The 57,671-nt window shown below is 71.9% G+C and carries 48 protein-coding genes and 2 tRNA genes (2 of these 50 cut by a window edge); 38 read left to right on the forward strand and 12 right to left on the reverse strand.

Annotation, left to right across the window (positions count from 1 at the left end; genetic code table 11):
- Positions 1–740, forward strand: the 3' portion of a protein-coding gene (locus tag AC068Z_RS22905) for an SCO2583 family membrane protein (protein WP_478558437.1). 331 nt of this gene lie to the left of the window's left edge; 740 of the gene's 1,071 nt are visible here — the last part of the coding sequence; its start codon lies beyond the left edge, outside the window; its stop codon occupies positions 738–740.
- A 31-nt stretch (positions 741–771) separates the two neighbouring features.
- On the opposite strand, the gene AC068Z_RS22910 is transcribed toward AC068Z_RS22905, so the two are convergent.
- On the reverse strand, positions 772–1,929 hold the full coding sequence (locus AC068Z_RS22910) for a M48 family metallopeptidase (protein WP_478558440.1): 1,158 nt from the start codon (positions 1,927–1,929) through the stop codon (positions 772–774).
- A gap of 116 nt (positions 1,930–2,045) precedes the next feature.
- Here AC068Z_RS22910 and AC068Z_RS22915 point away from each other — a divergent pair, with 116 nt between their 5' ends.
- The 7 genes from AC068Z_RS22915 (at position 2,046) to AC068Z_RS22945 (ending at position 6,391) form a co-directional block, all read left to right on the forward strand.
- Positions 2,046–2,207, forward strand: coding sequence for a hypothetical protein (locus AC068Z_RS22915; RefSeq protein ID WP_478558443.1), 162 nt, complete (start codon positions 2,046–2,048; stop codon positions 2,205–2,207).
- A 230-nt stretch (positions 2,208–2,437) separates the two neighbouring features.
- A complete protein-coding gene (locus tag AC068Z_RS22920; RefSeq protein ID WP_451723917.1) occupies positions 2,438–2,605 on the forward strand; it encodes a hypothetical protein in 168 nt (55 codons plus the stop codon).
- An 82-nt stretch (positions 2,606–2,687) separates the two neighbouring features.
- The gene (gene nadD / locus AC068Z_RS22925) at positions 2,688–3,326 is read left to right on the forward strand and encodes a nicotinate-nucleotide adenylyltransferase (RefSeq protein WP_478558447.1); all 639 of its coding nucleotides are present in this window, start codon (positions 2,688–2,690) and stop codon (positions 3,324–3,326) included.
- Between the two features lie 16 nt (positions 3,327–3,342).
- Complete coding sequence (locus AC068Z_RS22930; RefSeq protein ID WP_478558450.1) at positions 3,343–4,992, forward strand: LCP family protein; 1,650 nt, start codon at positions 3,343–3,345, stop codon at positions 4,990–4,992.
- A gap of 116 nt (positions 4,993–5,108) precedes the next feature.
- Positions 5,109–5,555, forward strand: a complete 447-nt coding sequence (rsfS, locus tag AC068Z_RS22935) for a ribosome silencing factor (protein ID WP_478558453.1) — start codon at positions 5,109–5,111, stop codon at positions 5,553–5,555.
- Positions 5,552–6,223, forward strand: a complete 672-nt coding sequence (locus AC068Z_RS22940; RefSeq protein ID WP_478558456.1) for a histidine phosphatase family protein — start codon at positions 5,552–5,554, stop codon at positions 6,221–6,223. The genes rsfS and AC068Z_RS22940 overlap by 4 nt, the downstream gene beginning before the upstream one ends.
- Positions 6,224–6,318: 95 nt before the next feature.
- Positions 6,319–6,391: transfer RNA gene (locus AC068Z_RS22945), tRNA-Ala, on the forward strand.
- 51 nt (positions 6,392–6,442) lie between these two features.
- Here the strand turns inward: AC068Z_RS22945 and AC068Z_RS22950 are convergent.
- A complete protein-coding gene (locus AC068Z_RS22950) occupies positions 6,443–7,303 on the reverse strand; it encodes a helix-turn-helix transcriptional regulator (protein WP_478558459.1) in 861 nt (286 codons plus the stop codon).
- Between the two features lie 214 nt (positions 7,304–7,517).
- Between AC068Z_RS22950 and AC068Z_RS22955 the strand changes: the two genes are divergently transcribed.
- The 4 genes from AC068Z_RS22955 (at position 7,518) to AC068Z_RS22970 (ending at position 9,579) form a co-directional block, all read left to right on the forward strand.
- On the forward strand, positions 7,518–8,882 hold the full coding sequence (locus tag AC068Z_RS22955) for an MFS transporter (protein ID WP_478558649.1): 1,365 nt from the start codon (positions 7,518–7,520) through the stop codon (positions 8,880–8,882).
- A gap of 69 nt (positions 8,883–8,951) precedes the next feature.
- The gene (locus tag AC068Z_RS22960; RefSeq protein WP_478558462.1) at positions 8,952–9,125 is read left to right on the forward strand and encodes a hypothetical protein; all 174 of its coding nucleotides are present in this window, start codon (positions 8,952–8,954) and stop codon (positions 9,123–9,125) included.
- A 3-nt stretch (positions 9,126–9,128) separates the two neighbouring features.
- The gene (locus tag AC068Z_RS22965) at positions 9,129–9,362 is read left to right on the forward strand and encodes a hypothetical protein (RefSeq protein WP_003976229.1); all 234 of its coding nucleotides are present in this window, start codon (positions 9,129–9,131) and stop codon (positions 9,360–9,362) included.
- Positions 9,363–9,506: 144 nt separating this feature from the next.
- Positions 9,507–9,579, forward strand: a tRNA-Ala gene (locus AC068Z_RS22970).
- 139 nt (positions 9,580–9,718) lie between these two features.
- Here AC068Z_RS22970 and AC068Z_RS22975 read toward each other — a convergent pair.
- Complete coding sequence (locus tag AC068Z_RS22975; protein ID WP_478558465.1) at positions 9,719–11,329, reverse strand: NADH-ubiquinone oxidoreductase-F iron-sulfur binding region domain-containing protein; 1,611 nt, start codon at positions 11,327–11,329, stop codon at positions 9,719–9,721.
- Positions 11,326–12,597: a cytochrome b/b6 domain-containing protein gene (locus tag AC068Z_RS22980; RefSeq protein ID WP_478558468.1), complete on the reverse strand. Its 1,272-nt coding sequence runs from the start codon at positions 12,595–12,597 to the stop codon at positions 11,326–11,328. The genes AC068Z_RS22975 and AC068Z_RS22980 overlap by 4 nt, the downstream gene beginning before the upstream one ends.
- 436 nt (positions 12,598–13,033) lie before the next feature.
- On the opposite strand from AC068Z_RS22980, the gene leuS reads away from it, so the two are divergent.
- The 9 genes from leuS to AC068Z_RS23025 all read left to right on the forward strand — a co-directional run bounded on the left by leuS (position 13,034) and on the right by AC068Z_RS23025 (position 24,442).
- Positions 13,034–15,910: a leucine--tRNA ligase gene (gene leuS, locus AC068Z_RS22985; RefSeq protein ID WP_478558471.1), complete on the forward strand. Its 2,877-nt coding sequence runs from the start codon at positions 13,034–13,036 to the stop codon at positions 15,908–15,910.
- Between the two features lie 238 nt (positions 15,911–16,148).
- Positions 16,149–16,904 carry a hypothetical protein gene (locus AC068Z_RS22990; RefSeq protein WP_478558474.1) on the forward strand — a complete coding sequence of 252 codons (756 nt, stop codon included), beginning with the start codon at positions 16,149–16,151 and terminating at the stop codon, positions 16,902–16,904.
- 68 nt (positions 16,905–16,972) lie between these two features.
- Positions 16,973–17,818, forward strand: coding sequence for a DegV family protein (locus AC068Z_RS22995; RefSeq protein WP_478558477.1), 846 nt, complete (start codon positions 16,973–16,975; stop codon positions 17,816–17,818).
- A gap of 499 nt (positions 17,819–18,317) precedes the next feature.
- Positions 18,318–19,034, forward strand: coding sequence for a ComEA family DNA-binding protein (locus AC068Z_RS23000; RefSeq protein ID WP_478558480.1), 717 nt, complete (start codon positions 18,318–18,320; stop codon positions 19,032–19,034).
- A complete protein-coding gene (locus AC068Z_RS23005; protein WP_478558483.1) occupies positions 19,031–21,496 on the forward strand; it encodes a ComEC/Rec2 family competence protein in 2,466 nt (821 codons plus the stop codon). The genes AC068Z_RS23000 and AC068Z_RS23005 overlap by 4 nt, the downstream gene beginning before the upstream one ends.
- Before the next feature lie 121 nt (positions 21,497–21,617).
- On the forward strand, positions 21,618–22,466 hold the full coding sequence (locus AC068Z_RS23010) for an arylamine N-acetyltransferase family protein (RefSeq protein WP_478558486.1): 849 nt from the start codon (positions 21,618–21,620) through the stop codon (positions 22,464–22,466).
- A 43-nt stretch (positions 22,467–22,509) separates the two neighbouring features.
- Entirely contained in the window at positions 22,510–22,755 is a 246-nt protein-coding gene (locus AC068Z_RS23015) for a hypothetical protein (protein WP_478558489.1), read from the forward strand.
- Between the two features lie 189 nt (positions 22,756–22,944).
- A complete protein-coding gene (holA, locus tag AC068Z_RS23020) occupies positions 22,945–23,931 on the forward strand; it encodes a DNA polymerase III subunit delta (protein WP_478558492.1) in 987 nt (328 codons plus the stop codon).
- A gap of 115 nt (positions 23,932–24,046) precedes the next feature.
- Positions 24,047–24,442: a nuclear transport factor 2 family protein gene (locus AC068Z_RS23025; RefSeq protein ID WP_478558495.1), complete on the forward strand. Its 396-nt coding sequence runs from the start codon at positions 24,047–24,049 to the stop codon at positions 24,440–24,442.
- Positions 24,443–24,666: 224 nt separating this feature from the next.
- Here the strand turns inward: AC068Z_RS23025 and rpsT are convergent, their stop codons facing one another.
- Positions 24,667–24,933, reverse strand: a complete 267-nt coding sequence (gene rpsT, locus AC068Z_RS23030; RefSeq protein WP_015660447.1) for a 30S ribosomal protein S20 — start codon at positions 24,931–24,933, stop codon at positions 24,667–24,669.
- A 284-nt stretch (positions 24,934–25,217) separates the two neighbouring features.
- Here rpsT and lepA point away from each other — a divergent pair, with 284 nt between their 5' ends.
- Both lepA and AC068Z_RS23040 read left to right on the forward strand, forming a co-directional pair.
- Complete coding sequence (gene lepA, locus AC068Z_RS23035) at positions 25,218–27,086, forward strand: translation elongation factor 4 (protein ID WP_478558500.1); 1,869 nt, start codon at positions 25,218–25,220, stop codon at positions 27,084–27,086.
- Between the two features lie 252 nt (positions 27,087–27,338).
- Entirely contained in the window at positions 27,339–29,213 is a 1,875-nt protein-coding gene (locus tag AC068Z_RS23040) for an AMP-dependent synthetase/ligase (protein WP_478558503.1), read from the forward strand.
- 4 nt (positions 29,214–29,217) lie between these two features.
- Here the strand turns inward: AC068Z_RS23040 and AC068Z_RS23045 are convergent, their stop codons facing one another.
- Entirely contained in the window at positions 29,218–29,691 is a 474-nt protein-coding gene (locus AC068Z_RS23045) for a response regulator (protein ID WP_478558506.1), read from the reverse strand.
- The gene (locus tag AC068Z_RS23050; RefSeq protein WP_478558509.1) at positions 29,688–33,653 is read right to left on the reverse strand and encodes a HAMP domain-containing protein; all 3,966 of its coding nucleotides are present in this window, start codon (positions 33,651–33,653) and stop codon (positions 29,688–29,690) included. Before AC068Z_RS23050 ends, AC068Z_RS23045 begins: the two co-directional genes overlap by 4 nt.
- 233 nt (positions 33,654–33,886) lie before the next feature.
- Here AC068Z_RS23050 and AC068Z_RS23055 point away from each other — a divergent pair, with 233 nt between their 5' ends.
- Together AC068Z_RS23055 and hemW are read left to right on the forward strand one after the other, a co-directional pair.
- Positions 33,887–36,091 (forward strand): SpoIIE family protein phosphatase, encoded by a 2,205-nt coding sequence (locus AC068Z_RS23055; RefSeq protein WP_478558512.1) that lies wholly within the window; start codon positions 33,887–33,889, stop codon positions 36,089–36,091.
- Positions 36,092–36,118: 27 nt separating this feature from the next.
- Positions 36,119–37,351, forward strand: a complete 1,233-nt coding sequence (hemW, locus tag AC068Z_RS23060) for a radical SAM family heme chaperone HemW (protein ID WP_478558515.1) — start codon at positions 36,119–36,121, stop codon at positions 37,349–37,351.
- Between the two features lie 128 nt (positions 37,352–37,479).
- On the opposite strand, the gene AC068Z_RS23065 is transcribed toward hemW, so the two are convergent.
- On the reverse strand, positions 37,480–38,286 hold the full coding sequence (locus AC068Z_RS23065; protein WP_478558518.1) for a DUF3097 domain-containing protein: 807 nt from the start codon (positions 38,284–38,286) through the stop codon (positions 37,480–37,482).
- 31 nt (positions 38,287–38,317) lie between these two features.
- Positions 38,318–39,046 carry an MBL fold metallo-hydrolase gene (locus AC068Z_RS23070; protein WP_478558521.1) on the reverse strand — a complete coding sequence of 243 codons (729 nt, stop codon included), beginning with the start codon at positions 39,044–39,046 and terminating at the stop codon, positions 38,318–38,320.
- A gap of 160 nt (positions 39,047–39,206) precedes the next feature.
- Here AC068Z_RS23070 and hrcA point away from each other — a divergent pair, with 160 nt between their 5' ends.
- The 4 genes from hrcA to AC068Z_RS23090 all read left to right on the forward strand — a co-directional run bounded on the left by hrcA (position 39,207) and on the right by AC068Z_RS23090 (position 43,261).
- Positions 39,207–40,223 carry a heat-inducible transcriptional repressor HrcA gene (hrcA, locus tag AC068Z_RS23075; protein WP_478558524.1) on the forward strand — a complete coding sequence of 339 codons (1,017 nt, stop codon included), beginning with the start codon at positions 39,207–39,209 and terminating at the stop codon, positions 40,221–40,223.
- Positions 40,224–41,360, forward strand: a complete 1,137-nt coding sequence (gene dnaJ / locus AC068Z_RS23080; protein WP_451723871.1) for a molecular chaperone DnaJ — start codon at positions 40,224–40,226, stop codon at positions 41,358–41,360.
- Positions 41,361–41,438: 78 nt separating this feature from the next.
- On the forward strand, positions 41,439–42,524 hold the full coding sequence (locus AC068Z_RS23085; protein ID WP_478558528.1) for a nitronate monooxygenase: 1,086 nt from the start codon (positions 41,439–41,441) through the stop codon (positions 42,522–42,524).
- On the forward strand, positions 42,521–43,261 hold the full coding sequence (locus tag AC068Z_RS23090) for a 16S rRNA (uracil(1498)-N(3))-methyltransferase (RefSeq protein WP_478558531.1): 741 nt from the start codon (positions 42,521–42,523) through the stop codon (positions 43,259–43,261). The genes AC068Z_RS23085 and AC068Z_RS23090 overlap by 4 nt, the downstream gene beginning before the upstream one ends.
- Before the next feature lie 7 nt (positions 43,262–43,268).
- Here the strand turns inward: AC068Z_RS23090 and AC068Z_RS23095 are convergent, their stop codons facing one another.
- On the reverse strand, positions 43,269–44,867 hold the full coding sequence (locus AC068Z_RS23095) for a hypothetical protein (RefSeq protein WP_478558534.1): 1,599 nt from the start codon (positions 44,865–44,867) through the stop codon (positions 43,269–43,271).
- Positions 44,868–44,978: 111 nt separating this feature from the next.
- Between AC068Z_RS23095 and AC068Z_RS23100 the strand changes: the two genes are divergently transcribed.
- The 5 genes from AC068Z_RS23100 to AC068Z_RS23120 are packed head-to-tail and all read left to right on the forward strand — an operon-like array spanning position 44,979 to position 51,072.
- On the forward strand, positions 44,979–45,524 hold the full coding sequence (locus AC068Z_RS23100; protein WP_478558536.1) for a hypothetical protein: 546 nt from the start codon (positions 44,979–44,981) through the stop codon (positions 45,522–45,524).
- A 46-nt stretch (positions 45,525–45,570) separates the two neighbouring features.
- A complete protein-coding gene (locus AC068Z_RS23105) occupies positions 45,571–48,750 on the forward strand; it encodes a S41 family peptidase (protein WP_478558539.1) in 3,180 nt (1,059 codons plus the stop codon).
- Positions 48,751–48,796: 46 nt separating this feature from the next.
- The gene (locus tag AC068Z_RS23110) at positions 48,797–49,150 is read left to right on the forward strand and encodes a histidine triad nucleotide-binding protein (RefSeq protein ID WP_478558542.1); all 354 of its coding nucleotides are present in this window, start codon (positions 48,797–48,799) and stop codon (positions 49,148–49,150) included.
- A gap of 6 nt (positions 49,151–49,156) precedes the next feature.
- Entirely contained in the window at positions 49,157–50,062 is a 906-nt protein-coding gene (locus tag AC068Z_RS23115; protein ID WP_478558545.1) for a ribonuclease Z, read from the forward strand.
- Positions 50,063–50,082: 20 nt separating this feature from the next.
- Entirely contained in the window at positions 50,083–51,072 is a 990-nt protein-coding gene (locus AC068Z_RS23120; protein WP_478558548.1) for an adenosine deaminase, read from the forward strand.
- 57 nt (positions 51,073–51,129) lie between these two features.
- Here the strand turns inward: AC068Z_RS23120 and AC068Z_RS23125 are convergent, their stop codons facing one another.
- Positions 51,130–52,320, reverse strand: a complete 1,191-nt coding sequence (locus AC068Z_RS23125; protein ID WP_478558551.1) for an MFS transporter — start codon at positions 52,318–52,320, stop codon at positions 51,130–51,132.
- A gap of 176 nt (positions 52,321–52,496) precedes the next feature.
- Positions 52,497–53,288, reverse strand: a complete 792-nt coding sequence (locus AC068Z_RS23130; RefSeq protein ID WP_478558554.1) for an IclR family transcriptional regulator — start codon at positions 53,286–53,288, stop codon at positions 52,497–52,499.
- Positions 53,289–53,391: 103 nt separating this feature from the next.
- On the opposite strand from AC068Z_RS23130, the gene AC068Z_RS23135 reads away from it, so the two are divergent.
- The 4 genes from AC068Z_RS23135 to AC068Z_RS23150 all read left to right on the forward strand — a co-directional run.
- Positions 53,392–54,327, forward strand: a complete 936-nt coding sequence (locus AC068Z_RS23135; RefSeq protein WP_478558557.1) for a 5-dehydro-4-deoxyglucarate dehydratase — start codon at positions 53,392–53,394, stop codon at positions 54,325–54,327.
- Positions 54,324–55,613, forward strand: coding sequence for a glucarate dehydratase family protein (locus AC068Z_RS23140; RefSeq protein ID WP_478558560.1), 1,290 nt, complete (start codon positions 54,324–54,326; stop codon positions 55,611–55,613). Before AC068Z_RS23135 ends, AC068Z_RS23140 begins: the two co-directional genes overlap by 4 nt.
- A gap of 69 nt (positions 55,614–55,682) precedes the next feature.
- A complete protein-coding gene (locus AC068Z_RS23145; protein ID WP_478558652.1) occupies positions 55,683–57,056 on the forward strand; it encodes an MFS transporter in 1,374 nt (457 codons plus the stop codon).
- Positions 57,057–57,669: 613 nt separating this feature from the next.
- Positions 57,670–57,671 carry a 2-nt sliver of a carbohydrate kinase family protein gene (locus tag AC068Z_RS23150; RefSeq protein ID WP_478558563.1) on the forward strand. The gene runs 1,144 nt beyond the window's last position, so a 2-nt sliver of its 1,146-nt coding sequence is all that appears in the window; only part of the start codon is in view: it crosses the right edge, with 2 bases visible at positions 57,670–57,671; its stop codon lies beyond the right edge, outside the window.

Here is a 57,671-nt window from a genome sequence, read left to right on the forward strand (position 1 = left end):
CCCCGCAGGGCAAGGTGCCGGGCTCCACCGACACCGAGGCGCTGTACGCGCACAGCCCCGCCGCCCAGTACCGGATCGGTGCCGAGGGCGTACCGCTGCCGGCCTCCCGGCGCACCGCCCACTTCTCGGACGGCCAGGTCGTGAGCGCGCTGAGCATCGCCAAGGACTACATCGTCCGCTCCGCGCTCTACCCCGAGGTGATCGCCGGGGACCAGGTCCGGCCCGTGCGGGTCCTGCTCGACCCGGACCAACTCGACCAGTTCGACCAGAGCTTCGACCACCCCACCGCGGACGGCCGGCACGCCCCGACCGGCTGGCTGGTCCGCTTCGACCCGAACGCCGTCGAACTCGCCGACCGCAAGATCCGCGTCCAGGGCACGCTCGCCGCCGCCGAGACCGACTCGTCCACCCTCGAGGTCAGCGCGGACCACACCTTCGTGTACGCCCTGCGTCCGGCCGGCTCCGGAGCGCGGGCCGAGGCGTCCCTGTTCACCGTCCGGCGCGAGCTGCACTTCCGCTTCGACCGCGACGACCTGCGGATGGGCCAGGCCCAGCTGATCGTCTCCTACGTCCAGGCGGGCCCGATGTCCTGCTCCGAGGACTCGGCCAACCGCCTGCGCCCGCTGCTCGCCGGGCAGACCGCGAAGGCGGGCGGCCCGGCCGGGTCGGACCCCTACGCGACGGGCAGCGCGACGGCGCTGTGCGGCTCACTGGCGGCGAGCGCCCAGCCGAAGGTGTGAGCCTCTGCGCTGAAGGTGAGCCTCTGCGCTGTTACTCGCCGTCACGCGGTGGCGTGTCCGTCGGCGGCTGGTCGTTCGGCGAGGAGTCCCGCGGCGAGGAGTCCTTCGGCGACGAGTCCCTCGACGACGAGTCCCTCGGCGGCGCCGAAGCGGTGAAGCCTCCGAAGCCCCGCCGCACCCGGCCGCCCAGGTCGCCCGCGCCGCCCGCGATGTCCGAGACCAGCTTCATCAGCGGGTCCTTGGAGGTCTTGACGTGCGTGGCGTAGTGCGAGGCCGAATCCCGGAACGAGTCCGAGACCGAGGTGTCCTTGTCCTCGCTGCGCCGCGGGTAGTGGCCGTCCATGATCCGCTGGTAGTCGCGGGACTCGGACCACTTCTTCAGCTCGGCCGCCCGGATGGTGGTGAAGGGGTGGGAGCGCGGCAGCACGTTCAGGATCTTCAGCACGGAGTCGCGCAGGTCGCCCCCGGCCTCGTACTCCTCGGCCTGCTTCAGGAACGAGTCCACGTTCATCTCGTGCAGATGGTTGCCGCCGGCGAGCTTCATCAGGCCGCGCATCGAGGCCTGGAGGTCCTGACCGACCAGCAGGCCCGCCCGGTCCGCGGACAGCTCCGACTTGCGGAACCATTCGCGCAGCGCGGTCACGATCGCCATGACAGCGAGGTTGCCCAGCGGGATCCAGGCGACCCGGAGCGCGAGGTTGGTCAGGAACAGCAGTATGGTCCGGTACACCGAGTGGCCGGAGAGCGCGTGCCCCACCTCGTGCCCGACGACCGCGCGCATCTCCTCCTCGTCGAGCAGCTCGACAAGCCCGGTCGTGACCACGATGATCGGCTCGTCCAGGCCGATGCACATCGCGTTCGGCTGCGGGTCCTGGTTGACGTACATCGGCGGGACCTTCTCCAGGTCCAGGATGTAACAGGCGTCCCGCAGCATGTCGTTGAGGTGCGCGAACTGCTGGTCCGAGACCCGCACCGAGTCGGACAGGAACAGCAGCCTGAGGCTCCGCTCGGGCAGCAGGCCGCTCAGCGCCTTGAAGACGGTGTCGAACCCGCTCAGCTTGCGCAGCGCCACCAGGGCACTGCGGTCGGCCGGGTGCTCGTACGCACGCGAGGAGATGCCGGGGAAGCGCCTGCGCTGCCTGCTCGGCACGTTCTCGTGCCCGCCCTGCTGGTGGCCGTCGTCGGACATGTGATCCCCCATGTGCGTCTGTGTGGCCGTGCCGCGGCCCCTTCGGGCCCCCTGAGCAGGCTCCAGCCTAGGCGGAGTTACCGTGGACGGGCAGTACAGCGAAGGAGTCCCACGCCATGGAGCACCATCCCGCAGCCGCCTGGCTGACCGAGGCCGCGAGCGCGGCCGAGATACAAGGGGCGGGGAATCTGCTCCGGGTCGTCCTGGTCGTGATGATCCTGGGCTGTGTCCTGACCGCGTGGTTCCTGCTGCGGGGGTACAAGTCGAAGGACGAATGAGGCGCCGGATAAGTTGCCTGGGCGCGGGATCGCCCGGCGATCGGCGGGCGACTGCCCGGTGATCGGTGGCGGACGGCCTGATGATCGGCGGCGGATCGCCCGATGATCGGCGCGGTGCCGGTCCCGGCTCGCGGTGCCCCAACGGCGGAGTCGGCGTGATCGGCGCGGAGCCGCCCGCTTACGATGAGCCGACATCTTTATCCCGCCCACACCCGAAGGTTCTGCCGAAGATGAGCTTCCACAGCACCGCTGCCCAGTTGGTCACCCTCGCCTCCGAGGGCGGAGAGCACGGCGGCGGCAATCACGAGAGCCTCGAACCGCTGGTGACCGGAGGCGCTGCCTTCGTCATCCTGATGCTGCTGCTGTGGGTCACCACCCGCTTCAACCGCGACCGCTGAGCCGGCGCCGAGCCCGCCCCGGACGTTCCCCAGGGGGTCTGGCGGGCGAGGCTCATGGGTCGGGCCGGTAGGGTCTGCACGCATGGGAGAGCAGGACATGCCTACCGGCCCGAACAACGGCCCGTCGAACCCCGGCAAGCGCCGGCTCGGCGTCATGGGCGGAACCTTCGACCCGATCCACCACGGGCACCTCGTGGCGGCCAGTGAGGTCGCCGCGCAGTTCCACCTGGACGAGGTGGTGTTCGTCCCGACCGGGCAGCCGTGGCAGAAGACCCACCGCAAGGTCTCCCCGGCCGAGGACCGCTATCTGATGACGGTCATCGCCACCGCCGAGAACCCCCAGTTCTCGGTGAGCCGCATCGACATCGACCGCGGCGGCCCGACCTACACCACGGACACCCTGCGCGATCTGAAGGCGCTCAACCCCGACACCGACCTGTTCTTCATCACCGGCGCCGACGCCCTCGGCCAGATCCTGACCTGGCGGGACACGGAAGAGCTGTTCTCCCTCGCGCACTTCATCGGGGTCACCCGGCCCGGCCACCACCTGGCCGACCCCGGTCTCCCGGAGGGCGGGGTCTCGCTGGTCGAGGTTCCCGCGCTCGCCATCTCCTCCACAGACTGCCGTGCGAGAGTCGCCAAGGGCGACCCGGTCTGGTATCTGGTGCCGGACGGAGTCGTGCGCTACATCGACAAGCGCGAGCTGTACCGCGGCGAGTGAGCCGAGAGGGGCACCGGTGAACGACCGATACGACGCGGGGGGCGCTGAGTACGGGGCCGACCAGCAGTACGAGCTCGTCGGCTACGACGAGTACGGGCAGCCGGTGTACCGGCCGGTCCCGCAGCAGCCCCCTCAGCAGCCGTACGACCCCTACGCTCAGCAGGGGTACGGCTACGACCCGTACGCGACCGGTCAGCAGCAGCCGGTGCAGCCGTACGACTCCTACGACGGCTACGACCCCTATGGCCCGGGCGGTACGGCCTCCTCGTACGACCCCTACGGGCAGGCCGCGAGCAGTGGGCAGCAGCCTCGGGTCGCCGAGCAGACCGCCTACATCCCGCAGCAGGCCGGTCCCGTGGAGGAGCCGGAGGAGCCGGCGCGGGACCAACGGGACTACCGCACCGAGCAGTTCGCCTTCGTCGAGGAGCCCGACGGCGACTCCGAGGACGTCATCGACTGGCTGGCGTTCACCGAGAACCGCACCGAGCGCCGCGAGGAGGCCAGGCGCCGGGCCCGCAGCCGGGTCGTCGCCTTCGTCGTCGTCCTGGCGCTGTGCGCCGTCGGCGGCGTCGGCTACCTCTGGTACGCCGGAAAGCTGCCGGGGCTGACCTCCTCCGACGACAAGGGCGGAGCCGCGACGGCCGTCGGCGCCCAGAAGCGGGACGTGGTCGTCGTCCACCTGCACAACACCAAGAGCGGTGACACCGCGACGGCGCTGCTGGTCGACAACACCACCACCGGCCAGGGCACCACCGTCCTGCTGCCCAACTCCCTCGCCCTGAGCGGTGACGACGGCACCACGACCACGCTCGCCAAGTCGGTCGAGGACGACGGCTCCTCCGGCACCCGCGAGTCGCTGGACACCGTCCTCGGCACCGAGATCCAGGGCACCTGGCGTCTGGACACCCCCTACCTGCAGAACCTGGTCGACCTCGTCGGCAACATCGACGTCGACACCAACACCGACGTACCCGACCCGGCCGCCAAGTCCAAGGGCGCCTCGCCCCTGGTGAAGAAGGGCGAGGACCAGACCCTCAGCGGCAAGATGGCCGTCGCCTACGCCACCTACCGCGGCTCCGGCGAGGCCCCGAACGCCCAGCTGGAGCGGTTCGGGCAGGTCATGCAGGGCGTGCTGCGCAAGCTGTCCTCCGACGCGCAGGCCGCCACGGTCACCGTGCAGACGCTCCAGCAGATCCTGGACCCGTCCATGACGGACAAGGACCTCGGCACCTTCCTGGCCAAGCTCGCCGACCTTGCCAAGGGCGGCGACTACAAGACCGCCCTCCTGCCGGTGCAGGGCGACGGGACGCTGAGCGCCGAGACCAGCGCCAGCGTGGTCAAGGACGTCCTCGGAGGCACCGCGAAGAGCCCCGACAAGGACGCGGCCGTGCGGGTCTCGGTCCAGAACGCCACCGGTGTGAAGGACAACACGGAGAAGGCCCGCGTGGTGCTCCTCAACGGCGGCTTCACCTTCCTGGAGGGCGGCTCCGCCTCGGCGGCCCAGTCCGCCTCGAAGGTCGTCTACACCGACGCGGCCGACAAGGAGAACGCCACCGAGGTCGCCAAGACCCTGGGCCTGCCAACCAGCGCGGTCTCGAAGGGCAAGGTCACCTCGAACGCGAACGTGTCGGTGGTCCTCGGGCAGGACTACGAGCCGTCGTCGTAGCGACCCTCCGGCCGGGCCCGGTTCGCCGGAGCCCGGCCGGAGAAACAATCGCGTGGGGCGTCGTCGGCGGTCGTGAGACCCTTGAGTCCTATCGACCGCCGACGGAAAGCCTTGTAGTGACCGCCACTGACCGTTCCCTCGAGCTCATCAACACCGCCGCTCAGGCGGCCGCCGACAAGCTCGCGCACGACATCATCGCCTACGACGTCAGCGACGTGCTGTCGATCACCGACGCCTTCCTGCTGGCCTCCGCGCCCAACGACCGCCAGGTCAAGTCGATCGTCGACGAGATCGAGGAGCGGCTGCAGAAGGAGCTCGGCGCCAAGCCGGTCCGCCGCGAGGGCGACCGCGAGGCCCGCTGGGTCCTGCTCGACTACGTCGACATCGTCGTCCACGTCCAGCACAGCGAGGAGCGTGTCTTCTACGCCCTGGAGCGGCTGTGGAAGGACTGCCCCGAGCTGGAGCTGCCCGAGGACGCCAAGGCCACCCGCGGCAAGGCCGCGGAGCACGCCAAGCTGCAGGCCGCCGAGGAGGCGACCGAGCCGGACGGTGAGTGGCGATGAGCGCCACCGGCGAGGTGACCGTCGGCAGGCCCGGCCGCGGTCGCCGCGTCATCCTGTGGCGGCACGGTCAGACCTCGTGGAACGTGGAGCGCCGCTTCCAGGGCTCCACCGACGTCGCCCTCACCGAGGCCGGCGTCGCCCAGGCCCGCCGCGCCGCCCGGCTGCTGGCCTCCCTCAAGCCCGACGCGATCGTCGCCTCCGACCTCCAGCGCGCCGCGAACACGGCTGACGAGCTGGCCGCGCTCACCGGCCTCGAGGTCGCCCACGACGAGGGCCTGCGCGAGACCTACGCGGGCGTCTGGCAGGGGCTCACGCACGAGGAGATCATCGGCCGGTACGGCGAGGAGTACGCCGCGTGGAAGCGCGGTGAGCCGGTCCGCCGCGGCGGCGGTGAGCTGGAGACCGAGGTCGCCGACCGCGCCGCTCCGGTCGTGCTCCGGCACGCCGAGAAGCTGCCCGACGACGGCACGCTCGTCGTGGTCAGCCACGGCGGCACGATCCGCACCACCATCGGGCGTCTCCTCGGCCTGGAGGCGCATCACTGGGAGAGCCTCGGCGGTCTCTCCAACTGCTGCTGGTCCGTCCTCGGCGAAGGCGCCCGCGGCTGGCGGCTGCTGGAGCACAACGCCGGCACCCTGCCGGAGCCGGTGCTCGGCGACGACGACTGACGGGCCCGACGGACGGCCCGGACCCGGATTTCACTTTCTGGCAGGTCGCAGGCTAAAGTTCTTCTTGTTCGCCCGGCCGAGCAGGGAGAACGCAAGGGGCTATAGCTCAGTTGGTAGAGCGCCTGCATGGCATGCAGGAGGTCAGGAGTTCAATTCTCCTTAGCTCCACAGAACGACACTCTCGGGTGGTCCACTCTTGAGTTGTCAAAGATCAGTGGATCAGAATCCCGTCCCCGTCAGGGGGCGGGATTTTTCGTGCAGCAGGGCCGTGCGTCGCTCCGTCTCCTCGTCGTCCGGCGTGTAGACGACGATCCGGCACTCCGGCATGCCGTTGATCGACAGCGACACCGAGGTCATCCGCAGCTCGCCCGCCTCCGCGTGCCGGAAGACCTTCACGCGCCGTCCGGGCCGTGCCACGTCGCCGCTCTCCCACAGCCGGGCGAACAGCGGGCTGGCCGCGGACAGCGCGGCTATGAAGTCCTCCCAGACGGGCTCCCCGGCATGGCGGCCGTAGGAGGCGCGCAGGGTCGCCACCATCACCGGCAGCTCGTCGTCCCGGAAGACCAGCGGGCAGTTCTCCTCCGGGGCCGTGAACAGCGTCCACAGCGCGTTGGCGGTCCCGTCGAGGCGGGTGGCGCCGGAGAAGGCGAACACGGTCCGGTAGGAGGCGTTGGCGGCGAGGATGTCGTAGCGCGTGTTGTAGACCACCGCCGGACGCGGTGCCAGCGCGTCGAGGATGCCCCTGATCTCCGGTCCGACGGTCTGCGCCGGGGCCTGCGGGACGGGGGCGTAGGGCACCTCGGCGAGGTGGTACAGGTGCTCCCGCTCGGGTGGGTCGAGCCGCAGGGTGCGGGCGACGGCGTCCAGGACCTGCGCGGAGGCGTTGATCGGGCGGCCCTGTTCCAGCCAGGTGTACCAGGTGACGCCCACGCCCGAGAGCTGGGCGACCTCCTCACGGCGCAGCCCCGGGGTGCGGCGCCGTAAGCCCGGCGGCATGCCGACGTCCTGCGGTGTCACCCGGGCCCGCCTGCTGCGCAGGAAGGCGGCCAGCTCCGGTCGGCGGCGCTGTGTCGTCCCCATCGTCACGTCCCCCATCGTCGACGTCGGACCCGCCCCCTGCCAGGTGCTGTCGGTACCAGCATCAGCGGGCACTCGGCACCCGTACCGGAGCGTCGTCACGCTCGACGGCATGACGACCACACCCCGGACGGGACCGGCTCCCGCACCCGGCTCAAGTCCTGCGATCAGTGAAGCACCCGCCACTGACAACCGGCCCCGGCTGCTGCTCGCGGTACTGCTCGGCGCCCAGTTCATGGCGCTGCTCGACGTGTTCATCGTGAACGTGGCCGCCCCCACTCTCGGCCGCGAACTCCATGCCTCCGGCGCCGACTTGCAACTCGTCGTCGCCGGATACGCCATCACCTACTCCGTGTTGCTGATCACCGGCGCCCGGCTCGGCGAACGCCTCGGCCACAGCCGGGTTTACCTCTGCGGGCTGGCCCTGTTCACCGCCGCCTCGCTCGCCTGCGGTCTGGCGCAGGGAGTCACCGAGCTGATCGTCTTCCGCCTGGCCCAGGGCGCCGGCTCGGCGCTGATGATCCCTCAGGTGCTCAGCCTCATCCAGCGCACCTTCACCGGAACGGCCCGGGTCCGGGCGCTCGGCGCGTACGCGGCGGTCCTCGCGACCGGGGCCGCGGCCGGTCAGGTGCTCGGTGGCGCCCTGGTCGCCGCCGACCTGTTCGGCACCGGCTGGCGGCCGGTCTTCCTCGTCAACGTGCCGGTCGGCGCCGTACTGCTGGTCCTCGGCCGGCGCATGCTGCCGCGGGACCCGGCGGGGCGGTCCCCGGCGGGTCGCGGTCTCGACCTGCCGGGTCTGGTGCTGCTCGGGGCGGCCGTGTCCCTGTTCACGGTGCCGCTGGTGCTCGGGCAGGAGCAGGACTGGCCGCTGTGGTCCTGGCTGTCGCTGGCGGGGTCCGCGGTGGTGTTCGCGCTGTTCTGCGCCTACGAGTCCCGCCTCGCCCGGCACGGAGGCAGTCCGCTGATCGCTCCCCGGGTGCTGCGCCACCCCGGCATGGGCCCGGCCGCCTTCCGGATCCTGGCGGTGATGGCCGTGAACGGCGGATTCCTGTTCGCGCTGACCCTGCACCTCCAGGGCGGGCTCGGCCACAGCGCGCTGCGGACGGGGCTGACCTTCGCGCCGACCGCCGTCGTCTTCGGCCTGGTCGGCCTGACCTGGCGCAGGTGGCCCGCCTCCTGGCAGCGCGCTCTCGCCCCGGCCGGCTTCTGCCTCACCGCGCTGTCCCTGGCGGGCGTGGCCCTCGCGCTGGACGGCGGGGGCGACGGGGGAGCGCTGGTGCACCTCGCGTACGCCGGGGGGGGCGCCGGTCTCGCGCTCGGCTTCAGCCCGACCCTCACCGGCGCCCTCGCCACCGTGCGGCCGGAGGACGCGGCGGACGCCAGCGGACTGCTCGCCACGGTCACCCAGCTCGGGCAGCTGACCGGGGTCGCGGTATTCGGCACACTGTTCCTGAGCCGCTTTGAGTCACTCGGGGTCTCTGAGGCGTATACCTCTGCGGAGGCGCTCTTCACGTGCCTGTTCGCGCTGGCCGGAACCGCCGCGGTGGGTGCCGTGTCCGGACTGGTACTGAGGCGTCGCTGACCGTATTGGCCCGGCCGTGGCAGAATCAAACGGCCGGAAGGGGGCGCGGCCCGACGGGAGGGAGCAGTGATGCCTGCGAGCATCCTCGGAGAGGGCGGCCACCTCTCCGACGCAAGCTGGACACGGGACACGGTCACCCGCCTCAGCTGCCCTTCCTGCGGCTCCGTCCATGTCGCCCAGGTCCTCGGCGACAACGGCGGAATTTCCTACGTGTGCACGGCCTGCGGCCACAGCTGGAGCTGATCGATGGGTGCACACAGGCGAAAGTGCGATTGGTGCGGCAGCGGGACGCCGATCGTCCGGGACATGGAACCGGTCAATCCGGATTACCAGTACTGGTGCGAGGAATGCGCCCGGGCGCTGATCATAAAAGGCGACCCGATCGAGACGTACCGCGAACTCGAGGGCGAGCCGATCTACGGCCGGCTTCTCGAAGAGCACTGCACGCTCAAGCGGTTCTATTCGTTCGTCACGGCCTGACGCCGGGCGGGCGGTCGCAGCGGAATCGGACATTAGCCCCGTATCGCCCCGTAACGGAAACGATTTGGTGGTGCACCGGGGGGACCGTGTAATGTTGGCGTCGCCGCCGGGGAAACCGACAGGAAACCCGGGCGGACCAAGCAAGGGGCTATAGCTCAGTTGGTAGAGCGCCTGCATGGCATGCAGGAGGTCAGGAGTTCAATTCTCCTTAGCTCCACAGTGGGACCCCGTCGGATCGTGAAGATCCGGCGGGGTCTTTTGCGTTCGGGCTGCGTTCGCGGTGCGGTGCGTTCGTGTGTGCGCGGATCACATGACGTGAGGGCCGCCCATGGTGGGCGGCCCTGTGGGTCGTCGCGTCAGCGGCCCAGGGCGCGGCGGCCGCGGCCCTGGGAGAGCACCGGGAGGTTGTTGCGGGCGGGGGCCCGCTCCGTCTGGTCCTCCAGGCGCAGGGCGAGCGCCGGGCAGCGGCGGACCGCGCGGAGGGCCTTCGCCTCCGCGTAGCGCGGGACTTGGGCCTGGGCGACGGTGGGGAAGCCGTCGGCGCCGAGTTCGAAGACCTCCGGGAGGATGTCGGCGCACAGGCCGTGGCCCCGGCACAGCGTCCAGTCGACGTAGATCTTCTGGCGGCTGGGGCCGTTCTCCTCGGACTCTCCGCCGCCCGGGATGCCCGTAGGGGCCCTGCCCCCCTCGAAGAGCGGCAGAACGCCCTCCACGCGCCGTCCGCAGCCGTTTCCGAGGACATGCGCGGCCAGGTCGTCGGTGAACGCCTTGATGGTCGACTCCAGGAACATCGCCGAGCCGTCCGGGTGCGAACACGCGCCGCGCCGCTTCACGTTCTTCGCGACCTGCTTGAGCGCCTCCAGGGCCGCGGGGCCACCGCCGTTGAGGATGTCCTCCAGGCCACGCGCCGCGGCCGGCAGCCCCAGGTAGCAGGGGCCGCACTGGCCCGCGCTCTCCTCGGCCAGCCACTGGGCGACGCGCAGGGACTCGCCGAGCGGGCAGGTGTCCTGACTGATCGGCAGGATCGCGCCGGCGCCGAGCGAACCGCCCACGGCGTCCAGGGAGTTGCGCGAGACGATCGCCTCGTTGACCGTCGCCGCGTCGATCCACTTGCCGTGGTAGCCGCCGGTGAGCACGCCCTGCGGGACCGGCGGGGCGCCGGCAAGCTGGAGGACGTAGCGCAGCGGGACGCCCGTGGGGACCTCGATCACCATGGGCCGCGCGACCGCTCCGGACACCGTGAGCATGACGGTGCCCGGCTCGTCGTACAGGCCGGTGTTGCCGTAGCGCTCCGGCCCGATGCGGGCGGCGATGGCCAGTTGGGCGAAGGTCTCGGCGTTCGACAGCAGCGTCGGGGCGCCGCCCACACCGCTCTTGGAGGCGCTGATCTTGCGGCCGGGCGGGATCGCCGGGCCGCCGTCGATGGACCGGACCAGCGAGGCCGCCGCTCCGGTCACCATGCGTACGGGATTGCGTTGCACCCGCGCGCGGAGGGCCGATCGGCGGCCGTTGCTGAGGCCGCGTTCGGCGAGCGCGGCCTCCATGGAGCGCTGGGTGGACTCCCGGGTGACCCCCACCACCAGCGTGCGGGCACCCAGGGCCTCGGCGCACAGCAGCGCGCCGTCCAGGATGAGATGCGGGGCACGGTTGATGAGCACCGTGTCCTTGCGGCAGGCCGGTTCGTCCTCGCTGCCGTTGACGACGACGACCGGCCGGACGCCGCGCTTGATCGCCGATTCGGCGACCGAGCGCAGCTTCTTGTGGAAGGGGAAGCCCGCGCCGCCGCGGCCCTTCAGGTTGATGCGTTCGGCGAGCTGCGCGAGCTGCTCGCCGCCCATCGGTTCGAGCGGCCCGTGCACCTTGAGGTGCATGGGCAGATCGAGTCTTTCGACAAGGTCGAAGCCCGACGTGAGCTGGGGAAGACCGACCACGCGGACTTCTGGTACGTCGGGCAGGGCCTCGTTCACCTATAGCCTCCGGAAGGCATGTTCCAAGGTTCGCCCGGACCCGGTGCGTCGAAGGACTCACCGGAGGGTGGTTCATTGGCGGGACCGCTGTTGTACGTGTCGTTGGGGTTGTACGTGCCGTAGAGGGTGTTCGACTCACCGGTGTCGTACACATCACTCCCGGCGTACCCGCCGACGCCCGAATTGCCGTACGTCGGGATGTTGTATCCCGTGTCGGTGAGGGGGTCGTAGGCCGACGGAGGCGCCTCGCCCACGGGCGGGGGCGAGGGGATCGGCCAGCTTCCGGAGGTGCTGCCGCCGTTGTCCATGAGCGGGATCGCCTGGGTGGGCTGCATGTCCAGAGGCATGTCCAGGGGCATGTCCAGAGGCAGGTCCATGCGGGCGGTCTGATCGGCGGCGAAGGACTGCTGGGGGCGCGGAGGCGTGGACACGGCGCGGTAGGCGGCGGCGAAACCGTTCGCCGGTTCGGCGGCGGGCCCGGCGGTGCGCTGGGTCTCGTAGCCGGGGAGCGCGCCCGTGGACGCCGCCTCGGCGACCCTGGCCCGGCTGGCGTCCAGCTCCTCGCGGGCCGAGCGCTCCTCGGTGGTCCCCAGGATCTCGGCGATCTTGTCGGCGACCTGGCGCTTGACCGGGCGGGGGGCCGCCCGCAGCGCCAGGGCGACACCGACGCCGACCAGGCACATGCAGTACATGATGACGAAGATCGGCTTGGCCTGGCGGCCGGCGAGCAGGCCGTGCACCAGCGCCGCGCACCAGGCCGGGTAGGCCAGCATGTGCATGGCCCGCCAGCGGGCCGCGACCGGCGCGGGGGAGGCGAAGGCGCCGCGCAGGGCGCCGGTGATGCCCACGAAGATCATGAGCAGGCCGGCCAGGGAGCCGAGGCCGATCAGACCCTCGGGGCCGGTGAAGCCGAGCGAGAAGGGGATCACCGCGCCGATCAGCTCGGTGTGGTTGAGCGCGATCTTGGTCGTGATGTGCAGGAGCAGGAAGGCGATCGCGGCGACCGCCGTCGTGCGGTGCACGGCCTGGCCGATGATCCGCTGGCGCGTGTTCAGGAAGATCCGGTCCTGGGCCACCAGGCCCCAGATCACCGAGCAGCTGAGCGAGACGAGGGACAGGACGCCTGCGCCGAAGTTCAGGAACTCACGGAACCGGTCACCTCCGACCAGTACGGCCACGGGTATGAGCAGCAGAAAGACAGCCGACGCCACCCCATAGGCCGAGCGGCCGGGCTGGGGGAGCGAGCTGGTACTACGTCGAGGGTTCATGGGGGCAACTCCGAGCAGTTCGGTAAAGCGGTCCCGCGCCGCACTCTAAGTGGCTCCCAACCGGCCAGTAGGCCATTTGAGTTATTGCGTTGTTATCAATGAGCCATGCGGGGCCTGTGTTGTCCTGCTAGGGGCCCTTACGCCGGGTAACGATTGAACGTTGTTCAGCTTTTCTGAATCTTCACAAGTGGTTCGAGGGTGTCCGCGCGGCGGTCCAGGCCGCGCCGGAAGTCCGTCGCGACCCGCTCGACGGCTGCGGTACCCTGACGCCATGCGTGCCGTACGCCTTCTGCTTAGCGAGCCGCGCTGATCAGCACCGGCCACCGTCGGATCGAGTGGCCGGACTCGGCGCGGCGTCCCCTCCTGTGCGAGGGGCTTTTTCATTTGCCGAACGTGACAGCCGCTGGCAGAGACGATCGATGGAGCTTTGAGGATCATGAGCGAGACGAACCCCGCTGCCGCTGCTGAGGTGGCCGCGCCGCACCGCTACACGGCCGCCATGGCCGCGGAGATCGAGGCACGCTGGCAGGACTTCTGGGACGCCGACGGCACCTACGCGGCGCCGAACCCGAGCGGTGACCTGGCGGGGGACCCGGCCCTGGTCGCCAAGCCCAAGAAGTTCATCATGGACATGTTCCCGTACCCGTCGGGCGCGGGCCTGCACGTCGGCCACCCCCTGGGCTACATCGCCACCGATGTATTCGCCCGGTTCCAGCGGATGACCGGCCACAACGTCCTGCACACCCTGGGCTTCGACGCCTTCGGCCTGCCCGCCGAGCAGTACGCCGTGCAGACCGGCACGCACCCGCGCGTGTCCACCGAGGCGAACATCGAGAACATGAAGGCGCAGCTGCGCCGGCTGGGCCTGGGCCACGACAAGCGCCGGTCGTTCGCCACGATCGACCCGGACTACTACAAGTGGACCCAGTGGATCTTCCTGCAGATCTTCAACTCCTGGTACGACGAGGAGGCTCGCCGGGCCCGTCCGATCGCGGACCTGATCGCCCAGTTCGACAGCGGTGAGCGCGCGGTCTCCGGCGGGCGTTCCTGGAGCGCCCTGAGCGCCGCCGAGCGCGCCGACGTCCTGGGCGAGTACCGCCTGGCCTACGCCTCCGACGCGCCGGTCAACTGGTGTCCGGGGCTGGGCACCGTGCTGGCCAACGAGGAGGTCACCGCCGACGGCCGCTCCGAGCGCGGCAACTTCCCCGTCTTCAAGGCCAAGCTGCGCCAGTGGAACATGCGCATCACGGCCTACGCCGACCGGCTGCTGGACGACCTGGAGGAGCTGGACTGGCCCGAGGCCATCAAGCTGCAGCAGCGCAACTGGATCGGCCGCTCCGAGGGCGCCCGCGTCGACTTCCCCGTGGACGGCGAGCGCATCACCGTCTTCACCACCCGCCCCGACACCCTGTTCGGCGCGAGCTACATGGTGCTGGCCCCGGAGCACCCGCTGGTCGAGAAGTTCACGCCGCAGGAGTGGCCCGAGGGCACCCACGACGTGTGGACCGGCGGTCACGCCACCCCGGTCGAGGCCGTCGCCGCCTACCGCGCGCAGGCCGCCGCCAAGTCCGACGTGGAGCGCCAGGCCGACGCCAAGGACAAGACCGGCGTCTTCATCGGCACGTACGCCACCAACCCGGTCAACGGCGAGCGGATCCCGGTCTTCATCGCCGACTACGTGCTGATGGGCTACGGCACCGGCGCGATCATGGCCGTACCGGGCCACGACAGCCGCGACTTCGAGTTCGCGCGCGCCTTCGAGCTGCCGATCCGCTGTGTCGTCGAGCCGACCGACGGCCGCGGCACGGACCCGTCGGCCTGGGGCGACGCCTTCGTCTCCTACGACGCGAAGATCGTGAACTCCTCCGGCGCGGACGTCTCGCTGGACGGCCTGGGCGTGGTCGACGCCAAGGCGCGCATCACCGAGTGGCTGGAGCGGACCGGCACCGGCCAGGGCACCGTCAACTTCCGGCTGCGCGACTGGCTGTTCAGCCGTCAGCGTTACTGGGGCGAGCCCTTCCCGATCGTCTACGACGAGGACGGCATCGCGCACGCCCTGCCCGAGTCGATGCTGCCGCTGGAGCTGCCCGAGGTCGAGGACTACTCCCCGCGCACCTTCGACCCGGACGACGCCGACACCCAGCCCGAGACCCCCCTGTCGCGCAACGAGGAGTGGGTCAACGTCACGCTGGACCTGGGCGACGGACGCGGTCCCCGCCCGTACCGCCGCGAGACCAACACCATGCCCAACTGGGCGGGTTCCTGCTGGTACGAGCTGCGGTACCTGGACCCGCACAACTCCGAGCGGCTGGTCGACCCGGAGATCGAGCGGTACTGGATGGGCCCGCGCGCGGGACAGCCGCACGGCGGTGTCGACCTGTACGTCGGCGGCGCCGAGCACGCCGTGCTGCACCTGCTGTACGCGCGCTTCTGGTCCAAGGTCCTGTTCGACCTGGGGCACGTCTCGTCGGCCGAGCCGTTCCACAAGCTGTTCAACCAGGGCATGATCCAGGCGTACGTCTACCGGGACGCGCGCGGGATCGCCGTACCGGCCGCCGAGGTGGAGGAGCGCGAGGGCGCGTACTACTACCAGGGCGAGCAGGTCTCCCGGCTGCTGGGCAAGATGGGCAAGTCCCTGAAGAACGCGGTCACTCCGGACGAGATCTGCGCCGAGTACGGCGCGGACACGCTGCGCCTGTACGAGATGGCGATGGGCCCGCTGGACGTGTCCCGGCCGTGGGACACCCGCGCGGTGGTGGGCCAGTTCCGGCTGCTGCAGCGGATGTGGCGCAACGTCGTCGACGAGAGCACCGGCGAGCTGACCGTCGTCGACGCCGAGCCCGACGAGGACACGCTGCGGGCGCTGCACAAGGCGATCGACGGAGTGCGCGGCGACCTGGAGGGCATGCGCTTCAACACCGCCATCGCCAAGGTCACCGAGCTGAACAACCACCTGACCAAGGCGGGTGGCGCGGTCCCGCGCCCGGTCGCCGAGGCGCTGGTGCTGCTGGTCGCCCCGCTGGCCCCGCACATCGCCGAGGAGCTGTGGCGCCGGCTGGGCCACGAGGACTCCGTGGTGCACCGGGACTTCCCGGTGGCCGACCCGGCGTACGTCGTGGACGAGACGGTGACCTGCGTCGTCCAGATCAAGGGCAAGGTCAAGGCCCGGCTGGAGGTCTCGCCCGCCATCTCCGAGGACGAGCTGGAGAAGGTGGCGCTGGCCGACGACAAGGTCGTGGCGGCGCTGGACGGGGCGGGGATCCGCAAGGTGATCGTGCGGGCGCCGAAGCTGGTGAACATCGTCACGGCATAGGCTCCGGTCGGTCTTCCCGGCGCAGTCTCCGGTCGGTCTGCCCGGCGTAGTCTCCGGTCGGTCTGCCCCGTGTAGCGCTCGTTTCGGCTTCCGGGCGTGACTGCGGGTGCGTCGGGGCGGACCCCTACGGGATTCCTGCGGGCAGGTTCGGGGTTCTTCTGGAACTCCGGGCCTGCCCGCTGCGTTTACCGTGGAGAGCAGCGCGGCGCATGCTGTCGTGGAATCGAGGAGGAGCGTTGTGGAAGCAGTGATCGCAGTCGTGGCCCTGCTCTTCGTGCTCCTCGTGGTGCTCGGCGCCTACGCCACGGTGAAGGCGGTCGGCGCCGCCAAGCGCGGTGTGGACCGCACGATCACCCAGGCCCGCCGTACGGTCGAGGACCACACCCTGCGCGCCAAGTCCTTCGCCCAGCCCGGCCCGGTGGGCGAGCTGGCCCAACTGCGGCTGAAACTGCGCACCTCGATGCGCGCCACCCAGGAGGCGCTGCGCGCGGGCGTGGCCGAGGACGAGTCGCTGAAGGAGTCCCTCGGCCTCTTCGAGCGGCTCAGCAGCCACGGCCACGAACTCGACGACGAGCTGCGGCGCCTGGAGAGCGAACCGGACCGGACGACCCTCGCCGAGCGGCTGCCTGGCCTGCGCGAGCGCACCGAGCGCATCGTCGCGTCGGCGGACTCCCTGCGCTGGGCGGCCAGGGACCGGGCCCGCCGGTTCGCGGACGACGACCTGGACTCGCTGAGCGCGCAGATCGACGTGGAGGCCGGGGCGCTGCGGCACTGGACGACCGAGGAGACGCCGGGCACGACGGCCGGACCCGCCGCCACCCCTCCGCCGTGGCCCGAGGCACCGGCGCCCGAGGCGCCGTCCACCCAGCAGACCTGGCCGGACACCCCCGAGCGCAGGACGGCCGAGGAGCCGACCAGAGCCGCCATCACCCCGCCGGACCCGCGTCCGGTCTACCCCTGGCAGAAGAAGCCCCGCCCCGAGAGCACGACTTGATCCGTACGGGCTTTCGGTGACAGGGCCCGGGCTGCCGCCCGGGCGCTACGCCAGGTAACCTCCAGCTCATGTCCCGCCATGTCGCGATCGTCACCGATTCAACGGCCTACCTGCCGCCACGGACGATGGAGCGCCACGGCATCACAGCGGTGCCCCTCACGGTGGTCCTCGGCGACCAGGCGTTGGAGGAGGGCACCGAGATCTCGACCCGCTCCCTGGCCCAGGCACTGCAGAAGCGGCGCCCTGTGACGACCTCGCGCCCCAGCCCCGAGCAGTTCGCCGAGACCTACCGCAGGGTCGCGGAGTCCGGCGCCACCGGCATCGTCTCGCTGCACCTGTCCGCCGAGCTGTCCGGCACGTACGACGCGGCGGTCCTCGCCGCCCGTGAGGCGCCGGTGCCGGTGCGGGTGGTGGACACCGGCATGATTGCGATGGCCCTCGGCTTCTGCGCGCTCGCCGCGGCGGAGGTAGCGGAGACGGGCGGCACGGTCGACGAGGCCGTCACGGCGGCGGAGAAGCGCGCCGCGGGCACCGCCGCCTACTTCTACGTCGACACCCTCGACTACCTGCGCCGCGGTGGCCGCATCGGAGCGGCCCAGGCCCTGCTCGGCTCGGCGCTCGCGGTGAAGCCCCTGCTGCAGCTCAACGGCGGCCGGATCGAACCGCTGGAGAAGGTGCGCACGGCGTCCAAGGCCATCGCCCGCCTGGAGGAGATCGTCGCGGACCGGGCCGGAGGCGCGCAGGTCGACATCGCCGTGCACCATCTGGCCGCTCCCGACCGGGCGTCGGCGCTGGCGGACCGGCTGCGGACGCGGGTGCCGGGACTGGCGGATCTGCACGTCAGTGAGGTCGGAGCGGTGATCGGGGCACACACCGGGCCGGGGCTGCTGGGGGTCGTGGTGTCGCCCCGGTGAGCTTCACGTCCTGTGAGCTTCGCGTTCTGTGAGCTTCGCGCCCTGCTGTGCTCACTCGCGTCTTCTCACTCGTGCGGGTGACGGAGTTATCCACAACCGGGCTGCTTTCCCCGGGAATTGAGCAAGATCATCGCCGATCGGCGAGGTGTTCCATCCTCGTCGCATGGCACTTCGATCACGTACTCGTTCATCCGCCGCGGCCAGTGGGCCGGGGCGCGGTCCTCGCTCCGACGTCCGCACACGCAACCGCCGTCAGCGCCCGCCCGGCCGGGTGAGGCAACGCCATGCCCCGGCCGAGGAGCTCCGCCGGCGTGCGGAGGTGCTCTTCGGTGAACGGGCGGGGGCGGAGCGGGAGTCGGGCAATGGGCCGCCGCCGGAAGCGCACGGGCGTTCGGCGGCTGAGCGTCCGGCGGAGGCTGAGCGTCCGGAGGAGTTCGGGCGACCGGAGCCGCCCGTCGCCGGCGCGGGGCACGGCCGACGGGGGCGGGCAGGACTGGCGTTGCGGGAGCGGCTTCCCCTGTGGGTGCAGACCCGGTGCGGTCTGGAGCGGCGGAGCGTCGTCGCACTCACGGCGCTGCTCGTCCTCGCCGCGTGCTTCGCCGTACAGCACTTCTGGAGCGGGCGGACGCAGGAGGTGCGGGCGCCGGAAGTGGTCCGGGCGGCTCCCTACGGACAGGGGGAGGCGAGCGCCGAACCGAGCGTGGGCGTGGCCGGCGCTGCCGCCGCTGGGCCGGCGGGTGGGTCGGCCGGTGCCTCGGCCGGTGCCGAGATCGTGGTGGACGTCAGCGGCAAGGTGCGCGAACCGGGAATCCATCGGCTGCCCGCGGGCTCCCGGGTCGACGACGCGCTGCGCGCCGCGGGCGGGGTGCGCCCCGGCACGCGGACCGAAGGGCTCAACCGGGCCCGCTTCCTGGTCGACGGTGAACAGGTCGTCGTCGGCGCCCCCGCGTCCGCGACCGCGCCGACGCCGGGCGGAGTGCCCGGTGCCGCCGCTCCCGGCGGCCTGACCCAAGCGGCCTCCACCGCCCCGGTCTCCCTCAACACGGCCACGGCCGAACAACTCGACACCCTGCCCGGGGTCGGGCCGGTCCTGGCACAGCACATCATCGACCACCGCACCCAGAACGGCGGTTTCCGCTCGGTGGAAGAGCTGCGCGAGGTCAACGGCATCGGCGAGCGACGCTTCGCCGACCTGCGGAATCTCGTACGGCCATGACGGGCGCCCCCGCGGCCGCGCGGCCGGAGGTGCACGCGGCCTCCGGGAAACGGCTCGGCGCCTCCCACCCGAGACAGGAAGGACCGACCGACCTACGGCTCGTGCCCCCGGCGCTCGCGGCCTGGGCGACGGCGGCACTGCTGCTGGACGCGCCGCCCGGATGGGCCGTCGGGGTCGGGACCGGGGCCATGGCCCTCGCGGTGGCCCTCCTGTGGGCCCGGCGGCCGGCCTGGCCGCAGGTGTCGGTCGCCGCCGTCCTGCTCTGCGTCGCCGCTGCGGCCGCCTCCGCCGGGCTGCACGGCGCCGATCTGCGGCGGGGTCCCGTGCCCGGGCTCGCCCGGCAGTACGCCACCGTGACCGCGGAAGTCGAGCTGACCTCCGATCCCCGCCTCACCCGGCCCCGGATCAGGGGCGACCATGTGGCGCCGACCGCCGCCGTGATCGACGCGGAGGTGCGGCGGGTGGCGGCCCACGGGGGAGCGGCGGTGGTGACACGGGCGCCGGTGCTGATGGTGGTGGAGGCGTCCCAAGGCTCGCCCTGGCTCGGGCTGCTGCCGTCGGCCCGGCTGCGGGTGACCGCGCGGCTGGCGCCCGCGTTGACGGGCGGCGACCGGATCGCGGCGGTGCTGCGGGTGCGGGGCGGGGCGGAGCCGCGGGTCGTGGCACCGGCCTCGACGGCGCAGCGGGCCGCGGGACGGTTGCGCGCCGGGCTGCGGGAGGCCACCGACGGACTGCCGGCGGACGCGCGGGCGCTGTTGCCGGGGCTGGTCGTCGGGGACACCTCGCGAATCACCCCGGAGCTGGACGAGGCGTTCAAGGAGACCGACCTGGCGCACACGCTCGCGGTCTCCGGGAGCAACCTCACGATCATCCTGGTGCTGCTCATCGGGCCGCCGGGCACGGCCCAGCTCGTGGAGCGCCGTGGTCTCGCGCCCCGGCTCGGGCTGTCGCTGCGGACGACCGCGCTGTGCGGCGGGGCGCTCACGCTGGCGTTCGTCGTGGTGTGCAGACCGGACCCGAGTGTGCTGCGGGCGGCGGCCTGCGGTGCCGTGGTCCTGCTCGCGCTGGCGACCGGGCGGCGCCGGTCCCTGGTGCCCGCGCTGGCGACGGCCGTTCTGCTGCTGGTGCTGTTCGACCCGTGGCTGGCCCGTAGTTACGGCTTCCTCCTGTCGGTGCTGGCCACCGGGGCACTCCTGCTGCTCGCGCCGCGCTGGAGTGCGGGGTTGCGGCGGCGCGGGCTCGGTCCGCGGTGGGCCGAGGCGGTGGCGGCGGCGGGGGCCGCGCAGGTGGTGTGCGCGCCGGTGGTGGCGGTGCTGTCGGCGCGGGTGAGCCTGGTGGCGGTGCCGTGCAACCTGCTGGCGGAGTTCGCGGTCGCGCCGGCCACGGTGCTCGGATTCGCCGCTCTGGCGACGGCGCCGGTGGCGATGCCGGTGGCCAAGGCACTGGCGTGGGGCGCGAGTTGGCCGGCGGGATGGATCGCGGACATCGCCCGGACCGGGGCGGCGCTGCCCGGCTCGGGGATCGACTGGCCGGGCAGCTGGGCCGGGGCGGGGCTGCTGCTCCTCGTCACGGTGGCCGGGCTGCTGGTCGGCCGGCGGCTGTGGCGGAACCCGTGGTGGTGCGGGGCGGGGGCGGTGCTGCTGGTGCTGGTCCTCGTGCAGCCGCCGCCGCTGGTCAGGGTGATCAGCGGGTGGCCGCCGCCGGGCTGGCGGATGGTCATGTGCGACGTGGGACAGGGGGACGCGGCCGTGCTCGCGGCGGGTGAGGGCACCGGAGTGGTCGTGGACGCCGGACCCGACCCCGAGCGCGTCGACCACTGTCTGCGCGCGCTCGGCATCACCCGGATTCCGCTGATCGTCCTCACCCACTTCCACGCCGACCATGTGGCGGGTCTGCCGGGGGTGCTGAGAGGCCGGGCCGTGGGGGCGATCGAGACGACCGGGCACGAGGAGCCGGTGGAGCAGGCGGAGTTCGTCCGCGATCAGGCCGCCGCGCGGGGCATTCCGGTGACGCGGGCCGTGGCCGGGGAGCGGCGGCGGACCGGGGAGCTGTCCTGGCGGGTGCTGTGGCCGCCGCCCAGTCCGGCGCCGGTGCCGGAGGGCCCGAACGACGCCAGCGTGACGCTGCTCGCGGAGGTGGCGGGGTTGCGGTTGCTGTTGCTGGGCGATCTCGAACCCCCGTCCCAGCGGGCGCTGTTGAGCTCGCCGGCGGGTGGGCTGCTGGGCGGGGTGGATGTGCTGAAGGTGGCCCATCACGGGTCGGCGTACCAGGATCCGGCGCTGATACGGAGGGCGGCGCCGCGGCTGGCGTTGATCTCCTGCGGGGAGAACTCGTACGGGCATCCGGCGCCCGGCACGGTCGCCGCGCTGCGGGCGCTGGGGGCGGCGGTGCTGCGGACGGACGAGGACGGGGCGCTGGCCGTCGTGGGCGAGGGCGGCCGGCTGCGGGTGGCGAGTGACTGAGGACAAGGGCGGGAAACCGGGGGCTGGGGGACAGACCCAGGGCAGGGGCGGGAAAACGGGGGCTGGGGGAGAGACCGAGGGCAGGGGCGGGAGACCGGGGCGGGGGCGGGAGACTGGGGGCATGAATTCCGCAGAGGTTGATGCCTATCTGAACCGGCTCGGCGTGAAGCATCCGGCGTGGCCCAGCGTCGATGTGCTGCGCGAGCTGCATGTGCGTCATCTGCAGACCGTGCCCTTCGAGAACCTGTCGATCCACCTCGGCGAGGAGATCGTGCTGGAGGAGAAGCGGCTGCTGGACAAGTTGGTGGGGGCGCGGAGGGGAGGGTTCTGTTACGAACTGAACGGCGCGTTCGGGGCGTTGCTGGCGGCGCTCGGGTACGAGGTCACGCTGTTGGCCGGGCGGGTGTACGACGGAGAGGGGCGGCTCGGGATCCCGTACGACCACATGGCGCTGCGGGTGCGGACGGTCGACGGGGGCGAGTGGCTGGCCGACGTCGGGTTCGGGGCCCACAGTCACTTTCCGCTGGCGCTGGAGGCGCGGGGTGAGCAGGAGGATCCCGGGGGCGTGTTCCGGATCGTGGAAGCGGGGCCGGACGCGGCGGGCGTGCAAGGCGGGTACGGGGTGCTGGAGGCGGCGGACCTGGACGTCGTGATGAACGGCAGGCCGGAGTACCGGTTGGAGACGCGGCCGCGGGTGCTCGGTGACTTCGTCGCCGGGGCGTGGTGGCAGTGCACCTCGCCGGGCTCGCACTTCACGCGGTCGCTGGTGTGTTCGCGGGTGACGGAGGACGGGGGCCGGATCACGCTGAGCGGGCGGACGTTCAAGACGACGGCGCCTGACGGGACGCGACAGGAGCGGCATCTGCGGGAGGACGAGGAGGTGTTGACCGCGTACCGGGAGCGGTTCGGGATTGAGCTGGAGCGGGTGCCGGTGGTGCGGAAGGCGGGGGCTGCCCAGGTCATGCCGTAGGGGTGAGCGGCTTCTGGACGGTGCGTGGCTGGAGAATGGCCGCGTGAGTGATGTGAGACATGTGCTGGTGCTGCCTGACCGTGACGCGGCCGAGGAGGTCGTGGAGGCGCTCGGGGAGCGGTTCGGGGTGGATGAGGAGCCTCGGGTGGTGCGGGACGCGTTGGCCGGGGAGGACGACGCGGAGGATGCGCAGTGGCTGGTTCTGCTGCGGGACGAGCGTGGGGTGCTGGGTCCTGCGGAGCTGAACGAGTTCGTGGGGGAGTGGGACGGGTGGCGGGAGGAGCCTTAGCGGGGGCGGGCGGGGCAGTAGCTGAGGCGGGGGCGTCTGTGCTGGTGCGTTGGGGTCGGCGTAGGGGCCGTTCGCCCGCGCTGGCGGGGTGCCGCTGCGCCCACCCGTGCCGCCCCAGCGGCACGACTGCCCACAGCTAGGCGGGTTTGGCGGCACAGCCTGTCAGTGGCCCGTGTCATCCTTGTCGCGATGGCCAGGAAATCTGCTTCCGATGATCTGCTTGCCCCGGTGACCGTTGCCGTGGGGCAGGAGGACTTGTTGCTCGATCGGGCTGTGCAGGAGGTTGTGCGGGCCGCCAGGGCCGCCGATGCCGACACCGATGTGCGGGATCTGGCTCCTGACCAGTTGCAGCCGGGCACGCTTGCCGAGTTGACCAGTCCTTCCCTGTTCGCCGAGCGCAAGGTCGTCGTGGTGCGGAACGCCCAGGACCTGGGCGCCGACACCGTGAAGGACGTCAAGGCCTATCTCGCGGCGCCCGCCGAGGAGATCACCCTGGTGCTGCTGCACGCCGGGGGCGCCAAGGGCAAGGGGCTGCTCGACGCCGCCCGGAAGGTCGGAGCCCGCGAGGTCGCCTGCCCCAAGATGACCAAGCCCGCCGATCGGCTCGCCTTCGTCCGGCAGGAGTTCCGGGCCACCGGGCGCTCCGCCACCCCCGAGGCCTGTCAGGCGCTGGTGGACGCCATCGGGAGTGATCTGCGGGAGCTGGCCTCCGCCGTGTCGCAGCTCGTCGCCGATGTCGAGGGGACCATCGACGAGGCCGTGGTCGGGCGGTACTACACCGGGCGGGCCGAGGCCTCCAGCTTCACCGTCGCCGACCGGGCCGTGGAGGGACGGACCGCCGAGGCACTGGAGGCGCTCCGCTGGTCCCTGTCCACCGGCGTGGCGCCCGTCCTGATCACCAGCGCTCTCGCCCAGGGTGTCCGGGCCATCGGCAAGCTCTCCTCCGCTCGGGGTGGACGCCCCGCCGATCTCGCCCGTGAGCTGGGCATGCCGCCCTGGAAGATCGACCGGGTGCGTCAGCAGATGCGCGGCTGGACCCCCGACGGAGTCGCCGTCGCCCTCCAGGCCGTCGCCGAGGCCGACGCCGGCGTCAAGGGCGGCGGGGACGACCCCGAGTACGCCCTGGAGAAGGCCGTCGTCACCATCGCGCGCGCCGCTCGCTCCAGAGGACGGTAGCCAGCGGAGCCGACCGGGGCACGGGACCCCTCTCCAGAGGACGTCGCCCCCGCCCCGGAGGAAAATCGTGCGTATCAGCCACCTAGCGCCGAACAGAGGAGAGGCGGCGGTCGCCATGGCTGAACACCCCCACGCACAGCTGGTACGCAAGGGCTACGAGGCGTTCCAGCGCGGGGACATGGAAGCCCTGCGCGGGCTCATGGCCTCGGACTGTACGCAGCACATTCCCGGCAGCCACCCGCTCTCGGGTGACTACAAGGGGCAGGACGCGATCATCGCGATGTACGGCCGTCTCTACGAGGAGACAGCCGGAACGATGAAGGTCGACCTGCTCAACATCATGGTCGACGGCCGCGGCCACGCCGTCGCGATGCACCACTTCACCGCCCAGCGCAAGGGAAAGAGCATCGCGGAGGACGCCTGCATCGTCTTCCGGATCGTCGGCGAGAAGGCCACCGATCTCGACGAGTGCGTCTCGGACATCGACAAGGCCAACGACTTCTGGTCGTGATCGTCGGTCCGAACAGCAGACGCCGAAGGCCCCGGAAGCAGCAGACGCCGAAGGCCCCGGTGGCCGCCCTGGGGAAGGGCGAGGCTCCGGGGCCTTCGGTTCAAGCTGGGCGAGCTCGCACCCGCGTGGCGAACGCAGGCCGCGTGCGAGCTCTGGGTGCCGGTCGGGAGCGGATGAGAGAGGGCCCGCTCTGGGTCCTTCCGGCGATCAGATCAAGAAAGAGTTCAGCCCTTGAGGGAGGCGACCTTCGAAGCAAGCGCCGACTTCTTGTTGGCGGCCTGGTTCTTGTGGATGACGCCCTTGGAGACGGCCTTGTCGAGCTGACGCGCGGCAGCGCGCTGGTACTCGGTGGCCTTCTCGACGTCACCCGCGGCAGCGGCCTCACGGGCCTTGCGGATCGCGGTCTTCAGGGAGGACTTGACGGCCTTGTTGCGCAGCCGAGCCTTCTCGTTGGTCTTGATCCGCTTGATCTGGGACTTGATGTTCGCCACGAATGAGCCTCTACAGGTTCTGGCACGGGGCCGCACGGGAGCCGCACGGAATCCGTACCGGGTGATTTTCTTGGGTTGTGCCTCGCGCTGAGAGGGCATGAGACACAGCCACCCAGACTACCAGCGGCCCTCCGGCCACCCAAAACCGGCCCGTGAAGGCCGCCCTCGCGGCCCAAACCGGTCTCCGGTCGCCACCCGTGGGACCATGGAGCCTGCGTATAGACCCGATCGTTCCGACCCGAGACCGCAGACGGCTGCGGACACCTCAAGAATCAGGACCCTGCGTGCCCGCGATCCCTAGCCATGTGCCCGAGCCGAGCCGAACCGACCCGGCTCTGATCCGCAATTTCTGCATCATCGCGCACATCGACCACGGCAAGTCCACGCTCGCCGACCGGATGCTCCAGCTGACCGGTGTGGTCGAGCAGCGGCAGATGCGCGCTCAGTACCTCGACCGCATGGACATCGAGCGCGAGCGCGGCATCACCATCAAGTCCCAGGCCGTGCGTCTGCCCTGGGCGCCCACCACGGACCCGGGCAACACGCACATCCTCAACATGATCGACACGCCGGGGCACGTCGACTTCACCTACGAGGTGTCGCGGTCGCTCGCCGCCTGTGAGGGCACCATCCTCCTGGTCGACGCGGCTCAGGGCATCGAGGCGCAGACCCTCGCCAACCTCTACCTGGCGATGGAGAACGACCTCACGATCATCCCCGTCCTGAACAAGATCGACCTGCCGGCCGCGCAGCCCGAGAAGTTCGCCGAGGAGCTCGCCAACCTGGTCGGCTGCGAGCCCGACGACGTCCTGCGGGTCTCCGCCAAGACCGGTGTCGGCGTGGACGCGCTGCTGGACAAGGTGGTCAAGGAGATCCCGCACCCGGTCGGCGTCAAGGACGCCCCGGCCCGCGCGATGATCTTCGACTCGGTCTACGACTCCTACCGCGGTGTCGTCACCTACGTCCGTGTCATCGACGGCCAGCTCAACAAGCGCGAGCGCATCAAGATGATGTCGACCGGCGCCACCCACGAGCTGCTGGAGATCGGGACGAACTCGCCCGAGATGCTGGGCGCCGACGGCCTCGGCGTCGGTGAGGTGGGTTACCTCATCACCGGCGTGAAGGACGTCCGCCAGTCCAAGGTCGGTGACACCGTCACCAGCCAGCACAAGGGGGCCACGGAGGCGCTCGGGGGCTACAAGGACCCCAAGCCCATGGTCTTCTCCGGCCTGTATCCGCTGGACGGCTCCGACTACCCGGAGCTGCGCGAGGCCCTGGACAAGCTCCAGCTCAACGACGCCGCGCTGGTCTACGAGCCGGAGACCTCCGCCGCCCTCGGCTTCGGCTTCCGCGTCGGCTTCCTCGGCCTGCTGCACCTCGACGTGATCCGCGAGCGGCTGGAGCGCGAGTTCGGGCTCGACCTGATCGCGACCGCGCCGAACGTGGTCTACCGGGTCGTGATGGAGGACGGCACCGAGCACACCGTCACCAACCCGAGCGAATTCCCCGAGGGCAAGATCAACGAGGTGTACGAGCCTGTCGTACGCGCCACGATCCTCGCCCCGACCGAGTTCATCGGCTCGATCATGGAGCTGTGTCAGACCCGGCGCGGCACCCTCCTCGGCATGGACTACCTGTCCGAGGACCGGGTCGAGATCCGCTACACCCTGCCGCTAGCGGAGATCGTCTTCGACTTCTTCGACCAGCTGAAGTCGAAGACGCGCGGTTACGCGTCGCTGGACTACGAGCCCACCGGCGAGCAGACGTCCTCCCTGGTCAAGGTGGACATCCTGCTGCACGGCGACAAGGTGGACGCCTTCTCGGCGATCACCCACAAGGACGCGGCGTACGCCTACGGCGTGCGGCTCGTCGCCAAGCTGCGCGAGCTCATCCCGCGGCAGGCCTTCGAGGTGCCCATCCAGGCGGCCATCGGCTCCCGGGTCATCGCCCGCGAGACCATCCGCGCCATCCGCAAGGACGTCCTCGCCAAGTGCTACGGCGGTGACATCTCCCGGAAGCGGAAGCTGCTGGAGAAGCAGAAGGAGGGCAAGAAGCGGATGAAGATGGTGGGTTCCGTGGAAGTTCCGCAGGAGGCCTTCATCGCCGTACTGAGCAGCGATGACAGCGCGGGGTCGGGCAAGGGCAAGAAGTAACCGCCGGTTACGCCCGCTTGCCCCGGCAAAACGGGCAGTCAGGGGTCCGTCGTACGAAAGTGCGGCGGGCCCCTGCGCGTATGAGGGGTAGCTCTCTGTAGGAAGTGACAGGGCGCGACCTCTTACGCCCTGGCCAGTCGCGCTTTACTCTGATCCCTGCTCGATAGTTACTCGCGAGTTAAACAACGGCACGCGAGTGTGAACCAGCCGCACCCTGAGCCAGCCGCATCGTCGCGGGCCCCGGAGGATGTCGTGAGCGACACACAGACTTTGATCGAGAACCGTCCGCCGAGCGTGGCGGCCCTCTTCCTGGAGCGCGTGGCGGCCACGCCGGAGGCCGAGGCCTACCGCTATCCGGTGCCGAACGCGGCCGGGGAGGGCCCGGACGACTGGAAGTCGCTGAGCTGGGCCCAGGCGGCCGAGCGGGTCTACGCGATCGCCGCGGGCCTGATCGAGCTGGGGGTGTCGCCCGAGCAGCGGGTGGCGCTCGCCTCCTCGACCCGGCTCGAGTGGATCCTCGCCGACCTCGGCATCATGTGCGCGGGCGCGGCGACCACGACGGTGTACCCGCAGACCAACGCGGACGAGTCGGCGTTCATCCTCGCCGACTCCGACAGCCGGGTGCTGATCGCCGAGGACGCGGCGCAGCTGGCCAAGGCCGTCGAGAAGAAGGCCGAGCTGCCCGACCTCACGCATGTCGTGGTGATCGACCCGGCCGGGGTGGAGACCGCGGACTGGATCCTCACCCTGGACGAGCTGGAGAAGCGCGGCGCCGCCCGGCTCGAGAAGGACCCCGAGCTGGTCAAGAAGCGGGTCGGCGCGATCACCAAGGACCAGCTCGCCACCCTGATCTACACCTCCGGCACCACCGGCCGCCCCAAGGGCGTCCGGCTGCCGCACGACAACTGGTCGTACATGGCCAAGGCGATCGCCGCGACCGGTCTGGTCGGCCCCGAGGACGTGCAGTACCTGTGGCTGCCGCTGGCGCACGTCTTCGGCAAGGTGCTCACCTCCGGCCAGATCGAGGTCGGACACGTCACCGCCGTCGACGGCCGGGTCGACAAGATCATCGAGAATCTTCCGGTCGTCCAGCCGACGTACATGGCGGCCGTGCCGCGCATCTTCGAGAAGGTCTACAACGGGGTCGTCGCCAAGGCCCGAGCGGGCGGCGGCGCCAAGTACAAGATCTTCCAGTGGGCCGCCGGGGTCGCCCGCGAGTACGCCAAGGTCAGCCAGGACAACTTCCGGCGCACCGGCACGGCGTCCGTGCCCTTCGGGCTCAGCGCCAAGCACAAGGTCGCCGACACGCTCGTCTACTCCAAGCTGCGCGAGGCCTTCGGCGGGCGGCTGCGGGCCTGCGTCTCCGGCTCGGTCGCGCTGGCCCCGGAGATCGGCTTCTTCTTCGCCGGCGCCGGCATCCACATCCTGGAGGGCTACGGCCTCACCGAGTCCTCCGCCGCGTCCTTCGTGAACCCGGGCGAGGCCTACCGCACCGGCACGGTCGGCAAGCCGCTGCCCGGCTGCGAGGTCCGGATCGCCGACGACGGCGAGATCCTGCTGCGCGGCCCCGGCATCATGGAGGGCTACCACGGGCTGCCGGAGAAGACGGCGGAGGTGCTGGAGCCGGACGGCTGGTTCCACACCGGCGACATCGGCGAGCTGTCGCCCGACGGCTACCTGCGGATCACCGACCGGAAGAAGGACCTGTTCAAGACCTCCGGCGGCAAGTACGTCGCGCCGACGGAGATCGAGGGCTCCTTCAAGTCCGTCTGCCCGTACGTCTCCAACATCCTGGTGCACGGCGCCGACCGGAACTTCTGCACGGCGCTCATCGCGCTGGACGAGGCCGCTCTGATGGGCTGGGCCGAGGAGAACGGACTGGGCGGCAAGTCGTACGCGGAGGTCGTCGCGGCGCCGCAGACGGTGGCGATGGTCGAGGCGTACGTCAAGCAGCTCAACGAGGGCCTGCAGCGGTGGCAGACCATCAAGAAGTTCCGCCTGCTGCCCCGTGACCTCGACGTCGAGCACGGCGAGATCACGCCCAGCCTGAAGCTGAAGCGGCCCGTCGTGGAGCGGGAGTACAAGCACCTCATCGAGGAGATGTACGAGGGGACGCGCGAGGCGTAGGGGCTCACTCCCGCCCTCGGTTGACCAGCTCCCTCAGTTCCCGGACCTCCGCCCTCAGCGCCTCCAGCTGGAGCTGCTTGCGGTGGAGGTCCAGGAACACCCTGACCTTGGCACGGAGGATCCAGGGGTCGAAGGGCTTGGTCAGGTAGTCCGCGGCGCCGGTCGCGTAGCCGCGGAAGGTGTAGCCCGCGTCGTCCTCCGCACCCGTGAGGAAGATGATCGGGACGTCCTTCGTCTGGTCCAGGCGCTTGATGTTGGCCGCCGTCTCGAAGCCGTCCATGCCGGGCATCCGGATGTCGAGCAGGACCAGGGCGAAGCGGCGGCGGAGCAGGGCCTTCATCGCCTCCTCGCCGCTGCGGGCGCGGACCAGCGGCTCGTTGAGCGAGCCCAGGACCGCCTCCAGCGCGATCAGGTTGTCCTCCATGTCGTCGACCAGGAGGATCCCGGCGCTCTCGTCGGGTACGTCGGTGGCGTTCATGGCGTGGTCTCGTCGGCTCCCTCCGGGTCCAGCAGGGCGCACACGACAGTGAGCAGCCGGTCGACGTCCACCGGCTTCGGTACGTAGTCGTTGGCGCCGCGCGCGATGGACTTCTCGCGGTCCCCGGGCATCGCCTTCGCGGTCAGCGCGATGATCGGCAGACCCACCCAGCGCGGGGTGTGGCGGATGGCGGCGATGGTCTCGTAGCCGTCCATCTCCGGCATCATGATGTCCATCAGGATGAGTTCGACGTCCGGATTGCGCTCCAGCGTCTCGATGCCCTCACGGCCGTTCTCCGCGTAGAGCACCGGCATGCCGACCCGGCCGAGCACATGGGTCAGCGCGAAGACGTTGCGGATGTCGTCGTCCACGATCAGCACCCGGCGCCCGGACAGCACCTGGCCCGCCCGCCCCGACTGCCACTCCTCCAGCCTGGTCGGCGTCGGCCAGGCGTCGTCGATCTCCGGCACCGAGGACACCTGCTCCGGCACCAGCACGGCGCTCCGGTCCTCGGCCACTGGATGGCCGGGGCTGACGACGGGGACGTACAGCGTGAAGGTGGAGCCCTTCCCCGGCTCGCTCTCGGCGACGATACGGCCGCCCAGCAGGCCCGCGATCTCCCGGCTGATGGACAGACCGAGCCCGGTGCCGCCGTACTTGCGGTTGGTGGTGCCGTCGGCCTGCTGGAACGCCTCGAAGATCACCGGGAGTTTCTCCGGCGCGATGCCGATGCCGGTGTCGGACACCTCGAAGGCGATCACCTCGCCGCTCTCCCGGATGCCCGCGTGCTCGGGGTCCTTGACCCGGCCGACCCGGAGCTCGACCCGGCCCGAGGCGGTGAACTTGATGGCGTTGGACAGGAGGTTGCGCAGGATCTGCTGCAGCCGCTGCTCGTCCGAGTACATCTCGCGCGGGACGTCCTCGCCCACCGACACCTCGAAGGCGAGCCCGCGGTCGTGGGTGAGCGGGCGGAAGGTGGCGTGGACGTAGTCGAGCAGCTTGATCAGCGGCAGCCGCTTGGGGCGTACGTCCATCCGGCCGGCCTCGATCTTCGACAGGTCCAGGATGTCGTTGATCAGCTGGAGCAGGTCGGAGCCGGAGCGGTGGATCGTCGTGGCGAACTGCACTTCCTGGTCGGAGAGATGGCCGTCCGGGTTGTCCGACAGCAGCCTCGCCAGGATCAGCAGGGAGTTCAGCGGGGTGCGCAGTTCGTGGGACATGTTCGCCAGGAACTCCGACTTGTACTGGGAGGAGGTCGCGAGCAGGGCGGCCTTCTCCTCCAGTTCGGCGTTCGAGCGCTGCAACTCGGCCTGCTGCTTCTGGAGTTCGTCGGAGCGCTCCTGGAGCTGCATGGCCAGCCGCTGGGACTCGCCGAGCAGGGACTCGGTGCGGGAGTTGGCGATGATGGTGTTGATCGCGACGCCGATGGTGTTCACGAACTGGTCGAAGAAGGCCAGGTGGACGTCGGAGAAGCGGGAGAAGGAGGCGAGTTCGATCACGCCGAGCAGCTTGTCCTCGAAGAGGATCGGGATGATCACGATGGTGGTGGGCGCCGCTTCGCCGAGCCCACTGTTGATCTTGATGTAGTCCGGCGGGGCCTCCTCGACGAGGATGCGCTTCTTCTCGCGGGCCGCCTGCGCCACCAGGCCGTGCACCGGGAGGGCGCCGGTCTCCACGGTCGCGCCCTGCGCGGCGCCGTATCCGGCGATGAAGGCCAGGCCCTTCGTGGGCGCCGTCGTGCCGTCCTGCTCGGGATCCGCCAGGTAGAACGCGCCGTACTGGGCGTTCACCAGCGGGGTCAGCTCGCGCAGGATCAGGTCGGCGACCTCCATCAGGTCCCGGTGGCCCTGCATCAGGGCGGCGAGGCGGGCGAGGTTGGATTCCAGCCAGTCCTTGGCGCGGGTCGTCTCGCGCAGGTTGGCCACCATCAGGTTGATGTTGTCCTTCAGCTCGGCGACCTCACCGCGCGCCTCCACGGTGATCGAGCGGGACATGTCGCCCTGCGCCACGGCCGAGGCGACCTCGGCGATGGCGCGGACCTGGGTGGTGAGGTTCAGCGCGAGCTCGTTCACATTGGTCGTCAGGCGCTTCCAGGTGCCGTACACGCCCTCGACCCGGGCCTGGCCGCCGAGCTGGCCCTCGGTGCCGACCTCGCGGGCGACCCTCGTCACCTCGTCGGCGAAGGAGGACAGGGTGTCGACCATGGTGTTGATAGTGGTCTTCAGCTCCAGGATCTCGCCGCGCGCGTCCACGTCGATCTTCTTCGACAGGTCGCCCTGCGCCACGGCGGTGGCCACCTGGGCGATGTTGCGGACCTGCGAAGTGAGGTTGTCCGCCATGTAGTTGACGTTGTCCGTCAGGTCCCGCCAGACGCCGGAGACGCCCAGCACCTGGGCCCGGCCGCCGAGCCGGCCGTCGGTGCCGACCTCCCGGGCCACCCGGGTCACCTCGTCGGCGAAGGCGCGCAGCTGCTCCACCATCGTGTTGACGGTGTCCTTCAGCTCGAGGATCTCGCCGCGCGCGTCGACGGTGATCTTCTTGGAGAGGTCGCCGTTGGCGACGGCGGTGGTGACCTGGGCGATGTTGCGGACCTGCGAAGTGAGGTTCAGGGCCATGAAGTTGACGTTGTCGGTGAGGTCCTTCCAGACGCCGCTGACGCCTCTCACCTGGGCCTGACCGCCGAGGTTTCCCTCGGTGCCGACCTCGCGGGCGACGCGGGTGACCTCGTCGGCGAAGGCGGAGAGCTGGTCGACCATGGTGTTGATGGTCGACTTCAGCTCCAGGATCTCGCCCTTCGCCTCCACGGTGATCTTCTTGCCGAGGTCGCCCTGGGCGACGGCGGTGGAGACGAGGGCGATGTTCCGCACCTGCGAGGTGAGGTTGTCGGCCATGAAGTTGACGTTGTCGGTGAGGTCCTTCCAGACGCCGCTGACGCCTCTCACCTGGGCCCGGCCGCCGAGGTTTCCCTCGGTGCCGACTTCGCGGGCGACGCGGGTGACCTCGTCGGCGAAGGCGGAGAGCTGGTCGACCATGGTGTTGATGGTCGACTTCAGCTCCAGGATCTCGCCCTGGGCGTCCACGGTGATCTTCTGGCTGAGATCGCCGTTGGCGACGGCCGTGGTCACCTGGGCGATGTTGCGGACCTGGGAGGTCAGGTTCGAGGCCATGAAGTTGACGTTGTCGGTGAGGTCCTTCCAGACCCCGGAGACACCCCGTACCTGGGCCCGGCCGCCCAGCTGTCCCTCGGTGCCCACCTCGCGGGCGACGCGGGTGACCTCGTCGGCGAAGGCGGAGAGCTGGTCGACCATCGTGTTGACCGTCAGCTTCAGTTCGAGCAGCTCGCCGGTCGCCTCGACGGTGACCGTACGGGTCAGGTCGCCGCGCGCCACCGCCGTCGTCACCAGCGCGATGTCCCGCACCTGGGCGGTCAGCCGGGACGCCATGGTGTTGACGGCCTCGGTGACGTCCCGCCAACTGCCGGACAGGCCCTGCACCTTGGCCCGGCCGCCGAGCCGCCCCTCGGTGCCGACCTCGCGGGCCACCCGGGTCACCTCGCCGGTGAACAGCGAGAGCTGGTCGACCATCTTGTTCACGGCACGGCCCAGGCGCCGCAGATCACCGCGCAACTGGCGGGAACCGTCGTGCAGATCGACCCGCTGGGTCAGATCGCCGCCCGCCACCGCGTCCAGGACGCGCGTCGCGTTCGCCGCCGGGGCCACGATGGCGTCCAGCAGCTGGTTCACGTCGTTGACCCGGGCGGTCCAGGCACCCTGGCCCGGGCTCGCGGTGAGCCGCTCGTCGAGCCGGCCGTGCCGGACGAGCTCTCTTCTGACCCGCTGCACCTCTCTGTTGAAGTGCAGGCTGCGGTTCATGATCTGGTTGTAGGAGGCGACGAGTTCGGCCACCAGACCCGTGCCCGGATCCGACACCGTCCGGAAATCACCGTCCCGCGCGGCCGTCATCGCGGCGAGCAGAGGACGCAGATCCGATGCTCGAATCTGTCCGTCTTCGAGCACGCGTGTACCACTGTTCTCACTCATGGCGGCCCACTTCGGTAACTCGGCGCTTATGGGCGTGGCCAGTCTGTCACTCTGTCCGCGTCGACCGAGGCTAATCGTCCGAACCGCTCGGGGAGCTGTCCATGGGGGCCATTCCGACGCAACGGGAAATCGCTTCCCGTGGCTCTGATGCGCCTGTGCACCAGAGCGCGCGCCCGCGCGCCTGGAGTCACGCGACCCTGCCCGGAAGCCCCCTCGCGCCGGGCTCCGCCCGCGCCCTCGTGCGCGCCGCGTTCGCCGAGTGGTCCGAACTCGGCCTGCCCGGCACCGAGCGGCACACCAAGCGCCTCGCCGACGACGCCGTCCTGGTCGTCAGCGAACTCGTCACCAACGCCGTCGTCCACGCCGGCACCGACGTCGAGCTGGTCTGCCGGATGGAGGAGGAGAGCGGCGCCGTGGTCCTGGAGGTCTCCGACCAGCACCCTTCGCGCGCACCGCGCGACGGCGCGGCCGAGCCGGGGCATGGCGACGGTGCTTCCCAACGCGGGCACGGAGCGTCTGAACTCGGCCACGGCGCTGCCGATCCCGGGCCCGGCGCTTCTGAACCCAGGCACCACGCTGCCGACGATCCCGGCCACGGCGTCTCCCGGCCCGCCCGCGCCGCCGACGATCCCGGGCACGGCGTCTCCCGGCCCGCCCGCGCCGCCGTCGACCCCGGGCACGGCGTCTCCCGGCCCGCCCCCGCCGCCGACGATCCCGGGCACGGCGTCTCCCGGCCCGCCCCCGCCGCCGACGATCCCGGGCACGGCGTCTCCCGGCCCGCCCGCGCCGCCGTCGACCCCGGGCACGGCGTCTCCCGGCCCGCCCGCGCCGTCGTAGAGCCCGCCCACGCCGCACCCGAGTACGGGCGCGGGCTGAACCTCGTCGCGCGGCTCGCCGAGTCCTGGGGGGTGACGTATCGCACCGGTGTGAAGACGGTGTGGGCGCGGATGGTCGTCGAAGGGCATGGCGAGGAGCGCGCGGAGGGGGACGGGACCCGGCGTGTCTTCTCGATACCAGGCCCCGGGCCGGCCGTCGGCCGAGAGCCGTCCCGGCCTCCCGAACCCGACCAGGACTGGCTCAACCGCGGCGCCCTGTCCTTCCTCGCCGAGGCCTCCGACCTGCTCGCCGGACAGCTCGACGAGAACCTGGTCGCCGCGCTCACCGGACAGCTGATCGTGCCCCGGCTCGCCGACTGGTGCGCGATCTGGCTGGAGGACGAGGTCACCGGCCGCGGCTGGGCGCTGCCCGGCAGCGTGGGCGCCGGCCCCCGGCTGGCCCGCGTCTGGCACGGCCGCGAGAACCGCATCGAGGAACTGCGCCTGGCGCTGGAGAAGGACCCGCCGCGCCCGCCGGACGATCTGCGCGCCGGGCCCGTGCCGCACCCGTGGCCGGCCGCGGCGCTGGAGACGGAGGGCACCTCCCTGGCGTACCGCCTGGTCGCGGGCGGCCGGCCGCTGGGCACCCTGGTGATCGGGCGGACCGGCATCCCGCGCTTCGCCGACGAGGTCACCGGGCTCGTCGAGGACCTCGGCCGCCGGGTGGCGCTCGCCATCGGCGCGGCCCGCCAGTACGCCCGCCAGGCCACCATCAGCGCGGTCCTCCAGCGCGGGCTGCTGCCCGGCGCGGTCGCCGAGATCCCGGGCGTACGCAGCGCCCTCGTCTACGAGCCCTGCGACAAGGGCGGGCCCAGCGGCGACTTCTACGACCTGTTCCCGGCCGGCGACGGCCGCTGGTGCTTCGCGGTCGGCGACGTGCAGGGCAAGGGCCCGGAGGCCGCGGTGGTGATCGGCCTGGCCCGCCCCTGGCTGCGGCTGCTCGCGCGCGAGGGGTACCGCGTCGCCGACGTCCTGGACCGGCTGAACCAGCTCCTCCTGGACGACGCCACGGAGGCCGCGGACGCCTCGGCGCGGGCCCTGGTCGGACCCGCCGCCCCCGGCGACGGCCCGCAGACCCGCTTCCTGTCCCTGCTCTACGGCGAGCTGGTCCCCTTCGACGGAGGCGTCCGCTGCACCCTGGCCTCCGCCGGACACCCGCTGCCGCTGCTGCTCGGCCCGGCCGGCGATGTCCGCACGGCGGCGCAGCCCCAGACGCTGCTCGGGGTCGTCGAGGACGCCACCTACACCAGCGAGACCTTCGAGCTGTTCCCCGGCGACACCCTGCTCTGTGTGACCGACGGGGTGACGGAGCGGCGCAGCGGCTCCCGCCAGTTCGACGACGGCGACGGCCTCGCGGCGGCGCTCGCCGGGTGCGCGGGGCTGAGCGCGGCGCTGATCGCGGAGCGGATCAGGCGGCTGGTGCACGAGTTCGGGGGCCGCCCGCCGGAGGACGATCTGGCGCTGCTGGTGCTCCAGGCGGAGTAACCGCCACGGTGCTGGACAATGGAGGGCATGCCTTCCGCACTTCCCGACGGTGAGCCCGTCCCCGACGACGGCGCGCTCCCGGTCGCCGCGCTCGCCGGGGCGGCCGACCGGCCGCTCGGCTTCTACCTGCACGTTCCGTACTGCGCGACCCGCTGCGGGTACTGCGACTTCAACACCTACACCGCGACCGAGCTGCGCGGCACGGGCGGCGTCCTGGCCTCCCGGGACAACTACGCGGACACGCTCACCGACGAGATCCGGCTGGCGCGGAAGGTACTGGGCGACGACGGGCGGGCGGTCCGTACGGTCTTCGTCGGGGGCGGTACGCCCACCCTGCTGGCGGCGGACGATCTCGTGCGGATGCTGGGCGCGATCCGGGACGAGTTCGGGCTCGCGCCGGACGCGGAGATCACCACGGAGGCGAACCCGGAGTCGGTGGACCCGGCGTACCTCGCCACGCTGCGGGAGGGCGGCTTCAACCGGATCTCCTTCGGCATGCAGAGCGCCAAGCGGCACGTGCTCAGGATCCTGGACCGCACGCACACGCCGGGCCGCCCCGAGGCCTGCGTCGCGGAGGCGCGGGCGGCGGGCTTCGAGCACGTGAACCTGGACCTGATCTACGGCACGCCCGGCGAGTCGGACGACGACTGGCGGGCCTCGCTGGAGGCGGCGATCGGCGCCGGGCCGGACCATGTGTCGGCGTACGCCCTGATCGTCGAGGAGGGCACGCAGCTGGCCCGCCGGATCCGCCGCGGCGAGGTCCCGATGACCGACGACGACGTCCACGCGGACCGGTACCTGATCGCGGAGGACATGCTGTCCGGGGCGGGCTTCGACTGGTACGAGGTCTCCAACTGGGCCACCTCGGAGGCGGGCCGGTGCCTGCACAACGAGCTGTACTGGCGGGGCGCCGACTGGTGGGGGGCGGGCCCGGGGGCGCACTCGCACGTGGGCGGGGTGCGCTGGTGGAACGTGAAGCACCCGGGCGCGTACGCGTCGGCGCTGGCGGCGGGGCGTACGCCGGGGGCGGGACGCGAACTGCTCTCGGCGGAGGACCGCCGGGTCGAGCGGATCCTGCTGGAGCTACGGCTCCTGGAGGGGGCGCCGCTGGACCTGCTGCGCCCGGCGGGCCTGTCGGCCTCCCGCCGGGCCCTGTCCGACGGGCTGCTCCAGAAGGAGCCGTACGACGACGGGCGCGCGGTGCTGACGCTGCGCGGGCGGCTGCTGGCGGACGCGGTGGTGCGCGACCTGGTGGACTGAAGGAACGACCCGGCAGGGGCCGGGAGCACGACCTGCTCGGCCGCGTGGACGAGTTGATCGACGGAACACCTCCGCGTCGGCGGAGAGGAAGCCACCAGGTCCCGCGCGGCCAACGACCGTGGCGGCCGTCAGGGCACGGTCACGTGATCGATGAGTCGCTCGACGCAGCCCAGCAGCTCCGGCTCCAGGTCCTTGTAGGAGTTCACCCGCTTCAGGATCGCCTGCCACACCGCGCCGGTGTTCTCCGACGGCCAGCCCAGCGCCCGGCACACGCCCGTCTTCCAGTCCTCCCCGCGCGGCACCCGTGGCCAGGCCTCGATGCCCAGGGACGACGGCTTCACCGCCTCCCAGACGTCGATGTACGGGTGGCCGACCACCAGGGCGTGTTCGCTGGTCACCGACTGGGCGATGTGCCATTCCTTGGTGCCGGGGAGCAGGTGGTCCACCAGGACGCCCAGACGGGCGTCGGGGCCGGGCGCGAAGTCCGCCACGATCCTCGGCAGGTCGTCCACGCCCTCCAGGTACTCCACCACCACGCCCTCGACGCGCAGGTCGTCGCCCCAGACCTTCTCGACCAGTTCCGCGTCGTGGCGCCCCTCGACGTAGATGCGGCCGGCGCGGGCCACGCGGGCGCGGGCGCCGGGGACGGCCACCGAGCCGGAGGCGGTCCGGGCGGGCCGTGACGGAGCCGTTCCTGACGGCCGTACGAGCGTCACCACGCGTCCCTCCAGCAGGAAGCCGCGCGGCTCCAGGGGAAACACCCGGTGCTTGCCGAAGCGGTCCTCCAGCGTCACCGTGCCCGCCTCGCAGCGGATCACCGCGCCGCAGAAGCCGGTGCCGGGCTCCTCGACCACCAGGCCGGGCTCCGCCTCGACCTCGGGGACGGGCTTGGGCTTCTTCCACGGAGGGGTCAGGTCGGCGGAGTACTGGCGCATTCGGATGACGATAGGAGAACCGCCCCGGCGGTCACCGCGACACGCCGAAGCGGGCCGCCAGCTCGTCCCGCTGCCGCCGTACGAACCGCGCGTCCACCACCGCTCCGTGACCGGGGACGTACACCGCGTCCTCGCCGCCGAGCGACAGCAGCCGGTCCAGGGCCGCCGGCCAGTGGGACGGTACGGCGTCCGGGCCCGCCTGCGGCTGCCCGGACTCCTCGACCAGGTCGCCGCAGAAGACCACCTCCGGGTCGCCGGGCACCAGGACCACCAGGTCGTGCGCGGTGTGCGCCGGGCCGACGTTCGCCAGCAGGACCTGGCGGCCGGGACCCAGGTCCAGGGTCCACTCGCCGGAGACGTGGTGGCGGGGCGGCACCAGGGTGTCCGCCGCCTCCTCGGCCTCGCGCGCGTCCAGGCCGTTGCGCACCGCGTCCCCGCGCAGCTCCGCCCGGCCGTGCGGGCCGTACACCGACTCGATGCCGACCGCGCCGTAGACCTCCGCCCCCGCGAAGGCCGCCGCCCCGAAGACGTGGTCGAAGTGCGGATGGGTCAGCGCGAGATGAGTCACACGGTGCCCGGCGAGCGCCTCCGCCCGCAGCCGCAGCCGCGCCCCTTCGGCCAGGCTCGACCCGGCGTCCACCACGAGGGCCTCGCCCTCCCCGACGACCAGCCCCGCCGTGCAGTCCCAGCCCGGCAGCCGGCACCGCCCCACCCCGGCCGCGACCCGCTCCCACCCGAGCTCTTCCCAAGTCACCGTCATACCGCGACGCTAGCTGTACAACCCGTCACAGCAGGACCGACCTTGCCCGGGGTGTACCCCACCGCCGTACACTGGGGCCGGGAACGCTGGCACTCGGCTGGACAGAGTGCCAGGCAGGCGCCCCGGGGGACTGGGGGACGACTTCTGGAGGTGTGCGCGGATGCTGAGCGAACGCAGGCTGCAGGTGCTGCGCGCCATCGTCCAGGACTATGTGGGCACCGAGGAGCCGGTGGGGTCGAAGGCCCTGACCGAGCGGCACAACCTCGGCGTCTCCCCGGCGACCGTCCGCAACGACATGGCGGCGCTGGAGGACGAGGGGTTCATCGCCCAGCCGCACACCAGCGCCGGGCGCATCCCGACGGACAAGGGCTACCGGCTCTTCGTCGACAAACTGGCCGGCGTCAAGCCGATGACGGCGCCGGAGCGGCGGGCCATCCAGAACTTCCTCGAGGGCGCCGTCGACCTCGACGACGTCGTCGCGCGGACCGTACGGCTGCTCGCGCAGCTCACCCGGCAGGTCGCGGTCGTCCAGTACCCGTCGCTCACCCGCTCCACCGTGCGTCACGTCGAGCTTCTCTCGCTCGCCCCGGCGCGCGTGATGCTCGTGCTGATCACGGACACCGGGCGGGTCGAGCAGCGGATGGTCGACTGTCCGGCGCCGTTCGGCGAGACGTCCTTGGCCGATCTGCGGGCGCGGCTGAACAGCCGGGTCGCGGGCCGGCGCTTCACCGATGTCCCGACGCTCGTCGAGGACCTCCCCGAGGGCTTCGACATGGAGGACCGGGGCACGGTCTCGGCCGTTCTCTCCACCCTGCTGGAGACGCTGGTCGAGGAGAACGAGGAGCGGCTGATGATCGGCGGCACCGCCAATCTCACCCGCTTCGGGCATGACTTTCCCCTCACGATCCGGCCGGTCCTGGAGGCCCTGGAGGAGCAGGTCGTGCTCCTCAAGCTCCTGGGCGAGGCCGGGGATTCGGGCATGACCGTACGCATCGGTCACGAGAACGCCTATGAGGGACTCAACTCCACGTCCGTGGTGTCGGTCGGCTACGGTTCGGGCGGCGAGGCAGTCGCCAAGCTCGGCGTGGTCGGACCGACCCGCATGGATTACCCGGGAACGATGGGAGCGGTACGCGCAGTGGCACGGTACGTCGGACAGATCCTGGCGGAGTCGTAAGTGGCCACGGACTACTACGCCGTTCTCGGCGTGCGCCGCGACGCGTCGCAGGAAGAGATCAAGAAGGCCTTCCGGCGGCTCGCGCGCGAGCTGCACCCGGACGTCAACCCGGATCCGAAGACCCAGGAGCGGTTCAAGGAGATCAACGCCGCTTACGAGGTGCTCTCGGACCCGCAGAAGAAGCAGGTCTACGACCTCGGCGGCGACCCCCTCTCGCAGGCGGGCGGCGCGGGCGCGGGCGGCTTCGGCGCGGGTGGCTTCGGGAACTTCTCGGACATCATGGACGCGTTCTTCGGTACGGCGTCCCAGCGGGGTCCGCGCTCGCGTACGCGGCGCGGCCAGGACGCGATGATCCGGCTGGAGGTCGAGCTCGACGAGGCGGCCTTCGGCACCACGAAGGACCTCCAGGTCGACACGGCCGTCGTCTGCAACACCTGCAGCGGCGAGGGCGCGGCGCCGGGTACCTCGGCGCAGACGTGTGACATGTGCCGGGGCCGTGGTGAGGTCTCGCAGGTCACGCGGTCCTTCCTCGGGCAGGTCATGACCTCGCGGCCCTGCCCGCAGTGCCAGGGCTTCGGCACGGTGGTGCCGACGCCGTGCCCCGAGTGCGCGGGCGACGGTCGCGTACGGTCCCGCCGTACCCTCACGGTCAAGATCCCGGCCGGTGTCGACAACGGCACCCGGATCCAGCTGGCCGGCGAGGGCGAGGTCGGGCCGGGTGGCGGTCCCGCCGGTGATCTCTACGTCGAGATCCACGAGCTGCCGCATTCGACCTTCCAGCGGCGCGGGGACGACCTGCACTGCACGGTCACGATCCCGATGACGGCGGCGTCCCTCGGCACCAAGGTGCCGCTGGAGACCCTCGACGGCATGGAGGAGGTCGACATCCGCCCGGGCACCCAGTCCGGCCAGTCGATCCCGCTGCACGGCCGGGGCGTCACGCACCTGCGCGGCGGCGGCCGGGGCGACCTGATCGTCCACGTCGAGGTCCAGACCCCGACCAAGCTCGACCCGGAACAGGAACGCCTGCTGCGCGAGCTGGCCAAGCTGCGCGGCGAGGAGCGGCCCCAGGGGCAGTTCCAGCCCGGGCAGCAGGGGTTGTTCTCGCGGCTGAAGGACGCGTTCAACGGGCGTTAAGACCCGGCGTTGCCTTTGGTCTATGCCACACGGACGGGTGGATTCGGACTTGTTCGGAGGACGTGACAACATGCCGTCATGTCCTCCGCGCTGACCGATCTCTTTCCTCTTCCGATCGTGCAGGCCCCCATGGCGGGCGGGGTCTCCGTGCCGACGCTCGCCGCCGCCGTGTCCGAGGCCGGCGGGCTCGGGTTTCTGGCCGCCGGGTACAAGACCGCCGATGGCATGTACCAGGAGATCAAACAGCTGCGAGGGCTCACCGGGCGCCCGTTCGGCGTGAACCTCTTCATGCCGCAGCCGGAGTACGCCGACGCCGCGGCGATCGACGTGTACGCCCATCAGCTCGCCGGTGAGGCCGGGTGGTACGAGACCGAGCTGGGCGACCCCGACAGCGGACGGGACGACGGCTACGACGCCAAGCTCGCCGTCCTGCTCGACAACCCCGTGCCGGTGGTCTCCTTCCACTTCGGCGTCCCGAGCCGGGACGTGCTGGACTCCCTGCGCCGGGCCGGCACCTTCACCCTCGTCACCGCCACCACCGCCGAGGAGGCCCTCGCCGTCGAGCGCGCCGGCGCCGACGCGGTGATCGCCCAGGGCGTCGAGGCCGGGGGACACCAGGGAACCCACCGCGACAATCCGGAGACCGACGGGACCGGGCTCGGACTGCTGTCGCTGATCGCCCAGGTCCGCGAGACCGTGAGCATCCCCGTCGTGGCCGCCGGCGGCATCATGCGCGGCAGCCAGATCGCCGCCGTGCTCGCCGCCGGTGCCGCCGCCGCCCAGCTCGGCACGGCCTTCCTCGCCACCCCCGAGTCCGGCGCCAACGCCGTGCACAAGCAGGCGCTCACCAACCCCCTGTTCACCCGTACGGAGTTGACGCGGGCGTTCTCCGGCCGCCCCGCGCGCGGCCTGGTCAACCGGTTCATGCGCGAGCACGGCCCGTACGCGCCCGCCGCCTACCCGGAGCTCCACCACCTCACCTCGCCGCTGCGCAAGGCGGCCGCCAAGGCGGGCGACGCGCAGGGCATGGCGCTCTGGGCGGGGCAGGGCCACCGGATGGCGCGGGACCTGCCCGCGGGCCGGCTGGTGGAGATGCTGGCGGCCGAACTCGCCGCCGCCAGGACAGCGTTGTCGACCCCGGGGGACGGGGGTGCGGGGCGATGACCGCTCCTGTCTTCGTCGTCGAGCGGCTCGACTCCGGCCCCGGCGGGCAGTACGTCCTCGACGGTCCCGAAGGGCGGCACGCCGTCTCCGTGAAGCGGCTGCGGACCGGCGAGGAGGTCGTCCTCACCGACGGCGCCGGGCGCTGGGCGGACTGTGTGGTGCTGGCGGCCGAGGGCAAGGACCGGCTGGTCGTCCGGGTGGACGCCGTGACCGAGGAGCCCGAGCCGCGGCCCCGCATCACGGTCGTTCAGGCCCTGCCGAAGGGCGACCGCGGGGAGGTGGCCGTCGAGACCATGACCGAGGTCGGGGTCGACGCGATCGTGCCCTGGTCGGCGTCCCGGTGCATCACGCAGTGGAAGGGCGAGCGCGGCCTCAAGGCGCTCGGCAAGTGGCGGGCCACCGCGCGGGAGGCCGGCAAGCAGTCCCGGCGCGTCCGCTTCCCCGAGGTCGCCGACGCCGCCTCCGCCAAGCAGGTCGCCGCGCTGCTCGCCGAGGCCGACTTCGCCGCCGTGCTCCATGAGAGCGGCACCGAGCCGCTGGCCGCCGCCGAACTGCCCGCCGAGGGCGAGATCGTGCTGGTCGTGGGGCCCGAAGGGGGCGTGTCCCCGGAGGAGTTGGCACTGTTCGCGGAGGCCGGGGCGCGGCCGTACGTGCTCGGCCCCACCGTGCTGCGCACCTCGACCGCCGGGACCGCGGCGGCCGCGCTGCTCCTCGGCCGCACCGGCCGCTGGGGCTGACACCAGGTCAGCACCGGTTCGCCGGGAGCAGCTGGACGTCCTCCCGGCGGACCGCGAAGGACTCCTGGACGGTGCCGTTGCGGCGGGCCGGGTCCCAGAGCCAGATCCAGTCGCCCGTGGTGCCGAAGGACAGCACCTGGTGGTCGGTCTGGACCGGGCCGTTGTCGACCGCGAGCGGTTTGGAGGCGTCCACCGGGCGTACGCAGACGAAGTGGCCGTAGACGCCGAAGTAGTCCGGCGGGCGGGCGCCCTCGCGGGCGACGTTCTCCGCCGCCCGGCCCGCCGCGCTCGCCGCGTCGCGGGTGCCGATGCCGATCGCGGACAGGGCGAAGACCACGCCCAGCAGGGTGGCCAGGACCACGGCGAAGAGGCGGTTGCTGCCGTCCCGGCCCAGGTGGAAGTGGCGCAGCCAGCCGATGACCGCCACGAAGAACACCGCGCTGCCCAGGGCGAGCCCCATCGGCTCGGCCGCCGCCGAGTAGCGGCCGAGGGTGGACACCGGCACGGCGTCCGCGCGGATGTCGAAGCGGTCCAGGTAGGCCGCGTGCATCTGCCCGCCCAGCCAGCCCACCATCGACCACAGCACCGGCACGGACAGCGGCACCAGCCAGGCCGCGTGCCGGGTGAAGAAGGTGCGCCGGACGGCCAGCACCACCCCGGCGGCCGTGAACAGGCCGAGGGCGAGCACCAGTACGCCCGCCCGCAGTTGCTCGGGGCGGCTGCCGTGGCCCACCAGGGCACCGAAGGCGGCCAGTGCCGTGGTGCCCGCGAGGCCCGCCGCCCACTGGGCGCCCCGGCCGCTCGCGCGCGTCTCCTTGGCGGTCCGGCCCAGCGGCAGCGCCCCCGCCGTGCTCAGCAACGCGGGCAGCAGCTTCCAGGCGCCCTCTGCCCAGACGACGTACATCCCGCAGACCATCGCGTTGACCAGTCCCGTCAGGGCCGCCCACAGCCACACCAGCCGGACCCGGCGCTCGTGCGGGGTCTCGTCGCGCGGCGGGTCCGCGTCCGAGTGGCCCGGGACCCGCAGCGCGTGCGCCGCCGCGTCGAAGGGACGGCCGCCGAGGGTGCGGGCCGTCAGTTCGGCCTCCGCCTCCTGCCGGGAGTCCGGGCCCGCCGGTACGGTCACCGCCCGCTGCTCGTCCGCACCGCCCAGCCGGATCCACATCCGGCCCAGCGTCGGCAGCGCGCGGTGCACGTAGTACGTCGTCCTGGCCGGGCGTTCGTGCTCGACGAGGGCCGCGTCCCGCACCCAGGCGCCCAATTCGGCCTGTTTGACCAGTCGTTCGACCTCCATGGTGGCCGTGCGCAGGGCGCCGAGCCGGGCGCCGTGCAGCCGGACCTCGACGACGAGGGCGGTGCGGTGGGCGACGGGGGAGGGCTCCTCGTCCGGGCGCACGGCCCAGCCGCGCTCCTCGAACAGGGCCGTGACATACGCCACTTCGTCCGGCTGATCGACCACGTCGACGAGCATCCGCACCCGGCGCCGACGCGGCGGCGCGGGCGGTCCGGCCGCCGGGTCGGGCCCCGGCTCGGTACTCTGCTGGGGCTCGTCGGGGACGCGTGGTCCCGGCAGGAGTCGGGGCGAGCGGATCCGCGGGGGTGTCAACGGTCCTCCGGTACGGCGGCAGTTGGACGGCACTCGATTGTGACGTGCGGGAGTGCTGAGTGACCGTATGCGCTCTACCGCGACCGCCCGGACAGTGGGAGGCTGCCCTCCATGGGGGTATTGAGACGGATTTGGGCCCGCCCGCGCGGGGCACGTGTGGCGGGAGCGGCGGGACTGGTCGTGCTGGCCGTCGGCGGGGCGGTCGCGTGCGACGCCGTCGGCATGAGCACCGCGTCCATCGCGTGGACCACCGACAAGACGGTGACGGATGAGCTGGAGCGCCAGAAGGCGGACGTCCAGTGGCTCACCTGCCGGGCCTCTTACGGCGACGACGGCGACGGATCGACGCCGAGCGCGGGCGAGGAGACCGTCGCCGAGGTCGACTGCACCGGCAAGACCAAGGACGGCAAGGACATCACCGTCGACGGCCTCGTCACCCGCGCGATCGACAACAAGTGCGTACGCGGACACCTCACCGCGAAGGTGGACGGCAAGACGTGGTTCGAGGTCGACGGTCTCGGCGACTGCGACGGCACGCCCTCCCCGATCACCCCGCCGAGCGGCGGAGCCCAGCAGCCCGGGCCCACGGTGACGGTGACCGTCACCAAGACGCTGTACTGCAAGGAGGACCCGCAGTGCTGGCCCGAGGGCAAGTGATCGGAAACCCCGGACCGACGGTGACCGCACTGCGTAGGGTGATCGGGTGACATCCGCCTATCTCCGGTTCCCGCATCCGCACGGCGAGTTGGTCGCCTTCACCGCCGAGGACGACGTCTGGCTCGCCCCCTTGGACGGCGGCCGGGCCTGGCGGGTCAGCGCCGACAACGTGCCGGTCGCCCTGCCGCGCATCTCGCCCGACGGCACCACCGTCGCCTGGACCTCCACCCGCGACGGCGCCTCCGAGGTGTACACCGCCCCGGTGACCGGCGGCCCCGCCACCCGGCTGACGCACTGGGGCGCCCGGACCCGGGTCCGCGGCTGGACCCCCGAAGGGCACGTCCTCGCGGTGAGCTGCCGGGGCCAGGCGAGCCGGGACCGCACCTGGGCGCACGCCGTCCCGCTCGACGGCGGACCGGCGACGACCCTGCCGTACGGCATCGTCGGGGACGTGGCCCACGGGCCGCACACCGTGCTGCTGTCCGCGACCATGAGCCTGGAGGCGGCCCACTGGAAGCGCTACCGGGGCGGCCGGGCGGGCAAGTTGTGGATCGACCGGGAGGGGCGGGGCGAGTTCGTCCGGCTGCACGAGGAGCTCGACGGGAACCTCGAGTACCCCGTCTGGGCCGGTGACCGGATCGCCTTCCTCAGCGACCACGAGGGCACGGGCGCGCTCTACTCCTCCCTCGCCGACGGCTCCGACCTGCGCCGCCACACGCCCCTGGACGGCTTCTACGCCCGGCACGCGGCCGGGGACGGCACCCGGATCGTCTACGCCTCGGCCGGTGAACTCTGGTTGCTCGACGACCTGGACGGCGCCGAGCCGCGCCGGCTCGACATCCGGCTCGGCGGCCAGCGCACCGACCGCCGCCCCCACCCGGTCAACGCGGCCCGCTGGTTCGGCGCCGCCGCCCCCGACCACACCGCGCGCGGCAGCGCCGTCCTGGTGCGCGGCTCCGTCCACTGGGTCACCCACCGCTCGGGCCCGACCCGGGCGCTGGCCGCCGAACCCGGCGTACGGGCCCGCAAGCCCCGTACGTTCCGCGTCGACGGCGAGGAATGGGTGGTGTGGGTGACCGACGCCGAGGGCGACGACGCGCTGGAGTTCGCCCCCGCCACCGGGCTCGCCCCGGGCGCCACCCCGCGCCGGCTCGCCGCCGGACAGCTCGGCCGGGTCCTCGGCCTCGCCATGGCCCCCGACGGCAGCCGGGCCGCCGTGGCCGCGCACGACGGGCGCGTCCTGCTCGTCGAGCGGGAGACCGGCGAGGTCCGCGAGGTCGACCGCAGCGAGGACGGCGACGTCTCCGGCCTCGTCTTCTCGCCCGACTCCGCCTGGCTGGCCTGGTCGCACCCCGGACCGACCCCGCTGAGCCAGCTGCGGCTGGCCAACACCACGGACCTGTCCGTCACCGAGGCCACCCCGCTGCGCTTCCAGGACTACGCCCCGGCGTTCACCCAGGACGGCAGGCACCTCGCGTTCCTGTCGGCCCGCTCCTTCGACCCGGTCTACGACGAGCACGTCTTCGACCTGGCCTTCGTGGCCGGCTCCCGCCCGTACCTGATCACGCTGGCCGCGACGACGCCCTCGCCGTTCGGACCACAGCGGCACGGCCGCCCCTTCGACGCGCCCGACAAGGACGAGACGCCCGACAGCGAGGGCACCCCCACCACGCGGATCGACCTCGAAGGGCTCGCCGACCGGATCGTGCCGTTCCCCGTCGAGGCCGCCCGCTACACCCACCTGCGGGCCGCCAAGGACGGCGTGCTGTGGCTGCGCCACCCGGTCACCGGCGAACTCGGCGCCTCCCGGGCCGCCCCGGACGACCCCGACCCCAAGACCGAGCTGGAGCGTTACGACCTCGTCCAGCAGCGCGTGGAGCATCTGGCCGCCGACGCCGACCACTTCGAGGTCAGCGGCGACGGCAAGCGGGTGCTGCTGTGGACCGACGGCCGGCTCAAGGTCGTGCCCAGCGACCGGCGGGCCTCGGGCGACGAGGACAGCGACAGCAACATCGGCGTCGACCTCGGCCGGGTGCGGCATCTGATCGACCCGGCCGCCGAGTGGCGCCAGATGTACGAGGAGACGGGCCGCGTCATGCGGGACCACTTCTGGCGCGTCGACATGAGCGGCGTGGACTGGTCCGGCGTACTCGACCGCTACCGCCCGGTGCTGGACCGCGTGGCCACCCACGACGACCTGGTGGACCTCCTCTACGAGGTCCAGGGCGAGCTCGGCACCTCGCACGCGTACGTCATCACGCGCGGCGGCTCCGGCGGCCCCCGCCAAGGCCTGCTCGGCGCGGACATCTCCCGCCACGAGGACGGCACCTGGCGCGTCGACCGCATCCTTCCCTCGGAGACCTCCGACCCGCAGGCCCGGGCCCCGCTCGCGGCACCCGGGGTGGCGGTACGGGCCGGGGACGCGATCGTCGCCGTCGGCGGGATCCCGGTGGACCCGGTGACCGGACCCGCACCCCTGCTGGTGGGCACGGCGGGCAGGCCCGTCGAGCTGACGATCTCCCCGGCGGGCGGCGGAGACCCGCGGCACGCCGTGGTGATCCCGGTCGCCGACGAGGAGCCCCTGCGCTACCACGACTGGGTGGCCGGCCGGCGGGCCCACGTCCACGAACGGTCCGGCGGCCGTCTCGGCTACCTCCACGTCCCCGACATGCAGGCCCCCGGCTGGGCCCAGATCCACCGCGACCTGCGCGTCGAGGTGGCCCACGAGGGCCTGATCGTCGACATCCGCGAGAACCGGGGCGGCTACACCTCCCAACTGGTCGTCGAGAAGCTGGCCCGCCGCATCGTCGGCTGGGGAGTCCCGCGGGGCACGCGCCCCTACAGCTACCCCGAGGACGCCCCGCGCGGCCCCGTGGTGGCCGTGGCCGACGAGTTCTCCGGCTCCGACGGCGACATCGTCAACGCGGCCATCAAGGCGCTCGGCATCGGCCCGGTGGTCGGCACCCGCACCTGGGGCGGTGTGATCGGCATCGACAGCCGCTACCGCCTGGTCGACGGCACGCTCATCACCCAGCCGAAGTACGCGATCTGGCTCGAGGGTTACGGCTGGGGGGTGGAGAACCACGGGGTCGACCCGGACGTGGAGGTGGTGCAGCGGCCCCAGGACTACGCGGCGGGCCGGGACGCGCAGCTGGACGAGGCCGTGCGGATCGCGCTGGAGGCGTTGGAGGGGACTCCGGCGAAGGTGCCTCCCGCGCTGCCGTGACCCGCTCGCTACGATGCACACCGACACCTCAGGCGAAAGGAACGTCATGGCAGGGGAACCCCAGGACGACTGTCTGTTCTGCAAAATCGCTCAGGGCCACGTCCCCGCGACGATCGTCCGCGAGACCGGCACGACCATCGCCTTCCGGGACATCAACCCCCAGGCGCCCACCCACGTCCTGGTGATCCCCAAGGCGCACTACGCCGACGCCGCCGAACTCGCCGCCGCCGAACCCACCCTCGCCGCCGATGTGCTGACCGAGACGAAGGCCGTCGCGGACGAGGAGAAGCTCGAGGCCTACCGGGTCGTCTTCAACACCGGCGCCGGCGTCGGCCAGACCGTCTTCCACGCGCACGCCCACGTCCTCGGCGGCCGTGGCATGCAGTGGCCGCCCGGGTAAGTCGTCGTGTCCGTACGTGAATTGGTGGTCCTCGGCACCGCGAGCCAGGTCCCGACCCGGCACCGCAACCACAACGGCTACCTCCTGCGCTGGGACGGAGAGGGCATCCTCTTCGATCCCGGCGAGGGCACCCAGCGCCAGATGCTGCGCGCCGGAGTCGCCGCCCACGACCTGAACCGGATCTGCGTCACGCACTTCCACGGCGACCACTCGCTCGGCCTCGCCGGGGTCATCCAGCGGATCAACCTCGACAAGGTGCCGCACGAGATCACCGCGCACTACCCGAAGTCGGGCCAGCGTTTCTTCGACCGCCTCCGCTACTCCACGGCCTACCGCGAGACCGTGGGCATCACCGAGGCACCGGTGAGCGAGAACGGCGACCTCGCCGCCGGCCCCGCCTACGTGCTGCAGGCGCGCAGGCTCTCGCACCCCGTCGAGTCGTACGGCTATCGCCTCGTCGAGCCCGACGGCCGCCGCATGCTGCCCGACCGGCTCGCCGCGCACGGCATCAAGGGCCCCGACGTCGGGCGGATCCAGCGGGAGGGCGCCCTCGGGGGTGTGCGGCTGGACGACGTCAGCGAGGTGCGCCGGGGGCAGCGGTTCGCGTTCGTCATGGACACCCGGCTCTGCGACGGCGTGCACGAGCTGGCCGACGGCTGCGATCTGCTCGTCATCGAGTCGACCTTCCTCGACGAGGACACCGACCTCGCCGTCGAGCACGGCCACCTCACCGCCGGACAGGCGGCGCGCGCGGCCCGGGACGCGGGCGTACGGCATCTGGTGCTGACGCACTTCAGCCAGCGCTACTCCGAGCCCGACGAGTTCGAACGGCAGGCACGGGCGGCCGGGTTCGAGGGGGAGCTGACGGTGGCGCACGATCTGCTGCGGGTGCCGGTTCCGAAACGTCGCTGAAACGCCCGTACGATGCTTTGATGCCCCTCCCGAAAGCAGAACTGCACCTCCACATCGAAGGCACCCTGGAGCCCGAGCTGGCCTTCGAGCTGGCCGCGCGCAACGGCGTCGAGCTGCCGTACGCGGACACCGACGAGCTGCGCAAGGCGTATCAGTTCGAGGATCTCCAGTCCTTCCTGAACCTGTACTACGAGCTCATGGCCGTCCTGCGCACCGAGCGGGACTTCGAGGACCTCGCCAACGCCTATCTCGCCCGCGCCGCCGCGCAGGGCGTGCGGCACGCGGAGATCTTCTTCGACCCGCAGGCGCACATCGCGCGGGGCGTGTCCATGGGCACGGTCGTGGAGGGGCTGTGGCGGGCACTGGGCGGCAGCGAGTCCGCGCACGGCGTCTCCACCCAGCTGATCATGTGCTTCCTGCGCGACGAGTCGGCCGAGAGCGCGCTGGAGACCCTGGAGGCCGCGAAGCCGTACCTCGACCGGATCGTCGGCGTCGGCCTCGACTCCGCCGAGGTCGGGCATCCGCCGGTGAAGTTCCGCGAGGTGTACGAGGCGGCGGCGGCCCTGGGACTGCGGCGCGTGGCGCACGCCGGTGAGGAGGGCCCGCCGGAGTACATCACCGAGGCCCTGGACGTCCTCGGCGTGGAGCGCGTCGACCACGGGCTGCGGTGCATGGAGTCCCCGGAGCTGGTCGAGCGGCTCGTCCGGGACCGGGTCCCGCTGACGCTCTGCCCGCTGTCGAACGTCCGGCTGCGCACGGTGGACGTCCTGGCGGACCACCCCCTCCCGGCGATGCTGGACGCGGGCCTGCTGTGCACGGTCAACTCCGACGACCCGGCGTACTTCGGCGGCTACGCGGGCGACAACTTCGACGCGGTGCGCTCGGCGCTGGGCCTGAGCGAGGAGCGCCTGCGCGAGCTGGCCCGGAACTCGTTCGTGGCGAGCTTCCTGGAGCACGACGAGGAGCGGCGGGCGCGGTATCTCGCCGAGGTGGAGGCGTACGAGTTCTAGAACTCCCCAGGGGCGCGGGAACTGCGCGACCAGCCCCAGAGCACCCGCACCCGCGGATCAAGCGGCCGTTGCCCTGTCGTAGACGTGTGTCTCCACCGGGATCTCGACCACCGGGAGCGGTCGCCTGCCCGCACCCACCGCCACCAGCGTCATCGGTACGGCGACCACCAACAGGCCCGCCGCCAGCACCGCCCCCATCGCGGGGAACCCGGCGGCGGCCGACAGCAGACTCCCGGTCAGCGGTCCCGCCGCCGTGCCGAGTGACGACGCCGAACCCACCAGCACCGCCCAGCGACCCCGCCCGTCGAGGGACGCGGCGAGGCCGATGACGTAGGACAGGACGATCGGGTAGAGGGCGTTCCAGGCGATCTCGCCGGCCGCGAAGGTCGTGAGGTCCGTCGCGGACGCGCTCACCGCGATACAGGCCGCGATGACCGCCGTACCCGCGCCGATGGGGAGCGCGAGTCCGAGCCGGGGCCCGATCGCGCTCGCCGCGACCACGCCCAGCAGGCCCGCGCCCAGCGCCACCGCGAACACCGCGCCGACCGTGACCTCGCTCAGGTGCGCCTGGGTGAGCCCGATCCGGCCGCTGACGCCCCACAGGGAGTTCTGGGCGAGGGACCAGCACATCAGGGCCGCGCCGAGGACGAGTCCGGAGCGCAGGTGGGGGAGGCGGCCGGTGTCGTCGTGCCGCGGCCGGGATCCGGGTCCCGCGGCCGGGAGGCGGCCCGTCAGCGGCCAGACCGCCAGCGCCGTGAGCGCGATCGCCGCGAGCGGCTGGCCGTGGCCGGGGCCGAGGTGCGGGACCGTCAGATACACCGCGCCCGCGAGGGCGGAGACGCCGAGCAGGCCGTACGTCGTGACGCGGTGCGGGTCGGGGCGGCCGGCGATTCCGGTGGCCGCCACCGCCGTCGCCGTACCGGAGCCGAAGCCGCCGGCCAGCGCGCCGGCCACCACGGCCGGGACGGAGTCGGTGAGGGCGGCTGAGCCGTAGCCGAGGACGGCGAGGGTGAGGCCGAGGCGGGCGAGGAGGCGGGGGCCGAGGCGGTCGACGCGGGAGGCGAGCAGGAAGCCCGCGGACGCCGAACTCAGCAGCAGCGCACTGCCGATGGCGCCCGCCTGCGTGGCGGTGAGGGGGAGCCCCGAGTCGAGCCTGCCGACGGTCGTCGGGAGGAGGTAGGGGGCGAGGTACCCGGCCGTGAAAAGGGCGACGAGGGGCCAGGGCAGGGTGGTGCGGGGGGCGGACACGGGCGTTCCCAGGGCATGCGAAAGAAGCGGCTCAGAAGGGGGATTGGGCGACGACCGTCGACGGACAGGAACGCGCGGGCAATTTGTATCAAGCGAGGGCAGGCGCGAAGAAGGGGGGATGGTGTGATCCGGGGCACATTCCGTTTGGCCCGGGTCGGGTGGGGTAGCAGTGGCCGCTAACGCCAGTGCACCGAGCCGCCGGCGGACCCGCCGGACGGCACCACGGCCTCGATCTTCGCCCGGATCTCCCGCATCACGGCGACGATCCGCTCCTCGTGCCCCGGGGTCAGCCGGGCCACCGGTACCGAGCAGCTGATCGCGTCCTGGGCGGGGCGGTCGTAGCGCAGCGCGAAGCCGAAGCCGACGATGCCGGTGACGCCTTCCTCGCGGTCGACGGAGTAGCCGCGCTCCCGCACCTGGGCGAGGTCGGCCGCCAAGGAGGCGCTGTCGGTGTGGGTGCGGGGGGTGCGTGCCTCGTACGGCCCGTCCGGCAGCGCGGTGTCGGGGCGTTCGGCCAGCAGCGCCTTGCCGAGCGCGCCCACGTGCGCGGGCAGCCGGCGGCCCACGCGGCTGATGGTGCGCAGGTACTCGTGCGACTCGCGGGTCGCCAGGTAGGCCACGTCCCGCCCGTCCAGGCGCCCCATGTGGATGGTCTCGCCCAGCGCCTCGGACGCCTCGTCGAGGTAGGGGCGCACCGCGCGGACCCGGGGGTCGGAGTCCAGGTAGCTGGTGCCGGTGAGCAGGGCGTGGATGCCGATGCCGTAGAGCGAGCCGGTGACGTCGGTGCGGACCCAGCCGCGCGAGATGAGGGTCTGCAGCAGCGCGTACATGGAGCTGCGCGGGACGTCCAGCTCGTCCGCCAGCTCCTGGAGCCGGGCCGGGCGGTCGCCGCGGGCGGCGAGGAGTTCGAGCAGTTCGACCGTACGCGCGGCCGACTTCACTTCGCGGACGCCGCCTGACTCTGACATGGGCCGATCGTAATCCGGCGGGATCGTGATCCGGCGGGGTCGCACCATTGACGGCCGGTGTTCGCGTATCTAACCTCCATCTACATACGTGGATGACGTCTGCATGGGGAGATGGATACCGGTGGTCCTCGATACCGAAACGCTGGCGGGCGGGGTGCTGTCCTTCCCGCTGACGAGCTTTCACGACGACGGCTCCCTCGATCCCGGCGGATTCCGCGCCCATGTCGCCGAGTGCGTCGCCGCCGGGCCCGCGGCGCTCTTCCCCGCCTGTGGCACGGGGGAGTTCTTCTCGCTGGACGAGGAGGAGTACCGGACCGTCGTGAGCATCGCGGTGGCGGAGGCGGGCGGGCGGCTGCCCGTCGTCGCCGGCACCGGGTACGGCTGGGCGCAGGCCGTACGGTTCGCGCGCATCGCCGAGGAGGCGGGCGCCGACGCCCTGCTGGTCCTGCCGCACTATCTCGTCGCGGCGCCGCAGGAGGGGCTGGTGGCCCAGGTGGAGCACATCGCGGCCCGGACCGGTCTGCCGATCGTCGCCTACCAGCGCGGTCAAGTCGCCTTCACCGCCGAGTCGTTGCGGCGGATCGCCGCCCTCCCGAACGTCATCGGGCTCAAGGACGGCCACAGCGACCTCGACCGCCTCCAGCGCCTCACCCTCGCCGCCCCCGAGGGCTTCCTGTTCTTCAACGGCGCCGCCACCGCCGAGATCCAGGCCCGCGCCTACGCCTCCGTCGGCGTCCCCGCCTACTCCTCCGCCGTGCACGCCTTCGCGCCGGAGATCGCGAACGCCTTCTTCGCCGCCCTGCGCGACGGCGACGACAAGACGGTGGAGCGGCTGCTGCGCGACTTCTACGTGCCGCTCGTCGAACTCCGCGACCGGGTGCCCGGATACGCGGTGTCGTTGGTCAAGGCGGCGGCGCGGCTGCGGGGCCGGCGGGTGGGCCCGGTGCGCGCCCCGCTCACCGATCCCTCGGCCGCCGACCTGGCCGAGCTGAAGACCCTGCTCACCACCGGACTGAACCTCGTAGGAGCCGCACTGTGAACCTCACCATCACGGACGTCCGGCTGACGCCGATCCTCGTCGCCGACCCGCCCCTGCTCAACACCCAGGGCGTCCACCAGCCCTACACGCCCCGGCTGATCGTGGAGGTGGTGACCGCCGACGGTCTGGTCGGGGTGGGGGAGACGTACGGGGACACCAAGTACCTGGAGCTCGCGCGGCCCTTCGCGGAGAAGCTGATCGGCCGTCGGGTGAGCGACCTGAACGGTCTCCTCACCGTGGCCGAGGAAGTGGCCGTCGACGGCTCCCGGGTCTCCGGGCAGGTGGATGTCGGAGGCCTGCGCGGCGTGCAGACCGCCGACAAACTCCGGTTGTCCGTGGTCTCCGGCTTCGAGGTGGCGTGTCTCGACGCCCTCGGCAAGGCGCTCGGGCAGCCCGTGCACGCGCTGCTCGGGGGCAAGGTGCGGGACGCGGTGGAGTACAGCGCCTACCTGTTCTACAAGTGGGCCGACCACCCGGCGGGCGTGGCCGCGGAGAAGGACGACTGGGGTGCCGCGGTCGATCCGGCCGGGGTGGTGGAGCAGGCGCGGAGGTTCAAGGAGCGGTACGGGTTCACCTCGTTCAAGCTGAAGGGCGGGGTGTTTCCGCCGGAGGAGGAGATCGCGGCGGTACGGGCGCTCGCGGCGGCCTTCCCCGGACATCCCCTGCGGCTGGACCCCAACGGCGCCTGGTCGGTGGCGACTTCGCTGACGGTGGCGAAGGAACTCGGGGACGTCCTGGAGTACCTGGAGGACCCGGCGCTCGGGACTCCGGCGATGGCGGAGGTCTCCGCCGGGACCGACGTGCCGCTCGCGACCAACATGTGCGTGACGACGTTCGCCGAGATCAAGGAGGCGTTCGTCAAGGACGCGGTCCAGGTGGTCCTGTCGGACCACCACTACTGGGGCGGCCTGCGCAACACCCAGCAGCTCGCCGCGATCTGCCGCACCTTCGGAGTCGGGGTGTCGATGCACTCCAACACCCACCTCGGAATCTCCCTGGCCGCGATGACCCACGTGGCGTCGACCGTCCCGAACCTCCACCACGCCTGTGACTCCCACTACCCGTGGCAGTCGGAGGACGTCCTCACCGAGCGCCTCCGCTTCCAGGACGGCAAGGTCGCCGTCTCCGACGCCCCCGGCCTCGGCGTCGAACTCGACCACGACCGGCTGCGGTTCCTGCACCGGCGCTGGCTCGACGACGACGGCGCTCTGCGCGAGCGCGACGACGCGGCGGCGATGAGGGCCGCGGACCCGGAGTGGGTCACGCCGTCGGTGCCGCGCTGGTAGTCGCTCCTCGCTCAACTCCCCGTCCCCTGCCCACGATCGGAGCCGCTCGTGTCAGCAGCAGTCCCCGAAGTGCATTCGCCCGCCGTCCGGTCCGCGATCCGCAAGATCTTCCGCCGAGTGGTCCCGCTGTTCTTCGTGATGTTCGTCGCGAACTACATGGACCGCGTCAACCTGGGTTTCGCCCAGGACGAGTTGAGGGCCGACGTGGGCCTGTCGGCCGCCGCCTTCGGGCTCGGCGCGGGCATCTTCTTCATCGCCTACGCCCTGTTCGAGATCCCCTCCAACATGCTGATGGAGCGCTTCGGCGCGAAGGTCTGGCTCACCCGGATCATGATCAGCTGGGGCATCGTGGCCACCGCGATGGCCTTCGTCACCAGCGTCGAGATGTTCTACGCGCTGCGCTTCCTGCTGGGCGTCGCCGAGGCGGGGTTCTTCCCGGCGGTCATCTACTACTTCAGCCGCTGGCTGCCGGACTCCCACCGGGGACGCGCCACGTCGGTCTTCCTGATGGGCTCCGGGACGGCGACCGTGATCGTCGGTCCGGTCTCCGGGGCGCTGATGGAGATGCACGGCGTCTGGGGGCACTCCGGCTGGCAGTGGATGTTCTTCATCGAGGGCGTCTTCTCCGTGGTCCTCGGCTTCGTCGTCTACCGCTTCCTCGACTCCGGCATCGAGACCGCGGACTGGCTGACCCAGGAGGAGAAGGACGGCCTGGTCGCCGTGATCGACGCCGAGCAGGACGGACGGGAGACCGCCGGCGCCCGGGTCTCCCGCTGGAGGCTGCTCGCCGATCCCCAGATGCTGCTCTTCCTGTGGATCTACTTCGCCGTCAACGTCGCCCTGTACGCGGTGACGTTCTGGCTGCCCTCGATCGTGGACGACATCGGCGGGCTGAGCGAGTTCCAGGTCGGGCTGCTGACGTCCGTGCCGTGGCTGTGCGCGATCGGGGCGGTGTACGTCAGCGGACGGCTCTCGGACCGCATCGGCAAGCGGCGGCCGATCCTGATGGCGCTGCTGGTGCTCGGCGGCTGCGGCACGCTGCTCGCGGTGTTCGTGTCGCCGTGGGCGGGCCTCGGCGCCCTGTGCCTGGCCGCGATGGGCTTCAAACCGGCGTCCCCGATCTTCTGGACGATCCCCCAGAGCTACCTGGACGCCCGGGCCGCCGCTCCCGGCATCGCCCTGATCAACTCGATCGGCAACCTCGGCGGCTTCGTCGCCCCCACCGCCTTCGGCCTCATCGAGGACACCACGGGTTCCACGAAGGGGGGCCTGGTCGGCCTCACGATCGTCGGCTTCCTGGCCGCCCTGAGCGTGCTCCTGGTCCGCGGCGGCGGCCGCAACGACCGAACCCGCACCCGCCTGGCGAAGACCCCGGGAACGGCATCGCCACGGGCGAATCCGGGGGCGGCGCGGGTGGTGGGGGCGGGGGGCGCGGGGGTCTGATTGGGAGCGGGGACCTGTCGGGGCGAAGGGCGAGGCCGGGGCTGTGGCAGGGTCGGCGAGGCCCGCGAGGTCCCAGGTGCCGGTCTCGTCCAGCCGACGTCGGCGAAGATGCGGCGCCCTTGGCGACGGCCCGGGCGATCCAGGACCCCCTTGCCGGGTTCCAGGGAGGCCACGGCGGCACGCGCGCGTGGAGGGCAGCCGGGGGCGGGCTCCTCCGGGGGCTGTGCCTGTGTGGCGGGGTGGCGGGCGCGAGGCCGGGCCCGTCCTTGCGTGGCGGGGGACCGCGGGCCTGACGGGGGCGATGCGGGCAGGGCGCGGCGGGGGCGTAGGTCGGATGTGCGCCCGCTCGGCAAGGGCTGGGGCGTCGAGTCCGGTGACCGGATCTGCGTCCGCTCGGCAAGGGCTGGGGCGCCGAGTCCGGTGACCGGATCTGTGCGTCACCCGGCGAAGGCGGCCCCGGGTCGTGGGACCAGGGCGGCAGCCGGGGCACGCGGGTGGCACGCCCGGGGGCTGGGGTGGTTTGACGCGACCCCTGGTCCAGAGGTGCGCGGCGGCGTGTTGTCAGTGGCGTGGTGCACACTGGCCTGATCCGCACCACGTCAGGGAGCGCACCGT

It is taken from the genome of Streptomyces sp. NPDC043726, assembly GCF_056436565.1.

Bases quoted from the DNA above. Each gene is read 5' to 3' on its own strand.
- AC068Z_RS22910 (WP_478558440.1), bottom strand. From the start codon at position 1,929: ATGTCCGACGACGGCCACCAGCAGGGCGGGCACGAGAACGTGCCGAGC.
- AC068Z_RS22915 (WP_478558443.1), top strand. From the start codon at position 2,046: ATGGAGCACCATCCCGCAGCCGCCTGGCTGACCGAGGCCGCGAGCGCG.
- AC068Z_RS22920 (WP_451723917.1), top strand. From the start codon at position 2,438: ATGAGCTTCCACAGCACCGCTGCCCAGTTGGTCACCCTCGCCTCCGAG.
- nadD (WP_478558447.1), top strand. From the start codon at position 2,688: ATGGGAGAGCAGGACATGCCTACCGGCCCGAACAACGGCCCGTCGAAC.
- AC068Z_RS22940 (WP_478558456.1), top strand. From the start codon at position 5,552: ATGAGCGCCACCGGCGAGGTGACCGTCGGCAGGCCCGGCCGCGGTCGC.
- AC068Z_RS22950 (WP_478558459.1), bottom strand. From the start codon at position 7,303: ATGGGGACGACACAGCGCCGCCGACCGGAGCTGGCCGCCTTCCTGCGC.
- AC068Z_RS22960 (WP_478558462.1), top strand. From the start codon at position 8,952: ATGCCTGCGAGCATCCTCGGAGAGGGCGGCCACCTCTCCGACGCAAGC.
- AC068Z_RS22965 (WP_003976229.1), top strand. From the start codon at position 9,129: ATGGGTGCACACAGGCGAAAGTGCGATTGGTGCGGCAGCGGGACGCCG.
- AC068Z_RS22980 (WP_478558468.1), bottom strand. From the start codon at position 12,597: ATGAACCCTCGACGTAGTACCAGCTCGCTCCCCCAGCCCGGCCGCTCG.
- leuS (WP_478558471.1), top strand. From the start codon at position 13,034: ATGAGCGAGACGAACCCCGCTGCCGCTGCTGAGGTGGCCGCGCCGCAC.
- AC068Z_RS22995 (WP_478558477.1), top strand. From the start codon at position 16,973: ATGTCCCGCCATGTCGCGATCGTCACCGATTCAACGGCCTACCTGCCG.
- AC068Z_RS23005 (WP_478558483.1), top strand. From the start codon at position 19,031: ATGACGGGCGCCCCCGCGGCCGCGCGGCCGGAGGTGCACGCGGCCTCC.
- AC068Z_RS23010 (WP_478558486.1), top strand. From the start codon at position 21,618: ATGAATTCCGCAGAGGTTGATGCCTATCTGAACCGGCTCGGCGTGAAG.
- holA (WP_478558492.1), top strand. From the start codon at position 22,945: ATGGCCAGGAAATCTGCTTCCGATGATCTGCTTGCCCCGGTGACCGTT.
- AC068Z_RS23025 (WP_478558495.1), top strand. From the start codon at position 24,047: ATGGCTGAACACCCCCACGCACAGCTGGTACGCAAGGGCTACGAGGCG.
- AC068Z_RS23045 (WP_478558506.1), bottom strand. From the start codon at position 29,691: ATGAACGCCACCGACGTACCCGACGAGAGCGCCGGGATCCTCCTGGTC.
- AC068Z_RS23050 (WP_478558509.1), bottom strand. From the start codon at position 33,653: ATGACGGCCGCGCGGGACGGTGATTTCCGGACGGTGTCGGATCCGGGC.
- hemW (WP_478558515.1), top strand. From the start codon at position 36,119: ATGCCTTCCGCACTTCCCGACGGTGAGCCCGTCCCCGACGACGGCGCG.
- AC068Z_RS23065 (WP_478558518.1), bottom strand. From the start codon at position 38,286: ATGCGCCAGTACTCCGCCGACCTGACCCCTCCGTGGAAGAAGCCCAAG.
- AC068Z_RS23070 (WP_478558521.1), bottom strand. From the start codon at position 39,046: ATGACGGTGACTTGGGAAGAGCTCGGGTGGGAGCGGGTCGCGGCCGGG.
- hrcA (WP_478558524.1), top strand. From the start codon at position 39,207: ATGCTGAGCGAACGCAGGCTGCAGGTGCTGCGCGCCATCGTCCAGGAC.
- AC068Z_RS23085 (WP_478558528.1), top strand. From the start codon at position 41,439: ATGTCCTCCGCGCTGACCGATCTCTTTCCTCTTCCGATCGTGCAGGCC.
- AC068Z_RS23090 (WP_478558531.1), top strand. From the start codon at position 42,521: ATGACCGCTCCTGTCTTCGTCGTCGAGCGGCTCGACTCCGGCCCCGGC.
- AC068Z_RS23100 (WP_478558536.1), top strand. From the start codon at position 44,979: ATGGGGGTATTGAGACGGATTTGGGCCCGCCCGCGCGGGGCACGTGTG.
- AC068Z_RS23110 (WP_478558542.1), top strand. From the start codon at position 48,797: ATGGCAGGGGAACCCCAGGACGACTGTCTGTTCTGCAAAATCGCTCAG.
- AC068Z_RS23120 (WP_478558548.1), top strand. From the start codon at position 50,083: ATGCCCCTCCCGAAAGCAGAACTGCACCTCCACATCGAAGGCACCCTG.
- AC068Z_RS23130 (WP_478558554.1), bottom strand. From the start codon at position 53,288: ATGTCAGAGTCAGGCGGCGTCCGCGAAGTGAAGTCGGCCGCGCGTACG.
- AC068Z_RS23135 (WP_478558557.1), top strand. From the start codon at position 53,392: ATGGGGAGATGGATACCGGTGGTCCTCGATACCGAAACGCTGGCGGGC.